51 protein-coding genes are annotated in these 57671 nt (G+C 70.5%); 31 read left to right on the plus strand and 20 right to left on the minus strand.

The genetic code is table 11. The features are described 5' to 3' along the window. The 10 genes from BN1197_RS17420 to BN1197_RS13005 all read left to right on the plus strand — a co-directional run. Positions 1 to 854: hypothetical protein (locus BN1197_RS17420; RefSeq protein WP_176489762.1), on the plus strand; the 854-nt coding region annotated here is incomplete at its 5' end. Next, positions 842 to 1738, plus strand: a complete 897-nt coding sequence (locus BN1197_RS12965) for a tetratricopeptide repeat protein (protein WP_141397292.1) — start codon at positions 842 to 844, stop codon at positions 1736 to 1738. The genes BN1197_RS17420 and BN1197_RS12965, both read left to right, overlap by 13 nt. Further along, complete coding sequence (locus tag BN1197_RS12970) at positions 1735 to 2781, plus strand: HAD-IIA family hydrolase (protein WP_040160419.1); 1047 nt, start codon at positions 1735 to 1737, stop codon at positions 2779 to 2781. The genes BN1197_RS12965 and BN1197_RS12970 overlap by 4 nt, the downstream gene beginning before the upstream one ends. Beyond that, positions 2778 to 3026 (plus strand): hypothetical protein, encoded by a 249-nt coding sequence (locus BN1197_RS12975; RefSeq protein WP_040160422.1) that lies wholly within the window; start codon positions 2778 to 2780, stop codon positions 3024 to 3026. The genes BN1197_RS12970 and BN1197_RS12975 overlap by 4 nt, the downstream gene beginning before the upstream one ends. After that, positions 3023 to 3826, plus strand: coding sequence for a TlyA family RNA methyltransferase (locus tag BN1197_RS12980; protein WP_040160423.1), 804 nt, complete (start codon positions 3023 to 3025; stop codon positions 3824 to 3826). Before BN1197_RS12975 ends, BN1197_RS12980 begins: the two co-directional genes overlap by 4 nt. Beyond that, on the plus strand, positions 3823 to 4719 hold the full coding sequence (locus BN1197_RS12985) for an NAD kinase (RefSeq protein ID WP_040160425.1): 897 nt from the start codon (positions 3823 to 3825) through the stop codon (positions 4717 to 4719). Before BN1197_RS12980 ends, BN1197_RS12985 begins: the two co-directional genes overlap by 4 nt. A gap of 67 nt (positions 4720 to 4786) precedes the next feature. Continuing rightward, positions 4787 to 5353: a pyridoxine/pyridoxamine 5'-phosphate oxidase gene (locus tag BN1197_RS12990; protein ID WP_040160428.1), complete on the plus strand. Its 567-nt coding sequence runs from the start codon at positions 4787 to 4789 to the stop codon at positions 5351 to 5353. Between the two features lie 105 nt (positions 5354 to 5458). Continuing rightward, complete coding sequence (recN, locus tag BN1197_RS12995; protein WP_040160431.1) at positions 5459 to 7198, plus strand: DNA repair protein RecN; 1740 nt, start codon at positions 5459 to 5461, stop codon at positions 7196 to 7198. 70 nt (positions 7199 to 7268) lie between these two features. Then, the gene (locus BN1197_RS13000) at positions 7269 to 7934 is read left to right on the plus strand and encodes an NUDIX domain-containing protein (protein ID WP_040160433.1); all 666 of its coding nucleotides are present in this window, start codon (positions 7269 to 7271) and stop codon (positions 7932 to 7934) included. Positions 7935 to 8080: 146 nt separating this feature from the next. After that, the gene (locus tag BN1197_RS13005; RefSeq protein ID WP_052466719.1) at positions 8081 to 8647 is read left to right on the plus strand and encodes a Uma2 family endonuclease; all 567 of its coding nucleotides are present in this window, start codon (positions 8081 to 8083) and stop codon (positions 8645 to 8647) included. A 16-nt stretch (positions 8648 to 8663) separates the two neighbouring features. On the opposite strand, the gene BN1197_RS13010 is transcribed toward BN1197_RS13005, so the two are convergent. Further along, positions 8664 to 10820, minus strand: coding sequence for an aminotransferase class I/II-fold pyridoxal phosphate-dependent enzyme (locus tag BN1197_RS13010; protein WP_082043883.1), 2157 nt, complete (start codon positions 10818 to 10820; stop codon positions 8664 to 8666). Positions 10821 to 10953: 133 nt separating this feature from the next. Between BN1197_RS13010 and BN1197_RS13015 the strand changes: the two genes are divergently transcribed. The 5 genes from BN1197_RS13015 (at position 10954) to BN1197_RS13035 (ending at position 17522) form a co-directional block, all read left to right on the plus strand. Continuing rightward, positions 10954 to 12618 (plus strand): SLC13 family permease, encoded by a 1665-nt coding sequence (locus BN1197_RS13015; protein ID WP_040160435.1) that lies wholly within the window; start codon positions 10954 to 10956, stop codon positions 12616 to 12618. Positions 12619 to 12661: 43 nt separating this feature from the next. Next, positions 12662 to 13384 carry a VOC family protein gene (locus tag BN1197_RS13020; RefSeq protein WP_040160437.1) on the plus strand — a complete coding sequence of 241 codons (723 nt, stop codon included), beginning with the start codon at positions 12662 to 12664 and terminating at the stop codon, positions 13382 to 13384. Positions 13385 to 13475: 91 nt separating this feature from the next. Beyond that, entirely contained in the window at positions 13476 to 14744 is a 1269-nt protein-coding gene (locus BN1197_RS13025; RefSeq protein WP_245851936.1) for a DUF418 domain-containing protein, read from the plus strand. Between the two features lie 134 nt (positions 14745 to 14878). Continuing rightward, the gene (aspS, locus tag BN1197_RS13030; protein WP_040160440.1) at positions 14879 to 16723 is read left to right on the plus strand and encodes an aspartate--tRNA ligase; all 1845 of its coding nucleotides are present in this window, start codon (positions 14879 to 14881) and stop codon (positions 16721 to 16723) included. A gap of 127 nt (positions 16724 to 16850) precedes the next feature. Further along, positions 16851 to 17522: an HAD family hydrolase gene (locus BN1197_RS13035; protein WP_052466723.1), complete on the plus strand. Its 672-nt coding sequence runs from the start codon at positions 16851 to 16853 to the stop codon at positions 17520 to 17522. Positions 17523 to 17539: 17 nt separating this feature from the next. Here the strand turns inward: BN1197_RS13035 and BN1197_RS17865 are convergent, their stop codons facing one another. The 5 genes from BN1197_RS17865 to BN1197_RS13060 all read right to left on the minus strand — a co-directional run bounded on the left by BN1197_RS17865 (position 17540) and on the right by BN1197_RS13060 (position 22100). Further along, positions 17540 to 18178 (minus strand): YdhK family protein, encoded by a 639-nt coding sequence (locus tag BN1197_RS17865; protein ID WP_040160443.1) that lies wholly within the window; start codon positions 18176 to 18178, stop codon positions 17540 to 17542. 85 nt (positions 18179 to 18263) lie between these two features. Beyond that, the gene (lepB, locus tag BN1197_RS13045) at positions 18264 to 19040 is read right to left on the minus strand and encodes a signal peptidase I (RefSeq protein WP_040160445.1); all 777 of its coding nucleotides are present in this window, start codon (positions 19038 to 19040) and stop codon (positions 18264 to 18266) included. Between the two features lie 69 nt (positions 19041 to 19109). Beyond that, positions 19110 to 19877, minus strand: coding sequence for a B3/B4 domain-containing protein (locus tag BN1197_RS13050; RefSeq protein WP_040160446.1), 768 nt, complete (start codon positions 19875 to 19877; stop codon positions 19110 to 19112). Between the two features lie 94 nt (positions 19878 to 19971). Next, positions 19972 to 20715 (minus strand): GNAT family N-acetyltransferase, encoded by a 744-nt coding sequence (locus BN1197_RS13055; RefSeq protein ID WP_052466725.1) that lies wholly within the window; start codon positions 20713 to 20715, stop codon positions 19972 to 19974. Positions 20716 to 20759: 44 nt separating this feature from the next. Next, the gene (locus BN1197_RS13060; RefSeq protein ID WP_040160450.1) at positions 20760 to 22100 is read right to left on the minus strand and encodes an O-antigen ligase family protein; all 1341 of its coding nucleotides are present in this window, start codon (positions 22098 to 22100) and stop codon (positions 20760 to 20762) included. A gap of 173 nt (positions 22101 to 22273) precedes the next feature. On the opposite strand from BN1197_RS13060, the gene BN1197_RS13065 reads away from it, so the two are divergent. Next, positions 22274 to 23713, plus strand: a complete 1440-nt coding sequence (locus tag BN1197_RS13065) for a replication-associated recombination protein A (RefSeq protein ID WP_040160453.1) — start codon at positions 22274 to 22276, stop codon at positions 23711 to 23713. A 50-nt stretch (positions 23714 to 23763) separates the two neighbouring features. Beyond that, the gene (locus BN1197_RS17120; protein WP_141397293.1) at positions 23764 to 24966 is read left to right on the plus strand and encodes a hypothetical protein; all 1203 of its coding nucleotides are present in this window, start codon (positions 23764 to 23766) and stop codon (positions 24964 to 24966) included. Between the two features lie 44 nt (positions 24967 to 25010). Here BN1197_RS17120 and BN1197_RS13070 read toward each other — a convergent pair whose 3' ends face one another. The 6 genes from BN1197_RS13070 to BN1197_RS13095 all read right to left on the minus strand — a co-directional run bounded on the left by BN1197_RS13070 (position 25011) and on the right by BN1197_RS13095 (position 34499). Then, positions 25011 to 28283, minus strand: a complete 3273-nt coding sequence (locus tag BN1197_RS13070) for a S41 family peptidase (RefSeq protein WP_040160456.1) — start codon at positions 28281 to 28283, stop codon at positions 25011 to 25013. A 146-nt stretch (positions 28284 to 28429) separates the two neighbouring features. Next, entirely contained in the window at positions 28430 to 29707 is a 1278-nt protein-coding gene (locus BN1197_RS13075; RefSeq protein ID WP_082043885.1) for an ABC transporter ATP-binding protein, read from the minus strand. Continuing rightward, complete coding sequence (locus BN1197_RS13080) at positions 29700 to 30779, minus strand: ABC transporter ATP-binding protein (RefSeq protein WP_082043886.1); 1080 nt, start codon at positions 30777 to 30779, stop codon at positions 29700 to 29702. Before BN1197_RS13080 ends, BN1197_RS13075 begins: the two co-directional genes overlap by 8 nt. A 16-nt stretch (positions 30780 to 30795) precedes the next feature. After that, complete coding sequence (locus tag BN1197_RS13085) at positions 30796 to 31746, minus strand: ABC transporter permease (protein WP_040160458.1); 951 nt, start codon at positions 31744 to 31746, stop codon at positions 30796 to 30798. Then, positions 31739 to 32668 (minus strand): ABC transporter permease, encoded by a 930-nt coding sequence (locus BN1197_RS13090; RefSeq protein ID WP_040161188.1) that lies wholly within the window; start codon positions 32666 to 32668, stop codon positions 31739 to 31741. The genes BN1197_RS13085 and BN1197_RS13090 overlap by 8 nt, the downstream gene beginning before the upstream one ends. A gap of 163 nt (positions 32669 to 32831) precedes the next feature. Then, positions 32832 to 34499 carry a peptide ABC transporter substrate-binding protein gene (locus BN1197_RS13095; RefSeq protein ID WP_040160461.1) on the minus strand — a complete coding sequence of 556 codons (1668 nt, stop codon included), beginning with the start codon at positions 34497 to 34499 and terminating at the stop codon, positions 32832 to 32834. Positions 34500 to 34845: 346 nt separating this feature from the next. Here BN1197_RS13095 and alaS point away from each other — a divergent pair, with 346 nt between their 5' ends. The 7 genes from alaS to aroB all read left to right on the plus strand — a co-directional run bounded on the left by alaS (position 34846) and on the right by aroB (position 43524). Continuing rightward, positions 34846 to 37548: an alanine--tRNA ligase gene (gene alaS / locus BN1197_RS13100; protein WP_040160465.1), complete on the plus strand. Its 2703-nt coding sequence runs from the start codon at positions 34846 to 34848 to the stop codon at positions 37546 to 37548. 25 nt (positions 37549 to 37573) lie between these two features. Beyond that, positions 37574 to 38056, plus strand: a complete 483-nt coding sequence (gene ruvX, locus BN1197_RS13105; RefSeq protein WP_052466728.1) for a Holliday junction resolvase RuvX — start codon at positions 37574 to 37576, stop codon at positions 38054 to 38056. Continuing rightward, positions 38053 to 39552 carry an endolytic transglycosylase MltG gene (gene mltG, locus BN1197_RS13110; RefSeq protein ID WP_082043887.1) on the plus strand — a complete coding sequence of 500 codons (1500 nt, stop codon included), beginning with the start codon at positions 38053 to 38055 and terminating at the stop codon, positions 39550 to 39552. The genes ruvX and mltG overlap by 4 nt, the downstream gene beginning before the upstream one ends. After that, a complete protein-coding gene (locus tag BN1197_RS13115; protein WP_040160469.1) occupies positions 39546 to 40406 on the plus strand; it encodes a shikimate dehydrogenase in 861 nt (286 codons plus the stop codon). Before mltG ends, BN1197_RS13115 begins: the two co-directional genes overlap by 7 nt. A 198-nt stretch (positions 40407 to 40604) precedes the next feature. Then, positions 40605 to 41825, plus strand: a complete 1221-nt coding sequence (gene aroC, locus BN1197_RS13120; RefSeq protein WP_040160471.1) for a chorismate synthase — start codon at positions 40605 to 40607, stop codon at positions 41823 to 41825. Continuing rightward, a complete protein-coding gene (locus BN1197_RS13125; RefSeq protein ID WP_082043967.1) occupies positions 41822 to 42430 on the plus strand; it encodes a shikimate kinase in 609 nt (202 codons plus the stop codon). Before aroC ends, BN1197_RS13125 begins: the two co-directional genes overlap by 4 nt. Beyond that, positions 42427 to 43524, plus strand: a complete 1098-nt coding sequence (gene aroB, locus BN1197_RS13130) for a 3-dehydroquinate synthase (protein WP_040160473.1) — start codon at positions 42427 to 42429, stop codon at positions 43522 to 43524. The genes BN1197_RS13125 and aroB overlap by 4 nt, the downstream gene beginning before the upstream one ends. Before the next feature lie 136 nt (positions 43525 to 43660). Here aroB and BN1197_RS13135 read toward each other — a convergent pair whose 3' ends face one another. Together BN1197_RS13135 and BN1197_RS13140 are read right to left on the minus strand one after the other, a co-directional pair. Further along, positions 43661 to 44359 carry a response regulator gene (locus BN1197_RS13135; protein ID WP_052466730.1) on the minus strand — a complete coding sequence of 233 codons (699 nt, stop codon included), beginning with the start codon at positions 44357 to 44359 and terminating at the stop codon, positions 43661 to 43663. After that, complete coding sequence (locus tag BN1197_RS13140; protein ID WP_040160476.1) at positions 44356 to 45651, minus strand: sensor histidine kinase; 1296 nt, start codon at positions 45649 to 45651, stop codon at positions 44356 to 44358. Before BN1197_RS13140 ends, BN1197_RS13135 begins: the two co-directional genes overlap by 4 nt. A gap of 387 nt (positions 45652 to 46038) precedes the next feature. On the opposite strand from BN1197_RS13140, the gene BN1197_RS13145 reads away from it, so the two are divergent. Then, positions 46039 to 49587, plus strand: a complete 3549-nt coding sequence (locus BN1197_RS13145; protein WP_040161198.1) for an ATP-binding cassette domain-containing protein — start codon at positions 46039 to 46041, stop codon at positions 49585 to 49587. A gap of 23 nt (positions 49588 to 49610) precedes the next feature. On the opposite strand, the gene BN1197_RS13150 is transcribed toward BN1197_RS13145, so the two are convergent. Further along, a complete protein-coding gene (locus tag BN1197_RS13150) occupies positions 49611 to 51314 on the minus strand; it encodes a peptide ABC transporter substrate-binding protein (RefSeq protein WP_040160478.1) in 1704 nt (567 codons plus the stop codon). A 224-nt stretch (positions 51315 to 51538) separates the two neighbouring features. Here BN1197_RS13150 and efp point away from each other — a divergent pair, with 224 nt between their 5' ends. From efp to BN1197_RS17870, 3 genes are all read left to right on the plus strand, one after another. Then, positions 51539 to 52099, plus strand: coding sequence for an elongation factor P (gene efp, locus BN1197_RS13155; RefSeq protein ID WP_040160481.1), 561 nt, complete (start codon positions 51539 to 51541; stop codon positions 52097 to 52099). Then, positions 52099 to 52674: a transcription antitermination factor NusB gene (gene nusB, locus BN1197_RS13160; protein WP_082043888.1), complete on the plus strand. Its 576-nt coding sequence runs from the start codon at positions 52099 to 52101 to the stop codon at positions 52672 to 52674. Before efp ends, nusB begins: the two co-directional genes overlap by 1 nt. Before the next feature lie 249 nt (positions 52675 to 52923). Then, positions 52924 to 53130 carry a DUF3072 domain-containing protein gene (locus BN1197_RS17870; protein WP_052466824.1) on the plus strand — a complete coding sequence of 69 codons (207 nt, stop codon included), beginning with the start codon at positions 52924 to 52926 and terminating at the stop codon, positions 53128 to 53130. A gap of 168 nt (positions 53131 to 53298) precedes the next feature. On the opposite strand, the gene BN1197_RS13170 is transcribed toward BN1197_RS17870, so the two are convergent. Next, entirely contained in the window at positions 53299 to 53733 is a 435-nt protein-coding gene (locus BN1197_RS13170; RefSeq protein ID WP_040160483.1) for an OsmC family protein, read from the minus strand. Between the two features lie 121 nt (positions 53734 to 53854). Continuing rightward, positions 53855 to 54049 (minus strand): hypothetical protein, encoded by a 195-nt coding sequence (locus BN1197_RS17125; RefSeq protein ID WP_141397294.1) that lies wholly within the window; start codon positions 54047 to 54049, stop codon positions 53855 to 53857. Between BN1197_RS17125 and BN1197_RS13175 the strand changes: the two genes are divergently transcribed. Further along, positions 54005 to 54637 (plus strand): endonuclease, encoded by a 633-nt coding sequence (locus BN1197_RS13175; RefSeq protein ID WP_040160485.1) that lies wholly within the window; start codon positions 54005 to 54007, stop codon positions 54635 to 54637. The genes BN1197_RS17125 and BN1197_RS13175 overlap by 45 nt on opposite strands. A gap of 155 nt (positions 54638 to 54792) precedes the next feature. Here BN1197_RS13175 and BN1197_RS13180 read toward each other — a convergent pair whose 3' ends face one another. Further along, the gene (locus BN1197_RS13180; RefSeq protein ID WP_040160488.1) at positions 54793 to 55020 is read right to left on the minus strand and encodes a sulfurtransferase TusA family protein; all 228 of its coding nucleotides are present in this window, start codon (positions 55018 to 55020) and stop codon (positions 54793 to 54795) included. Positions 55021 to 55066: 46 nt separating this feature from the next. After that, entirely contained in the window at positions 55067 to 55240 is a 174-nt protein-coding gene (locus BN1197_RS17130; protein WP_176489763.1) for a hypothetical protein, read from the minus strand. Positions 55241 to 55335: 95 nt separating this feature from the next. Here BN1197_RS17130 and BN1197_RS13185 point away from each other — a divergent pair, with 95 nt between their 5' ends. Both BN1197_RS13185 and BN1197_RS13190 read left to right on the plus strand, forming a co-directional pair. Beyond that, positions 55336 to 55686 carry a hypothetical protein gene (locus tag BN1197_RS13185; protein ID WP_141397295.1) on the plus strand — a complete coding sequence of 117 codons (351 nt, stop codon included), beginning with the start codon at positions 55336 to 55338 and terminating at the stop codon, positions 55684 to 55686. Between the two features lie 76 nt (positions 55687 to 55762). After that, positions 55763 to 57253, plus strand: coding sequence for a recombinase family protein (locus tag BN1197_RS13190; RefSeq protein ID WP_082043890.1), 1491 nt, complete (start codon positions 55763 to 55765; stop codon positions 57251 to 57253). Between the two features lie 149 nt (positions 57254 to 57402). On the opposite strand, the gene BN1197_RS13195 is transcribed toward BN1197_RS13190, so the two are convergent. Beyond that, complete coding sequence (locus BN1197_RS13195; protein ID WP_040160495.1) at positions 57403 to 57588, minus strand: hypothetical protein; 186 nt, start codon at positions 57586 to 57588, stop codon at positions 57403 to 57405. Between the last annotated feature and the right edge of the window lie 83 nt (positions 57589 to 57671).

The following is a 57671-nucleotide window of genomic DNA, read 5'->3' on the forward strand; positions in this document are numbered from 1 at the left end:
GGGCGGCTACGGCGCCCGAGGAACGGACCGTCCTCGCTACCGGCGCGACGACGACCGCGGCGGGTACTCGCGCCAGGAGGACCGCGGCCCGCGTCCGGACCGTCGCGGCGACGAGCGCCGGGGCGACCGTCGCGACGAGCGTGGGGGGTACGGTCGCGGGGGATACGACCGCAGCGACGGTCGCGGGGGATACGACCGCAGCGACGGTCGCGGAGGATACGACCGCAGCGACGGTCGCGGAGGATACGACCGCAGCGACGATCGCAGGGGATACGACCGCAGGGACGACCGTCGTTCCTCTGGCAGGCGCCATGACCGAGACGGCGGCCAGGGACGGCGTGAAGGCGGAGCCGGGTACGGTCGCCGGGACGAGCGTGGCTCGTTCGAACGCCGCGAGGACCGTGGTGGGTACCGGGAGCGCGGCCCGCGGCGCGAGAGCGAACGCCGGGACGGCGGCCGGGAATTCGGACGACGTGAAGACCGCGGAGGGTTCGGCCGCGAGCGACGTATCGAGCAGGCAGGCCCGGGTCGCCCTGAACGTGGCGGGTACCGCGGCGATCGCCGTGATGAGCGTGGAGGAGCCGGCCGTCGTGAGGAGCGACCGTCCTACGACCGCCGAGGCGGCGGTCGCGATGGCGGGCGTCCTCGCTTCGACCGCGAGCGCGGAGACCGGCACGAACACCCCGGCCGCCCTGGGCGGGAGGATCGCTACGAGGACCAGCGAGAGGCGAGGGGGCCCGGTCCCCGGCGCATCGACCGGCGCGATGAGGCACCCCGTATCGAGCTCGAGATTCCCGAGGACGTCACCGGTCTCGAGATCGACCGCGCCGTCAAGACCGAGTTGCGCACCCTGAGCAAGGACAACGCCAAGGGCGTCGGCGCGCACCTGATCATGGTGGCTCGTCTCATCGACGAGGACATCGATCTCGCGCGCGCCCACGCCGACGCCGCCGTACGACGCGCCGGCAGGGTCCCGTCGGTGCGTGAGGCCCGCGGGATGGTCGCCTACCAGGAGGGCGACTGGAGTGTCGCCCTCGCCGAGTTCCGCACCGCGCGGCGCCTCTCGGGCTCCCACCACCTGCTGCCCTACCTCATCGACTGCGAGCGGGCGCTCGGACGCCCGGAGAAGGCGCTCGAGCTGGCGCGGTCGGCGGAGGTCGACACACTGGGACCGGCGGAGCGGATCGAGGTGGCGATCGTGACCTCGGGAATCCGTCGTGATCTCGGTCAGCCGGAGGCCGCACTCACCGAGCTCGAAGGACGCCACCTCGTGCCCGGGCGTACCGAATCGTGGGCTCCGCGTCTCTACTACGCGTACGCCGACGCCCTTCTCGACCTCGGTCGTACCGACGAGGCCCGACGATGGTTCCAGGCCGCTGCCGACGTGGACACCGAGCTGCAGACCGACGCCTGGGAGCGGCTCGACGAGCTCGACGGCACGGTCGTCGTCGACCTCATGGACGACGCCGACGAGGACGACGATCCGGTGAACGACGTCGACGGCCCCGCCGGAGCCACCGGACGCTCCGCCGAGTTCGGCGGCGTGGACGGCGGTACCGACGTGGATGACGGTGTCGTCTCCCCGGATGTCCCGGTCGTCGATCGCCGCGCGGTGGGAGCGGGGGAGAGCGAGGACCTCGCCGCTGACGACTCGCAGGACCGGCCGAGCGGTGAGCCCGACGTCGCTGCCCGTGACGACGACGGATCCGCGACGGCCGACGGAGACGACGACCGATGAGCTCCGCGCTCGTCTCGAGCTACGAAGCACTCGTGTGCGATCTCGATGGGGTCGTCTACCGGGGGAGCGAGGCGGTGCCGCACGCCGTGGACTCCCTGAACGCAGCGAGACACGAGGGCACGGGCATCGCCTACGCGACGAACAACGCCTCGCGCCCGCCGGGGGTCGTCTACGAGCACCTCGCCGAGCTCGGCATCGACCTCGCAGTCGAGGACGTGATGACGAGCGCCGTGGCCGGCGCCGAACGGCTCGCCGACCTGCTGCCACAGGGCAGCACGGTGCTCGCGGTCGGCGGCGAAGGGGTCGCCCACGCGCTGGAGTCCGTGGGCCTGAGGGCGGTTCGCACCGCCGATCTCACGGCCGAGCCCGCATCCGACGGGATGCCCGTCGCGGTTCTCCAGGGCTTCGGGCGCGACGTGGCGTGGACCGACCTCGAGGAGGCGGGCTACCGCATCCGCGGCGGTGCTCGCTGGGTCGCGACGAACACCGACCTCACCGTGCCGGTGGGTGACCGTGGCAACGGTCCGGGCAACGGCACGCTCGTCGCGGCCGTCCGCCAGGCCGTGGACGTCGATCCCGAGGTCGTCGGCAAGCCCTTTCCGGCGCTCTACCTGCGCTGCGCCGAACGTCTCGGGGTCGGGCCGGAGCAGACCCTCGCCATCGGGGATCGTCTCGACACCGACATCGCCGGAGCCGCGCGAGCGGGGATGGACAGCCTCTTCGTGCTCACCGGTGTCACCGGGGCCCGCGGGCTCGTCGAGGCGCAGGGTGAGCAGAGGCCGACCTTTCTCGGACGCGACCTGCGAGCGTTGCACGAACCGTACCTTCGCGCGGTGGTCGAGACCGACGACCTCGGCGCCGAGGCCACGTGCGGCCCGGCCCGGGTGCGCATCACCGACCAGGCGATCGAACTCGGCGACGGCGGCTCGGCCTCCGAACGACTGCGGGCGTTCGTGGCCGCGGCCACTCACCGTGTCGACGAGGGACACACGCTGCCGGCGTGGCCCGACGTCGACACCTGGATCCTCGAGGGGGACTCGTGACCACACCCGACGGGGGCTCGACCCGGCCCGTGACACCGCACTCGGCACCACAACCGACACCACACCCAGCGCCACAACCGACGCCACGGCCCGCTCCCCCCGGCGCCGCCGAGGGCCGAGAGCTCGCCGAGGCGCTGCGCCACCTCGAGGAGGTCGACCCGCAGGATCTCGACGAGGTCATCTCGGCCGCTGAGCAAGCGCACCAGCAACTGCGCAACCGGCTCGGCCACGCGGGCGGCGCATGAGCACCCGGCTCGACGTCCACCTCGTCGAGACCGGCTCGGCCCGGTCGCGCGGGCAGGCCCGCGACCTCGTGGCGAGCGGGCTCGTGTCGATCGACGGGCGGGTCGCGACGCGCCCGTCGGCGCCGGTGACCGAAGGTGCTCGGGTCGTCGTCGGTCACGACGATGCGCGCCGTTGGGTCGGTCGGGCAGCGCTCAAGCTCGTCGCGGCCCTCGATCACTTTCCGGAGTTCGCCGACACGATCGACGGCGCTCGGTGCCTCGACGTCGGCGCGTCGACCGGCGGGTTCACCCAGGTTCTGCTCGAACGGGGCGCCGCGCACGTGATCGCGCTCGACGTCGGGCACGACCAACTCGCACCGGTCGTCCGAGACGATCCACGGGTCGAGGAACGCTCCGGGGTCAACGTGCGCGACGTGACCACGGCCGACCTCGACCCGGTGGACGTCCTCGTCGGCGACCTCAGCTTCATCTCGCTCGCACTCGTCGCGCCCACCCTGCGGCCCTTGCTGCGCGCCGAGGGTCAGGCCGTCCTGCTCATCAAGCCGCAGTTCGAGGTCGGGCGCAGCCGGCTCGGCAAATCCGGGGTCGTGCGTTCGGCCGCGGAACGACGTTCCGCCGTGGTGAGGACGACCGAGGCGCTGCGGGAGGCAGGGTTCACGCCCTCCGGACTCGCCCCCAGCCCCACACCGGGCACGACCGGCAACCGCGAGTATCTTCTCTGGGTGGGCGGCCCCACGGTTCTCGACGCCCACGACATCGCCCGGATCGCCGACGAGATCATCGACCAGGAGGCATCGTGACCCGCCGGATCCTGCTGTACGCCCGGCCCGGCCGCGCCGACCTGCAGCAGATCGTCGGTGTGGTCGCCGGACGACTCCTCGAGGTCGGGATCCAGCCGGTGCTCATGCCGCCCGGCCCGGTCTCGGGGCCCATGCTCGACGACCAGGTCGAGATCGCCGATCCCGCGGCCCCGGCCCGCGGGTGCGAACTCGTGTGCGTCCTCGGCGGCGACGGCACGATCCTGCGCGGCGCCGAGGCCGCCCGTGCCACCGACACCCCCCTGCTCGGGGTGAACTTCGGACACGTCGGGTTTCTCGCCGAGGCCGAGCAGAAGGACCTCTCGGCGACCGTCGAACGCATCGCCGCGGGCGACTACCACGTCGAGGAGCGGATGACCCTCGACGTCGCCGTCTACTCGGGCAAGAGGCAGATCGCGTCGAGCTGGGCGCTCAACGAGGTGACCGTCGAAAAGGCCGAACGTGAGCGCATGCTCGAACTCACGCTCGAGGTCGACGGCCGCCCCATCTCCACGTGGGGATGCGACGGGATCATCGTCTCGACGCCGAGCGGCTCGACCGCGTACGCGTTCTCGGCGGGCGGGCCCATCGTGTGGCCGGGGGTGGAGGCCATGCTCATCGTGCCGATCTCGGCCCACGCGCTGTTCGCGCGTCCGCTCGTCGTCGGGCCGGGATCGAAGGTCGCCGTCGAGCTCGTCCCCGCCAACATGGGTCGTGGAGTCATGTGGTGCGACGGCGCCCGCCCCCTCGACCTGCCCGACGGGGCACGCATCGAGGTCTCCCACGGGTCGCGCCCGGTGCGGCTCGCGCGGCTCAGTTCCTCCCCGTTCGCCGATCGGCTCGTCGAGAAGTTCCACCTCCCCGTCGCCGGCTGGCGCGGGGAGAAGCGCGGCTGACCGTCTGCGCGCACCCCTGGCGAGCGCCGAGGGGTGGGACAAGCGTCCGCGTGACAGCCTGGAGCGCATGAGTGACACATCGCGTGAGTTCCGGGTCATCCCGACACTGACCGGCACACCGCCCTCCGAGCTCGATGTCGACGACCTCCCGGCCACGCCAAAAGAACTCTGGAGCACCTGGCTCGAGGAGGCGCTCGACGCGCAGGTGCCCGAGCCGATTGCCGCGACCCTCGCGACGGTCGACGCCGACGGGACGCCCGACGCACGCACGCTCGTCCTCAAGGGGGTCGACGAGCGGGGCTGGGCGTTCGCGAGCACCGCGTCCTCCCGCAAGGGGGTCCAACTCGCCGATCGGCCGGCGGCCGCGCTCGAGTTGTACTGGCAGCCCATCGCCCGGGCCGTGCGCGCGCGGGGGCCGGTGGAGCTCGCGTCGCCGGAGGAGTGGGAGGCCGACCTCGCGGCCCGCAGCCCCGAGGCTCGCGCGACCGTGCCGCCCGGCCAGTGGCGTCTGTGGCGGCTGCGCCCCGAGCGGGTGGAGTTCTGGCAGGGCTCGACCGACCGCCGACACCTGCGCATCGTCTACACCCGGGATGCAGAGGGTTGGCACGTCGAGGCCTCACGCGCGGCGGGCTGAGGCCGGGGGTGCGCGCACGCGGCCGGTGAACCGCGGGTGGAGCCGGGCGGCGTGGCGCACCCTTGCCCTCGACCGGCTGTCGGTGGTGATCCGTAGGCTGCGGTCATGCTCACTCGACTGCGTCTTCGGCGGCTCGGGGTCATCGACGACGCCGTGCTCGACCTCGCGCCCGGCCTCAACGTGCTCACGGGTGAGACCGGCGCGGGCAAGACGATGGTGGTCTCGGGGCTGGGGTTGTTGCTCGGCACGCGCGCCGACCCCGCGCTCGTGCGATCGGGGGCCAAGGACGCCGTCGTCGAGGGGGTCGTCGACTTGTCGGCGGGGCACCCCGCGCTCGTGCGGGCCGCCGACGCCGGGGCCGAGGACGACGACGGCGAACTCGTCCTCGTGCGCACCGTCGCGGCGGCGGGTCGCTCGCGGGCGCACGTGGGCGGGCGCACCGCCCCCGTCGGGGTCCTCGGCGAGCTCGGCGAGATGCTCGTGGTCGTCCACGGCCAGGCCGACCAGTGGCGGCTGCGCAGCCCCGAGGAGCACCGGGTCATGCTCGACGACTCCGACCCGGCCATCGCGCCGCTGAAGCGGGCGTATCGCGAGGCCTACGAGGCGTACACCAGCGCGAGGGACGAGCTGGCGCGGCTCCGCGAGCTCGACGAACGCCGCACGAGCGAGGCCGACGCGTTGCGTGCCGGGCTCGCCGACCTCGAACGTCTCGACCCGCAGCCGGGGGAGGACGTGGCGCTCGCGGCGGAGTCGGAGCGGTTGTCCCACGTCGACGGGCTGCGCACGGCGGCCGGCACCGCTCAGGGGGCCCTGGTCGGTGACGACGCCTCCGGAGAGATGACGGTCTCGGTGAGCGATCTCCTCGCTCAGGCGCGCTCGGCGCTGTCGGGGGCCGGGGCGCACGACGACGAACTGGCCGGATACGACGGTCGCCTCGCCGAGGTCGCGACGCTGGTCTCCGAATGCGCGAGCGATCTGAGCGCCTACCTCGCCGGCCTCGACGCCGACCCCGCGCGTCTCGAACAGGTCGAGGATCGCCGCGCCGAACTCACGCGCCTCACGAGGGCGTACGGAGACACGGTCGACGCGGCCCTCGCCTGGGGGCAGCGAGCGGCGGCGCGCCTGGACGAACTCGAGAGTGCGCACGAACGCGCCGCCGGGCTCGTGGAGGAGGTGGAGCGGCTGCTCACGGCGTTGCGAAGCGCGGCCGCCCGGCTCACCGAGGCACGCACGGCTGCCGCCGGTCGACTCGCCACGGCCGTCACCGCCGAACTCGCGCACCTCGCCATGGGCAAGGCGATCATCGAGGTCGTGGTCGAGCCCCGGGCCTCCGGTCCGATTCCCGGCGACGACGGGCACCCGCCACTCGGCACGACAGGCGCCGACGACGTCGACATCCGCATGGCCTCCGGGCCCGGCCTACCCCTGCGCACCGTGGCCAAGGCCGCCTCCGGGGGTGAACTCTCGCGGGTCATGCTCGCCCTCGAGGTCGTCATCGCGGGGGCCGGTGGATCCGCGGTGCCGACGTTCGTGTTCGACGAGGTCGACGCGGGGATCGGCGGGCGCGCCGCCATCGCCGTCGGCGCGCGGCTCGCGGCGCTGGCCCGGCACGCGCAGGTCGTCGTCGTCACTCACCTCGCCCAGGTCGCCGCGCACGCCGACAACCACCTCGTCGTCCGCAAGACCGACGACGGCCACGTGACCGAGAGCGACGTGGTCGCGGTCACCGGCGACGAGCGAGAACGCGAGATCGCCCGCATGATGGCGGGAGTCGACGACACCGAGGCCGCCCTCGATCACGCGCGCGAGCTGCTGCGCACCGCGGCCCGCAGCGAGGCCACATGACGGTGGCGGTGCCCTCTTCCCGAGCACGCCTACGCCACCATGGACGCACATTCGACGCGAAGGAGACTGCATGAGCACGGACGCGCCCCTCATCCGCGGGGTCGACCTCACCGACGACCACGAGCCTCGCCCGGTGACCGACAGCCGCATCGTCTACGAGGGCATGATCTGGGACGTGCGCCGCGACACCGTCGACCTCGGGGGCCGCACGGTCGACCGGGACTACATCGAGCACCCGGGCGCGGTGGTCATCGTGGCCCTGCGCGACGATCCCGTCGGCAAGGTGGAGGTCATGCTCATCAAGCAGTACCGGCACCCGATCGGCACGACGGAATGGGAGCTGCCTGCCGGGTTGCTCGACAAGGAGGGCGAGTCGCCGCTCGAGGCCGCGCAGCGCGAACTCGCCGAGGAGGTCGACCTACGAGCCGAGCAGTGGCACGCGCTTGTCGACTTCCGCCCCTCACCCGGAGCGACGAGCGAGGCGATCCGCGTCTTCGTCGCCCAGGACCTCTCCGACGTGCCGGAGGCCGACCTGCATCACCGCGAGGACGAGGAGGCCGACATGACTCGCGCCTGGGTCGACCTCGACGAGGCGTTCGCGGCCGTGCTCGCCGGGCGCATCGCCAACGCGGGCGCCGTGGTCGGCATCATGGCCGCTCACGGCGCGAAACAGGCCGACTGGGTGACACTGCGCGACGCCGACGCTCCGTGGCCGGGGCACCCGAGGTTTCGATGATCCCCGAGGTTTCGATGATCCCCGTGTCGTGGCCTGTGGACGGCGCGCGGTGTGTGGGAACGATCCGGTCTTAGCCTGTCTCGGGGCTGTCCCTTCGCCCCGTGTCCTTGCGACACTGGCGACAAGCCGTGGGAGGAGGCAGCCCGATGACCGTGCAACACACCGACCTCGACGACGACCTCGGTGACGGCGTCGATCCCGAACACATGACGCTGGCGCAGTGGGAGATGTTCGACTCCGAGCTCAAGCATGAGCTGGTCGAGGGCGTGCTGATCGTGAGTCCGCCGGAGACCTATCTCAACCGCAGAGCAGCCATGCGCCTCGCCCTCCGGCTCGAGGGGATCGACGGGGTCGAATGCACGACCGACACGGGCGTGACGCTCGATGCCCACGCCCCGACTGTGCGCTGTCCAGATCTCGTGGTTGCGCGCGCTGGGGTCGGAGATGTGACGGCCCTGTCTGCGATCGACATCCTTCTCGTCGCCGAGGTCGTGGCCCCCTCCTCACGGGAGACCGACTGGGTCACCAAGCGTGGTGCGTACGCGCGGGCGGGGATCGGCAACTACCTCGTCGTCGACCGGCGACGTCGACGCCTCGTCCTGTTCTCCGAACCGGTCGACGGGCGTTACACGCAGCAGTCGATCGGGGAGCCGGTGGCCCTCGTCTTCGGTGAGCACACCGTGGAGCTCACCCTCGCCGACCTCACGGACTGACGGCGCCGCTCGCTGCTCACTCGCGCACGAGGGCGCCGATGCGTTCGACGACGTCGCGCAGGATGGGCAGCGGGGTCGCGAAGTTGAGCCGCACGTAGCCTTCCCCACCGTCTCCGAGAGCAGTGCCGGGCGTGAGATGGATGCCGGTCTTCTCGCGGATGACCGATCCCGGGTCCTCGCCGAGTTCGGGCAGGTGGAGCAGGGTGAGGAAGGTGCCCTCGGGCTCGACGTAACCGGCCCGCGGCAGGTGCTCGGCGGTGAGCTCGGTGAGCGCCCTACGGTTGCGGTCGAGGTAGGCGAGCACCTCGTCGAGCCACGGTTCACCGTGGTCGTACGCGGCGATACCGGCGGCGTAGCCGGGGCGCGAGGCCCCCTCCTCCACGGGCCAGCAGCGCGCCGACCAACGCTCGAGATGCTCGGGATTGGTGAGGATCGCCTGGGCGCACTTCAGCCCCGGGAGGTTGAATCCCTTCGACGCCGAGGTCGCGGTGATCGAGTGCGCGGCGGTGCGGGCATCGAGGGTCGCGTAGGGGGTGTGGCGGAACTCCCGGTACACGATCGGCGCGTGGATCTCGTCGGAGAACACGAGTCCGCGCTTGGCCTCGACGACGTCGGCGACGGCCAGCATCTCCTCGGCCGTGAGCACCTGGCCGAGCGGGTTGATCGGGTTGCAGAGGACGAGGAGCTCCCCGCCGGCGTCGAACGCGGCCTCGAGCGCGTCGAGGTCGAAGCGCCAGCGGTCGTTGCCGGTGCCCGCGCCGCTCTCGCGGATCATCGGGACCTGGATCACCTCGCGGTCGTGGATGCCCGGCAGGGTGAGGAACGGCATGTAGGCCGGGGTCGGCAGCACGACCTTGCCGCCGGGGGAGACGAAGTGGTCGAGCATCGCGCCCAGCACCGAGAGCACGTCGGGAGCGGGGCGCACCCAGGCGGGGTCGACGTCCCACCCGTACCGACGTCGCGCGAACTGCGCGTAGGCGCGGGCGAGTTCGCTCTTGTCCTCGAACGTCGTGTAACCGAACTGCCCGGCGTCGACGAAGCGCCGGAGGGCCTGCGTGACGGGCTCGGCGATGCCGAAGTCCATCTCGGCGATCCAGGCTCCGATCGTCTCGGGGTAGCGGCTCCACTTCGAGCCGCCGCCCGCGCGCAACTGTTCGACGGTGATGGCGTCCCAGCGGTCGGTGAAGGAGGTGGCGTCCATGCGCTCATCCTCGCGCACCGAGCTCGTCAGTCGGCGGCCGGTCTCGACTCCGTGGGGCCGGATGCGGGCACCGGGGGCCGTTGCACCGCGGCGGCGTCGCCCGGCCAGCACGAGACCGGCGGCGATGATCGCGCCGCCCACGAGGTGGTAGGGCTGTAGTGCCTCGCCGAGGACGAGGAACGCGAGAACCGCCCCGAAGATCGGCATGAGGTGCATGAACTGCCCCGCGCGGGCCGAGCCGAGAAGCGCGACGCCCCGGTTCCAGCAGAAGTACGACACGATCGACGGCACGAGACCGACGTAGAGCATGGCACCGACGGCACCCGGGGTGACCGGCATCCGGCGACCGGTGGCGAACTCCCAGGCGGCGAACGGCGCGAGCAGCGTGACGCCGATGCCGAAGGTCACGAGGAGCATCGTCAGGGGGTGGACGCCGGGCACGAGCCGCAGCAAGGCGGTGTAGAGCGCGTAACAGACGACCGCGGCGAGAATCCACCAGGCGCCGGCGCCCACGCTGATCCGTGCAGAGGTCACGTGACCCGCCGAGACGATGACCCAGACGCCGAGCAGCGAGACGGCCAGGCCGAGAAGCTGCGCGCGGGTCGGATGCTCGCGGAACAGCACGGCGACGAAGCCGAGGACCAGCAGTGGCCCGACCGACTGCAGGAGCAGCCCGGTCACGGCCGGGACCGTGCCCAGACCGATGTAGACGAAGGTGTTGAAGATCGTGATGCCGGTGATCGCGAGCGCGGTGAAGAGCCACAGACGGCGTCGGACGACGGGCAGGTCACGGCGCAGGTGACGCCATCCGAACGGCAACAGGACGGCGACCGCGATGAGCCAGCGGGCGAAGCCGAGGGCGACCGGCGGGACGCTCTGACCGACGAGGCGACCGACGACGAAGTTGCCCGACCAGCCGAGGACGGCGACGCACAGCAGCAGTTGCGGCGTGTGCCACCAGCGTGCCAGCACGATCTACTCCCTTCACCGGCCCGGACCGGGTGAGGATATCGGTCGCGTCCGACTCGCCCGGGCCGCAGGACCGGGGCTGTCGGCGCCCTCGGTTACGGTGCCAGCAGGCGAACGACGAGGCGAGGAGACACCGATGTCCCACCAGCACATGCCCGGCGACCACCTGCACGGCCTCGAGGCCGACCCGCGCCGGGGTGAGGAGATCGAATTCCGTTCGCCCGGCGAGCGGGCCGAGCCCGAGCCGGCAGGCACCCAGCGATTGCGCATCGCCGGCCTCGTCGGCGGCCTGGCGGCGGCTCTGCTCGTCTACTTCGTCATGCCGGGCGACGTGCCCGCCCACGCGCGCCTCACCGCCGCGACCGCCGTGCTCATGGGCATCTGGTGGATGACCGAGGCCATCCCCATCCCCGGTACGGCGCTGATCCCGCTCATCGTCTTCCCGATCTTCGCCAAGCAGGCCGCACCCATCGACAAGGTGGGCGCCTCCTACGGCAACAACATCATCTTCCTGTTCATGGGCGGGTTCCTCCTCGCGCTCGCGATGCAACGGTGGAACCTGCATCGCCGCATCGCGCTCGTCACGGTGCGCCTCATGGGCACCTCGTCCGCGATGATCGTCGCCGGCTTCATGGTCGCGACGGGCTTCATCTCGATGTGGGTGTCCAACACGGCGACCGCGGTGATGATGCTGCCGATCGGCGTCTCGGTGCTCGTGCTCGTCGCGAAGATGGGCAAGGGGGGTGAGGATGCCGAGGCCCTGGACGAGGACGCCTCGGCCGCCCTGGCCACGACCGGCGCCGCGGACGCCCCCTCCGCCGACGTCGCCGAGGAGGTCGTACGCACGAACTTCGGCACCGCACTCATGCTCGGCATCGCCTACTCCGCGTCCCTCGGCTCGCTCGGCACTCTCATCGGCACCCCGCCCAACACCCTGCTCGCGGGGTTCATGAGCCAGACCTACGGCGTGCGCATCGACTTCTTCCGGTGGATGCTCGTCGGCGTTCCCATCGCCGTCGTCTTCCTCGTCGTGTGCTGGGTGCTGCTCACCAAGGTCCTCTTCCGGCCCGAGGTGAAGCAGATCCCCGGTGGCCGCGAGCTGTTCGACGACGAACTCGCCAAGCTCGGCCCGATGTCGCACGGTGAGCGCCGGGTTCTCGTGATGTTCGCGCTCGCGGCGCTGTCATGGATCGCGATCCCTTTGGTCTCGGAGTTCGTCCTCGGTCTGAAGAAGCCGTTCGTCTCCGACGCGGGCATCGCGATGATCGTCGGGGTCCTGCTGTTCCTGCTCCCCGCCGGTCACGCGCGCGGGGTGCGCCTGCTCGACTGGGACAGCGCCGTCAAGCTGCCCTGGGGTGTGCTGCTGCTCTTCGGTGGCGGCCTCGCTCTGTCCGAACAGTTCTCCGCCTCCGGGCTGACCACGTGGATCGGCGGCCAGGTGGGTGCTCTCGGCGCTCTGCCGGTCGTCGCTCTCATCGCCATCGTCGCCACCGGCGTGCTGTTCCTCACCGAGCTCACGAGCAACACGGCCACGGCCGCGACGTTCCTGCCCGTCGCGGGCGGTGTCGCGACCGGTCTGGGCATCGACCCGATGCTCCTCGCCGTTCCCGTCGCGCTCAGCGCCACCTGCGCCTTCATGCTGCCGGTCGCCACGCCGCCGAACGCCATCGCCTACGGCTCGGGGTACGTCACCATCGGCCAGATGGTCAAGGGTGGGCTGTGGCTCAACCTCATCGGCATCGTGCTCGTCACCCTGACCACCACCACGCTGCTCGTCTGGGCGTTCGGGCTCACGCTGTAGGGGCCCCTGAACCGTCTGCACACACGAGCGGGATGATGGATGCATGCAGTTGGAGAACATCGTCATCGACGCCGTCGAGCCCAAGGCCCTCGGGGCCTTCTGGCGGGATGCGCTCGGCGCCGAGACGCTGAGCTGGGAGGACGAGCTCGTGGAGGTGCGCCTCTCGATCCCGAGCGGTCCCGTCCTCGACATCTGTCTGCCACGCATCCCCGAGATCGACAACTCCTCGCCGCGTGCCCACCTCGACCTCGCGGGGGGCGCGGAGCGTGACGCGGTGGTCGAGCGTCTGCTGGCTCTCGGCGCGACCCGCCTCGACATCGGGCAAGGCACGGTGCCGTGGGTCGTGCTCGCCGACCCGGAGTCCAACCCGTTCTGCGTCATGGAGTTTCGCCCCGAGTACGCCGACTCCGGGCCGATCGCCGGAGTGCCGATCGACTCCGCCGATCCCGAGCGCGACGCACAGTTCTGGTCGGCGCTCGTGGGGTGGGAGCCGTGCGCCGGGATCGTGCCCTCCCTGCGGCACCCGAGCGGTCGCGGGCCCCTCCTCGAGTTCTGCCCCGAGCTCGGCCCCAAGACGGGCAAGAACCACCTCCATCTCGACGTGCGCACGCCTGCCGAGATGACGATGGGAGACGCCGTCGCCCGCGCCCTCGCTCTCGGCGCGTGGGAGGTCGATCACGAGTGGGATGTGCCGTGGACGATCCTCGCCGACCCCTCGGGCAACGAGTTCTGCATCCTGCCGCCGGAGGCGTCCGAGGGGGCCTGAGCAGCCGTTTTCGGAGGACCTGTCTCGAGGACGGCCACGCCCGGATACCGTGGGAGGCTCAGCACGACGCCGTCTTCGGGGGAAAGTCCGCGTGTCCACGACATCCACTCAGGTCGCCAGGACGATGCCCGCCAGGTCGCTCGCCCCGGATATCGCCCGAGGGATGATGCTCCTGCTCATCGCCCTCGCCAACGTCTCCTGGTACTTGTGGGGCCGCCCCGGCGACGGCGCGCTGGCCCACCCCCCGGCGACGAGCCCCCTCGATGCCGTCTTGCAGTTCGTGATGATGGTCGTCGTGGACGCCAGGGCGCTTCCCATGTTCGCGTTCCTGTTCGGCTACGGCATGGTGCAGTTCGCCCGGTCCCGCCTCGCCCGGGGGATCGACGAGAAGATGGTGCGGCGGTTCCTGATGCGACGCCACCTGGCCATGATCCTCATCGGAGCGCTCCACGCGGCACTGCTGTTCATGGGTGACATCGTCGGCGCCTACGGCCTGGCTGGGCTCGTGCTGGTCTGGGTGTTCTTCGAACGCAAAGACGTGACGCTCGCCGTGTGGATCGGTGTCTTCCTCGTGCTGATCGGCGCGTTGGCGGCGCTGTCGATCTTCGGTGGGCTCGTCACCAACATGTCCTCGCCCGAGGTTCTGGAGGAGATGGCCAGGGCGAACCAGGGGGCCGACGTGTCGTCGATGCGCGACGCCGCGGCCGGAGACGTCGCCTATCCGGCATCCATCACGGCGCGGCTGGGCACCTGGGTGTTCATCGGCCTGCAGGGGTTGCTGCTCGTCGTGCCCGTCTGCGTCCTCAGTGGATGGCTGGCGGCGCGACACCGGTTGCTCGACGAGCCGTGGAACCACATCCCCCGGCTGCGTCTTCTGGCCATCGGTGGGCTCGCGATCGGGTGGCTCGGTGGTCTGCCCGGCGCGATGCATCACGCCGGCCTCCTGCCCCTGCATCCGGCGCTGTTCTGGACCTTCCTCATGTTCACCTTCTTCACGGGCCTGGCCGCCGGAGTCGGGTACGCGTCACTGTTCGGTCTGCTCGCGGTGCGACTGGAGAGGGGCCCCGGGGCGGCGGCTGTCGAGGGAGGGGAACGCTCCCTGCCCACGTTCTGGAGACTGACGGCGAGCGTCGGTCGGCGATCGCTGACCTTCTACCTGTGGCAGTCCGTGATCCTGGCCCCGTTGTTGTCGGGGTGGGGGCTGGGGCTCGGCGCCCACCTGGGCACCGCCGGCGCGTTGGCGATCGCGGCTCTGGTGTGGGTCTCGTCGTTGCCGATCGCGCACTGGCTGGACTCGCGTGGGTCGCGCGGGCCCGCCGAAGTGGTCCTGCGCCGCCTGTCCTACGGATCGGCAGGCTGACGAGTCACCGTCCTGTCCGAAAGCCGTTGGAGGCCACCGAGGGGTGTCCGTACCATGGGCTGCGGGCCCGCGACCTGCGGCTCACACCCGTCGGCCTCCCGCACCGTCTATGCGGGGGCGAGAAAGGAATACTTGTGCTCCGCACCCACACCGCCGGCACCCTGCGTGCCGAGGACACCGGCACGACCGTCACGCTCACCGGATGGGTGGGGCGCAGGCGTGATCACGGCGGAGTGGCGTTCATCGATCTGCGCGACGCCTCGGGCACCGTCCAGGTGGTCGCCCGCGACGAGGTCCTCACCGGAGCTGCGCACGACCTGCGCAACGAGTACTGCGTCAAGGTCGCCGGCGAGGTCGCCCCGCGCGACCCCAAGGACGTCAACCCGAACATCCCCACCGGCGAGATCGACGTCGTCGCCGCCGAGATCGAGGTCCTGTCCGAGGCCGCGCCGCTGCCGTTCCAGATCGACGAGCGGACGACCGTGGGCGAGGAGGCGCGTCTCAAGCACCGCTACCTCGACCTGCGGCGTCCCGGCGACCGCAACGCCGGACACGCGATCCGCCTGCGGTCGAAGGTCAGTTCGGCCGCCCGCCGCGTGCTCGAGGAGCGCGACTTCGTCGAGATCGAGACCCCGACCCTCACGCGATCCACGCCCGAGGGCGCCCGTGACTTCCTCGTGCCGGCGCGCCTCTCACCCGGGTCGTGGTACGCACTCCCGCAGAGCCCGCAGCTGTTCAAGCAGCTCCTCATGGTCGCGGGCATGGAGCGCTACTACCAGATCGCACGCTGCTACCGCGACGAGGACTTTCGCGCCGACCGTCAGCCCGAGTTCACCCAGCTCGACATCGAGATGAGCTTCGTCGACCAGGACGACGTCATCGAGCTCGGCGAGGCGATCGTCCGCGAGATCTGGCAGCTCATCGGCGTCGACCTGACCACCCCGTTCCCTCGGATGACGTACGCCGAGGCGATGCGCCGGTTCGGCACCGACAAGCCCGACATGCGGTTCGGCAACGAGCTCGTCGAGTGCACCGACCTGTTCGCCGACACGCAGTTCCGCGTGTTCCAGGCGCCCTACGTCGGCGCGGTCGTCATGCCCGGCGGCGGCAGCCAGCCTCGACGCCAGTTCGACGCGTGGCAGGAGTGGGCCAAGCAGCGGGGGGCCAAGGGACTCGCCTACATCACCGTGGGTGAGGACGGCACGCTCGGTGGCCCGGTGGCCAAGAACCTCTCGGAATCCGAACTCGCCGCGCTGCCCGAGCGCACGGGCGCGAAGCCGGGGGACTGCATCTTCTTCGCGGCCGGCGCGGCCAAGCCCTCCCGTGCGCTGCTCGGCGCGGCCCGGCTCGAGATCGGCCGACGCTGCGAGCTCATCGACGAGAACGCGTGGAGCTTCCTCTGGGTCGTCGACGCTCCGCTGTTCGAGCCGACCGGTGACGCGACGGCCGCGGGTGACGTGGCGGTCGGGTCCGGCGCCTGGACGGCGGTGCACCACGCGTTCACCTCACCCAAGCCGGAGTTCCTCGACACGTTCGACACCGACCCCGGTGAGGCGCTCGCCTACGCCTACGACATGGTGTGCAACGGCAACGAGATCGGCGGCGGATCGATCCGTATCCACCGCCGCGACGTGCAGGAACGCGTGTTCGCCGTCATGGGGCTGAGCGAGGAGGAGGCGCAGGAGAAGTTCGGGTTCCTCCTCGACGCCTTCAAGTTCGGAGCCCCGCCGCACGGTGGCATCGCGTTCGGGTGGGACCGCATCGTCATGCTGCTCGGCGGCTACGACTCGATCCGCGACGTCATCGCCTTCCCCAAGTCCGGCGGCGGGTACGACCCGCTCACCGACGCTCCCGCGCCGATCACGATCCAGCAGCGCCGGGAGGCCGGGGTCGACGCCAAGCCGAAGAAGAAGGACGACGAGGCCAAGGCCGGCGCCGGCACCCAGGACACCTCCGCCGTCGCTCCCAAGGAGAGCTGATCCCCCCGGCCCGCTCGGACAGGCGTCTTCACGCATGCGCGCATGGTCGACGTGAACGAAAGCGCCTGTCTGAGCGGTGCGCGGGGCGTACCGCCCAGTTGCCAGCGCGAGCACACCGAGGAGCCCGATGACCAGCAACGATCTGACCGCCTCCCGGGCTGCCGGGGCCGTCCACACCGTGCTCCTCGACGCGGATGGGGTGCTGCAGTGGCCGGCCGACGGCTGGCTGGAGAAGTGGCGGCCCTACGCCGGTGACGACCTCGAGGGGTTTGTCCGGCAGATGTTCCTCGCCGAGCAACCGGCCCTCACCGGCGCCGTGACGATCCAGGACTGCGTCGAACGCGTTCTGCGCGACCGCGGCCATTCCGGTGAGGAACTGTCGCGCGCGGTCGAAGAGGTGCTCTCGGCGTGGGCCATGATCGAGATCTTCGAAGACGCGTTCGCACTCGTCGATCGCGTGCGCGCGGCCGGGACCCGCTGTTGCCTCGCCTCCAACCAGCAGCGGTTCCGGCGCGACATCATGGTTGATCTCGGCTACGCGCAGCGCTTCGACCGCACGTTCTTCTCGTGCGATCTCGGAATCGCCAAGCCCGATCCGGGGTACTTCGAGGCCGTCCTCGCAGACCTCGGGTGCGGTCCCGACGGGGTGATCTTCGTCGACGACCGCGAGGACAACGTCGAGGCGGCCCGATCGGTTGGGCTGACCGCCTTCGTCCACGACACCCACGCCTCGGCGGACGATCGTGGTCTCGACGATCTGGCGCGGATCCTGCGTGAGGCGGGAGTGCCCGGCGTCTGAGATCAGACGGCGGACACTCAGGACGCCGGTGACATCTCGTCCTCGACGACCCACTTGTGGTTCTTCATCATCATGCCGTCGGCGTCGACGTCGACCATGTACACGGGCTGGGTCGTGACCTCGACGATGGTCGCCTCCGCACCCTTCATGCCCGGCATGTGCTCGGCCGACATCGTCGCCCGATCGCCCTTCTTCAGCGGGGTGTCGCCGACACCGACGAGCTCCTCGTGGACGACCCACTTGTGGTCCTCGACCGGCGCGCCGCCGTTCGTCGGGGTGTAGTCCACGGCATAGGTCGTCGTGTCGAACGCACCGACGACGGTCGCCTCGGCACCCTTCATGCCGGGCATGTGGTCGGCGCTGAGGACGACCTTGCTGCCCACGGGGAACTTCGGCGATGCCGCGGGCTTGATCCCGGCCGGCGCGGGGCCGCCGTCCTGCTCGTGCCCCTCGTGCCCGCCTCCGGCCGATGCCGAGCTGGTGGGCGCGGAACTCGTCGGCGAGGCCGCCGGAGAGGAGGCTGCGGACGACGAGGCAGACGCCGAGCTCGTCGGGCTCTGCGCCGAGTCGTCGGTCGGGGGAGAGGAGCACCCGGCCACCGCGAGGACGCCGGCGGCGGCGAGAATCGTCGAACGGACGAGAGTGCGGCTGAACATGATTCGCTCCTTACGCGCTGAGGTCGTCATGTCCCGAACATACCCCCAGGGGGTAAGCGTGTCGCGTTGAGGGAAGCAGTAGCGGTCAGCCCGCCGCCGGCGGCGGCACGGACTCGAACGTCTCGGGCACACCCAGCCAGTCCAGGTGCGAGACCGGCCACATGACGGCGACGGCCCGGCCCACGACGTCGTCGATCGGCACCGACCCCGCGGATCCGTTCTCGCCCGGGTGGTCGTGCTCGCGGGAGTCGGCCGAGTCGTTGCGGTGGTCGCCCATGACCCAGACGTGACCCTCGGGAACGCGGATGTCGAACGCCGTATCGCTCGGCGCCGCGCCGGGGTAGAGGTAGGGCTCGGTGAGAGGAACGCCGTTCACCGTGACCGGCGACCCGTCCCCCTGGCAGGCCACCCGGTCGCCGGGGAGTCCGATGACGCGCTTGATGAGGTGATTACCGGCATCCTCGGGCAGGATGCCGACCCACGACAGACCCTGCTCGACGGCCGCCGGCAGCCCGGTGGCGGGTGCCTCGGCGGGCGGCTGGGCACCGAGCCAGCCGCCGGGATCGGTGAAGACGACGATCTCGCCGCGCTCGAGATCGGCGAACCGCGGAGTGAACAGGCTGACGACGACGCGGTCGTGGATGCGCAGGGTGTTCTCCATCGACCCCGAGGGAATCCAGAAGCTCTGCACCACCCAGGTCTTGAGGACCAGCGAGAGCACGAGCGCCAACGCGACGACGATGACGACCTCGCGGAGAAACACCCACAGTCCGTGCAGCGCGCCGGTTCGCTGCGGCGGAGTCGCCGAGGCACCCGTGGAATCCGACTCGTCGGTCTCGGGGTGCTCCACGCTGGATCCCATCGACGTCCTTGCTCTTCGTCCGCGGCTCGTCGCGATGCGAACCCCTGCCCTCGCAGTATGCGCCCTCGGTCACCGTGGACCGTCATCGTCCTCGGCAGGTGTCGCCGCGACGATGCGCGATTCGATCGAGGCGTTCGGCCCCACACGGCGCAGGGCGTCGACGAGCGCGTCGCGCACCTGCTCGGCGCGGGCCGGCGCGTCGCCCGGTTCGACGTCGAGGACGTCGCAGATGAAGATCGCGTCGGCGGTGTCGTCGGTGAGCCGGGTGCGGTGGCCCTGCCGCCAGTTCCAGCGACGACACGTCACGCCCGCGTCGTCCCGCCAGACGACCTCGCCGGCGTCGGGGTGCTCGACGGCCTGTTCTCCGGAGGCGAGCGTGCCGAACTCCTCCTCGCCTGTGGCCCTCACGAGACGTAGGGGGCCGTCGTAGGCGCGCAGGTTCTCCCCGCCCAACGGGACCTGGCATCGCACGGAGACCGCGTTGTAGGCGTCGGCGAGGCGGTTGGTGCGCGGAAGGCCGTCCGCCACCCGGCGCAGCAGCGCTTCTGCGCTGTTGCGCGTGCGTTGTGGCTTGGCGCCGAACGCGCGGAAGGCCTCCCTCCACGCCGCGACATGACCGAGTTCCTCGACCCGGCCGTCCCCGATCTCCGCCCGTGCCGACTGCTCGGCTTCGGACAGCAGCGCGTCGCTGACCTCGTCCGACGGGCCCGGTTCCAGACCGATAGCCGTGACGAGCACGCAGCGGTAGTCCGGCCGCAGCTCGGCGACCTCGGGGGAGATGGACGCGGCGGCGAGCCAGGCGGCCGGGTCGACGAGGGCATCGGGGGTGGAGGTCATGGCGTCAGCGTACGGAGGCGAGGTGGGCGGCGGACCGGACAGGCCGGTCGGATCCGCGGCCCGCTCGCGGTGGGAGACCGGGGTGAGGTCACGGTCACGCGAGCCTCCTGCTGGCCCAGCTCTTGTCGGTCGTGTAGCCCAGGCGTGTGTACAGGGCACGGGCGGCGTCGTTGTCGGAGTACATGCCCAGGGTGCACACGCCCTCGGCTCGCACGATGTCGTCGGTGAGGGCGGCGCTGATGGCGGTTCCCAGCCCGCGGCGGCGGTGATCGGAGGCCACGAGGATTCCGCCGAGATGGGCGGTGCCGGCAGGAAGCCGTTGGACCGCTCCACAGGCCACGAGCGTTCCGTCGGCGTCGCGTACCCCGAGCCAACGATCGTTGTAGCCCTGGCCGGGCACGCCCTCGAACCGGGGATTCTCGGCGCCGAGGGCGGCGATCTCGGCGGCGTCGCGGGTGTCGTCGAGTGCGACGAGCGGGACGTGCGAACCCGGCGCGCGCGGGGTCGGACGGTCGGTCCACATCCAGTCCCAGTCTCCGCCGCCGGCGACCGCGAAACGGGCGGTGACCTCGTCGCGGGCCGGATACGGGACGGAGACCCCGGCCAGTTCGAACCGGCCCACCACGTCCTCGTCGATCAGCGCGTCGAGGAGCCCGGCGACGTCGGGTCCCCACACGAACAGGCTCGGCGGGCGAAAGCTCGACGCCCGGATCACCGCGACCGTCCCGTCCGCCTGCCCCCAGCCGCGCAACTCCTCGCTCGGGTCCAGGCGGGCGAAGGCGTCGCCGGGGCCGGTGAGCGCCCGGAGTTCGGCGCGAGAGCGCAGGTCGATGAGCATGGACTCAGCATGCCGACCGCCGCAGCGGGGCGCGGCGCCGCCTGTCAGGTCGTCGCCGTCGTCGCACCGGGGCGAGTGCCTCGCCGCGCGGCTCCCGGCAGCTCGAGCGGTGCCGGACGCGCGCTCAACCACCACGTGGACGCCACGGCCTGGCCGAGCATGAGCCACCAGATCGGGGTCGTCACGGCCGAGGCCGCCGCGCACCCGAGGGCGACGTACGCGACGAGAGCCCCGGCGCCCTCGACGCGGGCCGTCGAGGAGGACGCCCACCGCGGACGCGGGAACAGCGCGGCGATGACCGCGATCATCACGAGTCCGAGCGCTGCGGCCACCACGACCCCGTACTGCAGGACGATCTCGACGAAGGAGTTGTGCAGCCACGTGCGCATCGCCACCCCGGGAGCCGGGTCGTTCATGAGGAGCACCTCGAACGAGGCGGCTCCGGTGCCGAGCCCGTCGGAGTCTCGCAGATACCGCAGGGCGGCGCGGATGAGGTCGAGACGCAGCTCGTCGGAGCGTGCGGTGCCCGGCTGCGTCGTCGCGACGAGCGCCCGTAGGACGGGGTTGCGCGCCGCCAACGCGGGAACGAGGAACGAGGCGGCGAGCAGAGCACCGACGCCGGTGGCGAGCACGACGGCGGTGCGTCGCGGGATCGTCGTCCCGCGCCGGCGCAGTGCCGACCACGCGTGCGCGGCGAGCACGACGAGGAGGGTGAGCATCCCCGAGCGGCTCTCGGTGAGCGCCACCCCGATCGCGCCCAGCACGACGAGCGCGAACAACGCACCACGCCACGGTGATCGGCGGCTCGCGGCGTCGGCCAGCGTGCCCGAGATCATCGCGGTCAGGGCGATGGCGAAGTCGTTGGGGTTGCGGAACGCGCCGGCGAGGATCGTGCGCTCCGCCTCGGCCCAGGCCAGGCCCTCACCGACCCAGAGGTGGCGATGCGTGACGAGCTCGATCGTGCCGACGACGACCGAGAGCAGGAGCGCGAGTGACCAGCCACGACGCACCGCCGACAGTCCCCACGCGCTGCCCCGGGTGAGCGCGACGACCCCCACCGCGACGGCCACTCCGGCCACGAGACCCTGCGCCTCGGCACGTCCTGCCACCGGGTCCGGTGCCCGGAGCAGCGCGGTCGGCACCCAGATCGCGACGACGGCCGCGAGCAGCAGCAACGAGGCAGGCGGCGACCGACGCCACGACGCGTGGCGCGCCACCCACAGAGCCACGACGGCGACGGCCACCGGAACGAGGGTCGCCGCACGAAGGTGGATCAACGGGTACAGCGTGAGGTCGCCGGCCGCGACGGCCACGACGAATGCGGTTGCCACGATCTCGGCCGTCGTGAGATCACGAGGCGAGCGCTCCCCCCAGAGTCCGAGCACGCGCGCAGTCTAGGGGCGGTACGGCGCCGATGGGGACGTCTGCCAGCACATCAGCGCAGGTCGGATCGGGTGCGCCTGGGCTGCAGCAGGGTTCGGCGGAAACCTCGTGTCGAGGAGTGGACACTCGCAGCCGGCGCGGCGTGAGGGAACGACTGTCGGTGGCGCCGACTAGCGTGGCGGGCGTGAGTGACGATCTGTTCGCAGCCGGCCGCGAGCTCGCCGACGAGACGGGTGACGATGCGATTCGCTCGGGCCGCGAAGGCGACGTGCGCCCGCCGCTGGCGGTGCGCATGCGGCCTCGCTCCCTCGAGGAGGTGCGTGGCCAGGCCGGCGTCCTGCGCCCCGGCAGCCCCCTGCGGCGTCTGGTCGAAGGCGGCCAGGGCGGGGGGCGCGTGGGGCCGATGTCGGCGATCCTCTGGGGGCCGCCGGGTACCGGCAAGACGACACTCGCCCACCTCGTGGCCAACGCCGAGGGACGCCGCTTCGTCGAGTTGTCGGCCGTGACGGCCGGGGTCAAGGACGTCCGCGCGGTCATGGAGGCCGCGGCCCGCGACCGCGACATGTACGGCCGGGCCACGGTGCTCTTCCTCGACGAGATCCACCGGTTCAGCAAGGCGCAGCAGGACGCGTTGCTGCCCGGGGTCGAGAACCGCCAGGTCATCCTCGTCGCGGCCACCACCGAGAACCCGTCGTTCTCGATCATCGCTCCGCTGTTGTCGCGATCGGTGCTCGTCTCGCTCGAGTCGCTCTCCGACGACGAGATCGGTGAGGTGCTCGACGCTGCGGTCTCCGACGAGCGCGGACTGGCGGGGGCCTTCGTCCTGGCACCGGACGCGCGGGAGCATCTCGTGCGCATGTCGGGGGGAGACGCGCGTCGGGCGCTCACCGAACTCGAGGCCGCTGCCGGGGTGGCCCTGAACGACCTGCCGGGAGGACGTGGATACCCCGACGAGGCGGAGCCGGCACCGATCACCCTCGCTCACGTCGAGCAGGCGGTGGCGCAGGCCGCGGTGCGCTACGACCGGGCGGGCGACGAGCACTACGACGTGGCCAGCGCGTTCATCAAGTCGATGCGCGGCTCCGACGTCGACGCGGCGCTGCACTACCTCGCTCGCATGCTCGAGGCCGGCGAAGATCCGCGGTTCATCGCTCGGCGCATCGTCATCTCGGCGAGTGAGGAGATCGCGATGGCCGACCCGACCGCGCTCCAGACGGCCGTCGCGGCCATGCACGCCGTCGCCCAGATCGGCATGCCCGAGGCACGCATCGTCCTCGCTCAGGCCGTGGTGCACAACTGCCTCGCGCCCAAGTCCAACGCGAGCTACCGAGCGATCGACGCCGCCGTCGCCGACGTGCGAGCCGGCAAGAGCGGACCGGTGCCCACGCACCTGCGCGGATCGGGACACACGCGCTCGGCGCGCAAGGCCGGCGACGCGCACGGCGGGTACGTGTACGCCCACGACGAGCCCGACTCGGTGGCCGCGCAGCAGTACCTGCCCGACTCGTTGCAGAACGCCGACTACTACCACCCCAAGGAACGGGGTTTCGAGGCCCGCATGGTCGAACGCTGGCGGTGGCTGCGCGAGAGGCTGCGCGGTGGGGGTCTGAAGTGAACGGGGTCAATCAGCCAGGGGTTAGCGGTGCTGATGCCGAGTATCGACGAATGCGGGATTCGATACTGGTGATGATGATCGGCATGGCCCCTCTGCCAATTGCAGCACACCTCGCCGTCTTCATCCTCGGCAACGGCGCTGACGGGTTCTCGGCGCAGGGGGCTCATCAGTATCGCGACGCGGTAACAGGGATCTCGCGAAGTCTTCCTTCTGGAAGCGAATCCGTGGCCTTGAGTATCGCGGTGGCGGCCATTATGGTCGCACTGTTTGTCGCCACGTCCTTCAACAGGTACGGCGTGGTGGAGGGGTCATCGGAGGCGGCCAGAAGGCGCATGCTCGACCTTATCGTTGACAAAGGCTCAAGGTTGCTCGCGATTGCCTATGTGGTGTGGGCGTCCTTCATGCTCCCTGGCGACGCCGGGAGGCAAGTCGCGGCAGTTGTACTGATCCTGATGGGCGGATTGCTCTTGTGCTTGAGTGGCATGTCGCAAGTGCCGCCCGAATATTGGCTCGAGGCGCAAACAAAGGAAGCAGAAAAGCTGAAACGACTGGAGGCGAAGTTCACGCAGCTAAGGCTATTGTGTGATGAACGCAGGTCGCCGCTTGATGATCACCGACGCGCTCGCTGGGGTTGGCTGACCGGGATCTACGCACTCTCATGCGCAGTCGCTGCCTGCCTGCTCCTTGTGTCGCTACCTGAAATGGACGCGGTAGAAGTGGCTTCTAGGGAACCCTTACGTTTTGGAGCTGCCCTCGTCGTGGTCTGGATTGTCCTGCTGCTTCTATGTGCTCTTTCGATGCCCACCCTTTGGATCGTCGCGGAACTCCCTTCCTCTTGGGTCAGAAGCAGGTCTGATGTCGTCGTGAAATTGATACTCTTCTCTCTGGGTAACGTTGTTTGGATAGCGATGGCGTTCTTGGCTGCGTTGCAGAACGGGTGGGGCGCGGGGCTTATTGCCCTCCCGGCGGTTTTGCCGTGGATCATTCCACTCGCATTTCGGCGCTCTTCTTGGTGGGCTGCTTGGCGCTTGGATCGTTGCGTCGCCAATTTAGCCGCGGCGCGAGCTAGCGTGAGCCGCTTCAGGCTGTACTCGACCATTCTGGACGGGAGTGCTTCACTGCCGGTTGGGACCACGTGGGAGAGGTCTCCGCAGGAGACCTCAAGAGGTCGTAGGAGTATGTCGTGGCGTATTGCGGCCGCTGTTCTGCTCCTTGGAGCACGCGCGTGGCTCGTGAAGATGAGACAAGAATAGTCGCTGTCTAGCCGTTGAATCCCGGTTGTCGCGATGCCGCAATATCACCGGCGGCGGGGAGGCGGCATCGGGGGTGGCGTGGCAGCGGGCTTCTCATCGAGGCGGCGGAGCAACTCCTCGATCGCGCGGTCGAGTTGTGGATCGACCGTGAGCTCGCGTTCGGCGTCGGCGGGGGAGAAGATCACCTCGATGTCGGGATCGACGCCGTGGTTCTCCACGCCCCAGCCGAACTGCTCGAAGTGGTTGGCGTACCGCGGCTGGGTGACGCCGGTACCGTCGACGAGGTCGAAGCGGCCGTCGATGCCGATGACCCCACCCCACGTGCGCTCGCCGATGACCGGACCGATGCCGTGGATGCGGGCGGCGGCGTTGACGATGTCACCGTCGGAACCCGACCAGCGGTTGGCGAGAAAGACCACCGGCCCTCGCGGGGCCTGCGCCGGATACGTCACCGGCGTGCCGTGCCGGACGAGATCCCACCCGATGACTCTGCGCATGAGGCGTTCGACGACGAGCTGAGAGGTGTGCCCGCCCCGGTTGTACCGCATGTCGGCGACGAGCCCCTCCCTGGCCGTGGCCTCGTCGAGCCCACGATGGAACTGCGCCCATCCCTTCGACACCATGTCGGGCACGTGAAGGTAGCCGAGGCGACCACCGGACTTCTCATCGACGTACGCTCGACGGCTCGCCACCCACTCCTGATAGCGCAGGACCTCCTCGTCGAGGATCGGCACCACCGCGACGCGCCGTCTCGTGCCGTTGCGCTCGAGAGTGAGCTCGACGGCCTTCTTGGCCCGGCCCGCGAGCAGCCGTCCCAGGGGCACACCGTCGACCGAGCGCCCGTCGACCGCGACGATGCGGTCGCCATCGCGGGCGTCGACGCCGGCCCCACGCAACGGGGAGCGGGCGTCGGGGTCGGAGGACTCACCGGGCAGGATGCGCAGGACCACGGCACCACCCGCGTCGTGGGTGTGGTCGATGCCGAGGTGCGCCACCGCGTCGTCGCGCCCACCCGGGCGGGGCTGGACGTAGGCGTGCGAGGTGTCGAGCTCGCCCACGGTCTCCCACAGCACGTCGACGAGATCGTCGTGCGTGGCGATGCGGTCGAGAACCGGACGATAACGATCGAGGACGGCGTCCCAGTCGACGCCGTTCATGTCGTCGCGCCAGAAGTGGTCGCGCATGATGCGGCCGTTGTCGTCGAACATCGCCCGCCACGAGGTGCGCAGATCGACCTCGCGCCGCAGACGCGAGGTGTCGACGGTGACGAGCTTCTCGCTGTCGGAGTCCACCTTCTCGGTGGCCGGGCCGACGCGGACGGCGTCGCGGTCGCGAACGACGATGCGCGTGCCGTCGCCGCTCACCTCGTAGGAGTCGACGTCGCCGAGCGTCTCGGCGGTCCGCGTGGCCAGGTCGAAACGTTCGAGCTGGTCGCGGAGCTCGTCGTCGAGACCGGCCCGAACGGTGCCGAGTTCGCCGCCCGCGGCGTGCCGGATCCACAGCACCCCGTCCTTGGCGCTGCGAAGCGACGACATGTCTCCCGAGGCCACCGGCAGTGGGACGAGGCGATCCTCGAACCCGCCGGCGTCGAGGTCGGGACACGTGACGGCGCCGTTCTTGGCGGTCGTGCCTGCTGTGCCCGCCGAGGCGCGATCGGCGGCGTCGGCGTCGTTCTTGGTCACCTCCTCCAACGGCCACCCGTCGGCGGCCGGACCCAGGGGAGCCGGGGTGTCGGCAGCGAGCGGGGCCAGCCAGGGGCGGGTGGCATCGGTGAAGGCGAGATCGAACCCGAACGCCGAGTAATGCGGGTCGAGAGTGCGTGCCGAGAGGAAGACGAGGTGCCTGCCGTCACGGGTGAACGCCGGTGAGAAGTCGTGGAAACGCCCCGAGGTCAACGCCCGCACCGCAGTCGCGTCGTCGCCGAGCGCCTGCCGGTCGGCGACCATGAGCCGGTGGGTGCCCTCGGTGGCCAGCGGCTCGGACCACACGAGGTAGCGACCGTCGGGAGAGAACGTGAGGTCGACCGGCTCGCCGTGCTCACAGCGTGAGAGCTCGCGCACCGGCTCGTCGTCGGCACTCTCACCGAGGTCGACCAGGCTCACGCGCCCGTCGTGCGAGACGACGCCCGCGACGTCGGCAGCCGGCGGGAGGGCAACGTGCAACACGCGACCGAGGCGACCAGCGGCCACGCGGCGAGCGGAGGAGCCGCCGCCGTGGGCATCGACACCGCCGTCGATCGGCGTGACGACGAGCGCGTCCTCCCCGCCCTCGTCGGTGACCGCGACGACCGTGTCACCGGCGACCCGAGCCTCACGGATGCGCGTCGAGTCGTCACCGAGGAGGTGCCGGGCGGGACCCCCGCGGTGGGTGAGCCACCACGCCTGCCCATACCACTCGGCCACGGATCCGTTCGCCTTGTCGTCGGGTCGCAGCGCGAGCAGGCGGTCCTCGGCCGTGACGACCCGGCGCGGACGCGGCAAGGGGCCGAGGTCGGCCTCCACGAGGCGCGGCTCGGCATCGAGGGAGTCCATGACGTAGATGCGTCCACGGGCGTGGTAGACGACCCGCCGGCCGTCGGTCGTCGTGTCTCGCACGTAGCCGAGGTCGGAGGTGTGCGACGTGTGCTGACGCAGGTCGCCGCCCTGGGCGTCGACCGACCACACCTGGGCCTGTTCGTCGCCCCGGTCGGGAAAGCCGGCTCCGAGGTCGCTCGTGAACACCAGCCGGTCGCCCACCCACGCCGGTGACCAGAGCCCGGCCTCCTCATCTGGCAGGACCCGGCGCCATTCGGCCGCCGCGTCCGGCCGGAGCCACATCATCGGCGCCGTGCCGCCGCGATACCTCTTCCACATCGCCGCGTCGCGGTGGTTCGGCGACGTGACGGCCTCGGCACCCGAAGATGACACCGCGAGGGAGATCGAATGCCCGTAGGGCAGACGTTCGATGCTGCCGTCGAGGCCGACGGAGAAGAGTCGCCGCCGCTGCGAGAACGGCTCACCCGCGTCGGAGGCGACGAGCACGTGCTCGTCGTCGAGCCACCCCCGCACCCGCGTCGTCGGGCGCCCCCACCACGTGAGCCGTTCGGCCGTGCCCGCCGAGCGGTCGAGCACGAACACCTCCCAGTCACCGTCGCGCACGCTCGAGTAGGCGATGCGTGAGCCGTCGGGGGAGAAGAACGGGAACGTGCACGGCTCGTGATCGGCCGTGAGGCGCGAGGCCCGGCCGCCCTCGGTCGGGACGAGCCAGAGGTCGTCGTCGGCCACGGCGACGATGGTGTCGCCGTGCAGGTGCGGGTAACGCAGGTAGCCCTCGGTCATGGAGCCTGTCTACCGCAGCCCACCGACACACGCCGGTGAACGCCGAGAACCCGGATCGTTCGGGCACCGCGCTCGTGACGCTGCCCCACGCACGGCTCTGCCCGGCCCCGCGGTGCGGAGCCGGGCAGAGGACGTCGAGGAGGACCTCAGCGCGTGTGGGGATCCCCGGGTACGTCCGGGCCGGTCGCGTCCCCGTCACCGTGCGATCGTCCGGCGCCAGGAGCCTGCGGGCTGCCGTACGCCTGCTGCGCCTGCGGCGCACGCGGGTCGAGGCCGTCGTCGTTCTGACCGGTCACCTTGTCCTTGAGGTCGGAGACGGCCTCCTTGGCCTTGTCGAGCACCGTCGCGGTGGCGCCCACCGCGCCGCCGCGGGCCGACATCGTCGCCGCCTCCTCGGGAGACTGCCCGGAGACGTCGACGGTCTCGATGACCTGGCGCACCTCGGCGAAGTGACATGCGCTGCGGTGGCCCCCCGCGCCGTCGGGGCGGTCGACGAGCAGCGGCTCCTCGACCTTGCACTTCTCCTGCGCCTTCCAGCACCGAGTGTGGAACCGGCACCCCGTCGGCGGGTTGGCGGGGGAGGGCACGTCACCGGTGAGGACGATCTGGTTGCGCTGCCCGCGCAGCGTCGGGTCGGGCACCGGCACCGCCGAGAGCAGCGCCTGCGTGTACGGGTTGGTCGTGCGCTCGTAGATCTCGTCCTCGGTACCGAGCTCGACCATCTTGCCGAGGTACATCACACCGACGCGGTCGGAGATGTGCCGGACCACCGACAGATCGTGCGCGATGAAGATGTAGCTGAGACCGAGCTCGTTCTGCAGCTTCTCCATGAGGTTGACGACCTGGGCCTGCACCGACACGTCGAGCGCCGAGACGGGCTCGTCGCACACGAGCACCTTGGGCTTGAGCGCGATGCCGCGCGCGATGCCGATGCGCTGCCGCTGACCACCGGAGAACTGGTGGGGGTAGCGGTTGATGTGCTCGGGGTTGAGGCCGACCATGTCGAGCAGGTCCTGTACCGCCTTGCGCCGGCCCTTGCGGGGCACGACGTCAGGGTGGATGTCGAAGGGCTCGCCGATGATGTCGCCGACCGTCTTGCGCGGGTTGAGCGAGGTGTACGGGTCCTGGAACACGATCTGGATGTCGCGACGCAGCTTGCGCATCTCGGCACCCTTGTGGGAGTACATGTCGGCGCCGTCGAAGACCACCGAGCCAGAGGTGGGCTCCTCCAGACGCATGAGCAAGCGGCCGAGCGTCGACTTGCCGCAGCCCGACTCACCGACGATGCCGAGGGTCTCACCCCGGCCGAGCTCGAAGCTCACTCCGTCGACGGCCTTCACGTGGCCCACGGTCGTGCGCAGCACGCCACCCTTGATCGGGTAGTGCTTGACGAGGTCCTTCGCGACGAGGATCGGCTCAGCCACGGTGGAGCACCTCCTTGGAGAAGTGGCAGGCGGAGAGTCGACCAGGGGCGACCTCGGCCAGCTCGGGGCGATCCCGGCGGCAGATGTCCTGCGCGAACCGGCACCGCGGGTGGAACTCGCAGCCGCTGGGCAGCCGCAGCAGATTCGGTGGCAGACCGCCGATGGCGGCGAGCTCCTGGCCCTTCTGGTCGAGGCGGGGGATCGACTCGAGCAGACCGAGCGTGTACGGATGCGCCGGGTTGGAGTACACGTCGTGGACGTCGGCCCGTTCCATGATGCGCCCGGAGTACATCACCGCGATGCGGTCGGCCACGTCGGCCACGACACCGAGGTCGTGGGTGATGAGGATGAGCCCCATCTGGCGCTCCTCCTGCAACTCGGCGAGGAGGTTCATGATCTGCGCCTGAACGGTGACGTCGAGGGCCGTGGTCGGCTCGTCGGCGATGAGCACCGCCGGGTCGAGCGCGATGGACATCGCGATCATGATGCGCTGGCGCATACCGCCGGAGAACTGGTGCGGGAACGCCTTGACCCGCTGCCGGGCCGCGGGGATCTGCACGCGCTCCATGAGGCGGATGGCGTTCTCCTGCGCATCCGACTTGTTCATGCCGCGGTGCTTGCGGAACATCTCGGCGATCTGCCAGCCCACGGGGAACACAGGGTTCAGCGAACTCAAGGCATCCTGGAAGATCATCGAGATCTCCGGGCCGCGGGTGCGTCGCCGCTTGTCCTCCGGCATCGTCAGCAGGTCCTGCCCGCAGTAGCGGATCGAGCCCTGGGGGATCTTGGCCGGCGGCATGTCGAGGATGCCCATGATCGCCTGGGCCGTGACCGACTTGCCCGAGCCCGACTCGCCGAGGATGGCGAGGGTCTCCCCGGCCCGCAGGTCGAAGTTGACCCCGTTGATGGCGCGTGCGACGCCGTCGTCGGTGTGGAACTCGACGTGGAGATCCTCCACCTCGAGCAGCAGCCCGTCCGGCCCGGGCTTGTACTCCGATTCCGGATGCGTGGCGGTGCCGGGTGCGGCCCCGGGCGTCTTCCCGGAGGTCGATCCGGTGGTGGTTGTGCTCATGGGTTCGCTTCCTGCCCTATCGGGACTTGGGGTCGAACGCGTCACGTGCGGCGTCGCCCAACATGATGAAGGCGAGGACGCAGAGACTGAGGAAGAGGCTGGGGAAGAAAAGGATGTGGGGGAACGTGCGCAGGAAGAGCAGACCCTCGCTGATCGCCACACCCCAGGACACCGCCGGCGGCACGAGACCGATGCCGAGGAAGCTCAGGGTGGCCTCCGCCGTGATGTAGCCGCCGAGGTTGATCGTCGCGACGACGAGGATCGGCGCGAGTGAGTTGGGGAGGACGTGCTCGGTGACGATCCGCCACGGGCTGGCCCCGAGAGCACGGGCCGCCTGGATGTAGTCGTTCGGCAGCACCTGCAGCGCCGCACCGCGCATGAGACGCGCGAGACTCGGCCAGCCGAGGATGGTCAACGCGGCGACGACCTTGAACACGACGAGCAGGTAGGGCGTCGACTGGTCGTTGGGGAACGCGCTCATGAAGAGGATGCCGCCGAGCAGCAGCGGGATCGCGAAGAACACGTCGGTGATCCGCGAGACGAGGGCGTCGATCCAGCCGCCGCGGTACGCGGCGAGGATGCCGATGGTGCCGCCGAGAAGCGTCGTGAAGATCGTCGTGAAGACCCCGACGAGGATCGAGGCGCGGGCACCCTCGATCGTGCGCGCGTAGATGTCGTAGCCCTGGCCGTCGGTGCCGAACCAGTGCTCGGAGCTCGGGCGCATGCGCACGTCGAAGGTCTGCCGCGCGTCGATGCTCGTGAACAGGAAGGGGAATGCGGCCATGAGGACGAAGACGACGATGAGCACGCTCGCGAACCAGAAGGCCGGCTTGCGACGCAACTGCCGCCACGCGTCGGAGGTGAGGGACCTTGCCGGGCCGGTGTCGGACTGCTCCACCTCCATCGCCATCTCGGGTGCGACGCCCGAGGCCGCGGTGGGGGCCTGAGCCTGGGTGCTGTCAGTCATGGCTGATCCTCGGGTCGAGCACGCCGTACAGAAGGTCGACGATGAGGTTGACGATGAGATACACGATGACCAGGGCGGTGACCGCGCCGACGACGGCGAAGCCGTCCCGGTGGTTGATGCTCTGGAAGATGTAGCCACCGATGCCCTGGATGTTGAAGATGCGCTCGGTGACGATCGCGCCGCCGAGCAGCGCGCCGAAGTCGAAACCCATGAACGTGATGACGGGGATCATCGAGTTGCGCAGGGCGTGCAGACCGATGGCCCGCCGCTGGGTGAGGCCCTTCGCCTTGGCGGTGCGCACGTAGTCGGCCCGCAGGTTCTCGGCGAGGTTGGTGCGCGTGAGGCGGGTGACGTAGGCCATCGACAACGACGCGAGCACGAGGGCCGGCATCGCGAGTTGGTAGATCGAGGGGTTCTTGCTCGTCACCGTGACCGGGAAGAGCCCCCACTTGACGCCGAGGTAGTACTGCGCGAGCACACCGAGGACGAAGACGGGGATCGAGATGACGACGAGCGTGCTCACGAGGACCAGCGAATCGAGGAACGAGCCCTTCTTGATCGCCGCGAGCACGCCGGCGGCGATGCCGATCACCGCCTCGATGGCGATGGCCATGAGCGCGAGCTTGCCCGTGATCTGGTAGCGCTGCGCCAGATCCTTCATGACCGGCACACCGTACGTGTTCTCACCGAGATCGCCGGTGGCGAGCTTGCCGAGGTACTTGACGTAGGCGACGGGCAGGGGGTCGTCGAGGTTGTATTCCTCGCGGATCTGCTTGACGACGGCCGGGGGACATGCGCGGTCACCGCACTTGCCGGCCGAGGGATCACCCGGGAGAGCGAAGACCATCGCGTAGATGATGAACGTCGTCCCCAGGATCACCGGGATCATCTGGAGAAAGCGTCGGACGACGTACTTGCCCATGGACACCTCCATGGTCGTGGGCAGCCCTTGTGGGGCGGGGCAGGGGATGGATCGAAGGTGGTGACCCGGTCGGCGCGGGGGTCGACCGGCTCACCGAGACGACACCGCCCGGCCCGATCGTGCCGGAGCAGGGATCGAGCCGGGCCGGTGCTGACTCACATCGTCACTGGTTGACGGTGACCTGAAGCAGGTCAGGGCGCCCGGAGGCCTTGTTGATCGAGACGTTGCCGGCCTTCTCGGACCAACCGATGGTGGCGGTGTAGTACCACATCGGGATGGCCGGCATGTCGGCCGCCAGCATCTTCTCGGCCTCCTGGTAGGCCGCGAGCGAGGCGTCGCCCTGCTGCTTGCCGGCCTCGACGAGCTTCTTGTCGAACTCGGGGTTGTCGTACTTGCCGTCGTTGCTCGAGCCGCCCTTGCTGAACAGCGGCGTGAGGAAGTTCTCGATGTGCGGGTAGTCCGCGATCCAACCGGAGCGGAACATGCCCTTCATCTTGCCCGAGCCGATCTGGTCGCGGAACGTGGCGAAGTCGGTGACCGGGGTGGCGACGCAGTCGATACCGAGGTTGGTGCGGATCGAGTTGCACGTGGCCGTGACCCAGTCCTTGTGCGCCGAGTCGGCGTTGTAGGAGATCGTCAGCTTGCCGTTGAACCCGCCGGCCTCCTGCAGGAGCTGCTTGGCCTTGGCCGGATCGAACTTGCAGAACTCACCGCACGCGCCGGCCTTGTAGCCCTCGACACCGGGGGCCACCCAGCCGTCGGCGGGCTGACGCGCGCCGTCGAACTGGTCGTTGATGACCTTCTGGCGGTCGATGGCCATGGAGATCGCCTGGCGCAGCTTGGGGTTGGCGTATTCCGGCGAGACCTTCTCGGGGGCGAACGTCACGGTCTGGATGGCCGGGTAGGCCTCCTGCGCCCAGCGGTCGGGCAGGTCCTGCTGGTACTTCTTGCCCACGAGTGCGCTCGCCGGGATCTCGTCGGTGACGTCGAGGTTACCCGCCATGAGGTCGTTGTACGCGGCCTCACTGTCCTGGTAGATGCGGAAGGTGATCTTGTCGACCTTGCCGCCGAACTCGCCGTTGTACTGGGGGTTCTTCGAGAGGACGGCCTGGCGGCCCTGCTCGTAGGTGTCGACCTTGTAGGGGCCCGCGCCGATCGGGGCCTTGCCGAACGCCTCCGGGTCCTTGAAGAAGGACTCCGGCTGCGGCGCGAAGGCCGTGTAACCGAGGCGCACGGGGAGGTTGGAGATCGGCTCGGTCGTCTCGATCGTGAACGTCGTGTCGTCGACGACCTTGAGGCCGGACATCGTCTTGGCCTTGGGCTCGGGGGCCTTCTTGGGGCCGTCCTCGCCGTCGGGGTCCTCAGAACTGACGTCCTCGTAGCCCTTGATGGGGCTCATGAAGTAGGAGAGGTACTGCGCGTTCGGGCCGTAGGCCGTGTAGTTCCACGCGTCGACGAAGCTCTTGGCCGTGACGGGGGTGCCGTCGGAGAACTTGCGGTCGCCCTTGATCTTGACCGTGAAGTGCTGGTTGTCGTCGCTCTCGACCGACTGGGCGATGTCGGGGCGGGGCTCGCCCGTCTTGGGGTCGTAGCTGAACAGGGTCGAGGCGAACAGTTCGACGATGTCGTGTCCGCAGGACTCGCCGGTGTCGCCGCCGATGAGCGGGTTCTGCGGCTGGCAGCCACGGACGACGATCTCGCCACCGCCGGCACCACCGCCACCCGCGGTGCCGCCACCGCCCCCGGCGTCGCCACCGCCGCCGCCACAGGCGGCGAGGAGAGCCGTCGCGGAGAGAGAGGCCACCAGGGCCGCGCGCGTCTTGGATTGCATTGGTCGTGACCTCCTGCTCCGGCCGGGCTGGTCGGCGCGGCCGGGTGGTTCGTTGCGGGGGGTGAGGCCGCCCGAGATGTCCGGTGCGACGTCGGCGCCCTAAGGCGTTGCCCCAAGGTAGAGCCATCGGAGCGGCCCGCGCGCGCACTTCGAGACAATGTCGCCGTCGTGACCCAATCGTGATCTTGCTGTCGAGATGTTCCCGAGCGGCCGGCGGCACGGCCTCCGACCGGCGCGGACGCGCCCCCGGGCCGGGTCACGCCGAGGCGATGTCGGCGCCACGTCTTACGCTTGGCCCAGACCGCGGACGTGCAGTCCGCGGTAATCGATGCGAGAAGGACGACTCATGGAAACCGCCGAGATCAGGCGCCGCTGGCTCCGCTTCTTCGAGAGCAAGGGACACACCGTGGTCCCCAGCGCCTCCCTGCTCTACGACGATCCCAACCTGTTGTTCGTCAACGCCGGCATGGTGCCGTTCAAGCCGTACTTCCTCGGGCAGGAGACGCCGCCGTACAAGCGCGCCACCAGCGTGCAGAAGTGCGTGCGCACGGGCGACATCGACGAGGTCGGCAAGACCACGCGGCACGGCACGTTCTTCCAGATGAACGGCAACTTCTCGTTCGGCGATTACTTCAAGAAGGGCGCGATCGAGTTCGCGTGGCAGCTCGTCACCGGCAGCCAGGACGCGGGCGGCTTCGGATTCGACCCCGCCAAGGTGTGGGTCACGGTCCTCGGCCCGGGCGTGCACCCCGACTATCCCGACGGTGACGTCGAGGCCCGACAGCACTGGCTCGACGTGGGCGTGCCGGCCGAGCGCATCCAGGGCCGCGGGCTCGAGGACAACTACTGGCACATGGGCGTCGAGGGCCCGGGCGGCCCGTGCTCGGAGATCTACATCGACCGCGGGCCGGAGTACGGCGTCGACGGCGGCCCCGAGGCGGACGAGGACAGGTTCCTCGAGATCTGGAACCTCGTGTTCCAGACCGAGGAGATCACCAACGTCAACGCCAAGGACGACTTCGAGGTCGTGCGGCCGCTGCCGGCCCAGAACATCGACACCGGCATGGGTCTGGAGCGCGTGGCCTACCTGCTCCAGGGCGTCGACAACCTGTACGAGATCGACGAGGTCTACCCCGTCATCGAACGTGCCGAACAGCTCTCCGGGCGCTCCTACGGCGCGAACGACGCCGACGACGTGCGATTCCGCGTCGTGGCCGACCACGTGCGCTCCTCGCTCATGCTTATCGGCGACGGGGTGCGCCCCGGCAACGAGGGCCGCGGCTACGTGCTGCGCCGGCTCCTGCGCCGGGCGATCCGCTCGATGCGCCTCTTGGGCGTCGAGGCACCCTGCCTGCCCGAGCTGCTGCCGGTCTCGATGGAGCAGATGAGCCGTTCCTACCCCGAGCTGAAGCGGGACTGGTCGCGCATCAGCGACATCGCGTACGCCGAGGAGGAGGCATTCCGTCGCACGCTCGTCTCGGGCACGACGATCCTCGACACCGCGGTGAGCCGCACGAAGGCCGCCGGGGGCACGAAGCTGGGTGGGCACGACGCGTTCCAGCTCCACGACACCTACGGGTTCCCCATCGACCTCACCCTCGAGATGGCCGCCGAGCAGGGCCTGTCGGTCGACGAGGAGGGTTTCCGTTCGCTCATGGCCGAGCAGCGCAACCGCGCGAAGGCCGACGCCAAGGCCAAGAAGAGCGGTCACGTCGACACCCACCAGTACCGCGAGATCGCCGACGCTCTCGGCGCGCCCGTCGACTTCCTCGGCTACGAGAGCGTGGCCGGGGAGGGCAGGGTCGCCGGCCTGCTCGTCGGCGGCAACAGCGACCGCCGGGCCAAGGCGGGCGACGAGGTCGAGCTCGTGCTCGACGCCACCCCGTTCTACGCCGAGAGCGGCGGCCAGCTCGCCGACCAGGGCGTCATCGAACTCGAGGGCGCGCGCGTCCGGGTCACCGACGTGCAGAAGCCCATCACCGGGCTCATCGTCCATCGCGGCGTCGTCGAGGAGGGTGAGGTCGGCGTCGGCGACCGCGCACGCAGCAGCATCGACGTCGACCGCCGACGCTCGGTCTCGCGCGCCCACACGGCGACGCACATCCTCCACCAGTCGCTGCGCGACGCGCTGTCGAGCACCGCGACCCAGGCCGGCTCCGAGAACGCGCCCGGTCGGCTGCGGTTCGACTTCAGCTGGGGCCAGCCGGTCTCGCCGACGCTGTTCAGCGAGATCGAGGGCCGCATCAACGAGGTCGTGCTCAGCGATCAGCCGGTCAGTGCGCAGGTGATGGACAAGAAGGCGGCGCTGGAGTCGGGCGCACTCGCGATGTTCGGCGAGAAGTACGGCGACGAGGTGCGGGTCGTCTCCATCGGCGACGGCACGTGGAGCAAGGAGTTCTGCGGCGGCACGCACGCGATGAGCGTCGGCCAGCTCGGCGTCGTCAAACTGCTCGGCGAGTCCTCGATCGGGTCGGGCGTGCGCCGCGTCGAGGCACTCGTGGGTGCCGACGCGTACTCCCACCTCGCGCGCGAGAGCGCCGTGCTCTCCCAGCTCACCGACATCGTCAAGGCTCGCCCCGACGAGTTGCCCGACCGCATCTCGGCGATGCTCACCCGCCTCAAGGACGCCGAGCGCGAGATCAACGCCATGCGTCAGCAGCAGGTGCTCGCCCAGGCGGCCTCGCTCGTCGACCAGGCCAAGGACATCGCCGGCATCCGCGTGCTCACCCACGACATCGGTGCCGCGGTCACGGCCGACGACTTGCGCACGCTCGCACTCGACCTGCGCAGCCGCCTCGGTGACGCCCACCCGGCCGTCGTCGCGCTCACCGCGGTGAGCAAGGAGCGACCGGTCGTCATCGTCGCCACCAACGCCGGCGCCCGCGACAAGGGCGTCAAGGCGGGCGCTCTCGTCAAGGTCGCCGCCGGAGTTCTCGGTGGCGGCGGAGGCGGTAAGGACGACGTCGCCCAGGGCGGCGGCTCCGACGCGACGAAGGCCGGCGACGCGCTGACGGCGATCGAGACCTCCGTGGCGGGCACTGCGGGATGATGCACCTGTGAGAACGGGAGTGCGCATGGGCGTCGACGTGGGGTCGGCACGGGTCGGGCTTGCGATGTCCGATCCGGCCGGCGTGCTCGCGACCCCTGTGGCCACCCTGCCCCGCGCGGGTGCCGAGAGCCTCGACGGTGAGGACCTCACACGTATCGCCGACGCTGTCGTCGAGCAGGCCGCGATCGAGGTCGTCGTCGGACTCCCGAGGTCGCTCTCCGGCGACGAGGGCCCGGCGGCGGTGAGCGCTCGGCAGTACGCGCGCGCGCTCGCCAGGGCCGTCGCGCCCGTGCCCGTGCGTCTCGTCGACGAACGGCTCACGACCGTCGACGCCCACCGTGGCCTGCACGAGAGCGGCCGCTCGGGGCGCCGGCATCGAGAGGTGATCGACCAGGCGGCCGCCGTGCTCATCCTCCAGACCGCGCTCGACACCGAACGTGCGCGTGGCCTGCCTCCCGGTGAGGTGGTCACGACACGAAAACCCCGACACAAAGGACGCCACGCATGACCGACCGACACCGCCGTGACGACCGGTCCGGAGAGGGGCGCGCCGATGCGCGGCGCGGAGACGTCTTCGACCAGGAGGCCGTCGAGGACGACGGGGGGCTCGACGCCCCGGCCGAGAACGGTCACCGCAACGACGACGGCCGTGAGGAGTACGGCTATCTGGGGTACGACGACGAGTACGGCGGTCATGCCGACGACGGCGGGCACGACCGCGGGTACGACGGCGGGTACGAGCAGGAGTACGACGGGGGGTACGACGACGCCGACGTGAACGGGGGCGGCGAGCGCGGGTATCCCGACGAGGTGCATCCGGACGACGATCACGACCGCGGTCCCGGGTACTCCGCCCTCCTCGCCGGGCACGACTCCGGGCACCACGACGAGAACGACGGGTCTCACCCCGTGTTCGAGGAGGACGAGCACGACGAGCGCCACTCCGGCGATGCGCGCCGGGATCCGGCACGACGCCGGCGCCTGGCCATCCTGGGCGGTGCGCTGGTCGTGCTCCTTCTGGGCATCGTTCTCGCGTTCCAGTTCGTGGCGCCGATCGTCGCCGACATGTTCGCGAGCAAGGACTACGACGGGCCCGGCACCGGCAAGGCCGCCGTCGTCGTGCATCAGGGGGACAGCGGCCGGGTCATCGCCCAGACCCTCGTCGACGCCGGCGTCGTCAAGACGACCGATGCGTTCGAGGACGCGTTGGAGAAGCAGCCCGGCGACGAGATCCAGCCGGGCAGCTACGTCCTCCCCACGCAGATGAAGGCGAGCGACGCCCTCAGCGCGTTGCGCAGCGGCAAGGCTCGCGACGAGGTGACGGTGACGATCCGGGAGGGGTTGCGGGCCGCGGAGATCTACGCCGAGCTGTCGAAGGCCACGGGGGCTCCGGTCGCCGATTACGTCAAGGCGGCCAAGAACACCAAGGAGATCGGCCTGCCTGCGGCGGCGCAGGGCAGCACGGAGGGCTTCCTCTTCCCGGCCACCTACACCTTCGGCCCCAAGACCGGCGCCGCCGGGCAGCTCGAGGAGCTCGTGAGCCAGGCCAAGGCCCGGTACTCGACGATGGGAGTGCCCGAGAAGGACATGCGCAAGGTCATCACGATCGCGAGCATCGTCGAGGCCGAGGGACGGCTGCCCCAGGATCGTCCGAAGGTGGCGGCCGTCATCGAGAACCGGCTGCGCACCGGCATGGCGCTGCAGATGGACTCGACGGTGGCCTACGGGGTGGGTAAGCGCACGCTCACGACGACCGACGCCGAGCGCCGGCACGACAACCCCTACAACACCTATCTGCACCCGGGGCTGCCCAAGGGGCCGATCAACAACCCGGGCGCGAACGCGGTGGAGGCGACCCTGCACCCGGCCAAGGGCGACTGGAAGTACTTCGTCACGGTGAACCCGCAGTCCGGTGAGACCCTCTTCGCCTCGAGCCTTTCCGAGCACAACGCGAACGTGCAGAAGTTCCAGGCGTGGTGCCAGGCCAACCCGGGCAAGTGCTGACCCACCGGGCCGGTGTCGTCGGCTCCCCGGTCGAGCACTCGCTCTCACCGGTGTTGCACGAGGCGGCCTACCGCGCACTCGGCCTGCACGGCTGGGGGTACGAACGCCACCGCATCGGCGGTGAGGGCGAACTCGACCTGCGCACGTTCGTCGAGGGCCTCGGGCCCGACTGGGTGGGGCTGTCGGTGACGATGCCCGACAAGGAGGCGGCGCTCGACCTCGCGGTGGCCGCGACCGAGCAGGCTCGACGCATCGGGGCGGCGAACACGCTCGTGCGTCGTGAGGACGGCTGGGTGGCCTCGAACACCGATCCCGACGGGATCGTGGCCGCGCTCGTCGAGGCAGGGGTGCGTCGCTGCTCACGCGGTGTCGTCCTCGGCTCGGGGGCCACGGCCCGCTCGGCGCTCGACGCTCTGGCCCGTCTCGGGACGCGCAACGTGACGTTCGTCGTGCGCGACCAGGTGCGTTCCCAGACCCGGGCCCTCGCCGCGCGGCTGGGGATGACGGTCGATGTGGTGCCGTTGACCCGCCCCGACGAGGTGGGGGCCGTCGCAGCGCGGGCCGACGTCGTCGTGTCGACCCTGCCGGCGGGGGCTCCACTCGGTCTCGAGGCCGGCTTTCCGGCCGACGCGGATCTGCACGGCACGGTCGTGCTCGACGCCGTCTACGCCGACTGGCCGACGCCGATGGCGCGGTGGGCGGCGGGGTGCGGGGCCACGGTCGTGCCGGGTTCGGAGATGCTGCTGCATCAGGCGGCCGCCCAGGTGGAACTCATGACGGGTCGCTCCGCGCCTTTGGCGGCGATGCGAGCGGCGCTGGCCGAGGCACTGGGGGATCGGGCCGGCTGCCCCTGACCGCACTGACGCGCTCGAACAGGCGGTTCTGGTACACGGTTCACCGGTCGTGCGGGTTCGCACCCGGTGGGTGGGCCATCGGCGCGGCAGGACCGCCGGTTCGAGTGCTGGCGCGCGACGCCTGACACGCGTGCCCGGGGTCGTCCAGCGAATGGGCCGGTCACGGGTGTTGTCGGTGGGCCGTGGAACCATACGGCCATGCGTTGGTTGACCGCCGGAGAATCACACGGGCCCGCGCTCGTCGCCGTGCTCGAGGGGCTGCCCTCGGGAGTCGAGGTGACGAGCGCCGACATCCGCGAGGCGCTCGCGCGTCGTCGCCTCGGCTACGGCCGTGGCGCCCGGCAGAAGTTCGAGCAGGACGAGCTCGAGATCATCGGCGGCCTCCGGCACGGGGTCACGCTCGGTTCGCCGTTCGCGCTGCGCATCGGCAACAGCGAGTGGCCGAAGTGGCGGACCGTGATGAGTCCCGACCCGGTCGAGGCGTCGGCGTACGCGGCGGCCGACGACGTCAACGCACCGAAGGAGATCGCCCGCAACCGGCCGCTCACCCGGCCCCGCCCCGGGCACGCCGACCTCGTCGGCATGCAGAAGTACGACTTCGACGACGCCCGGCCGGTCCTCGAACGGGCCTCCGCCCGCGAGACGGCGGCGCGGGTGGCGCTCGGTGCGGTGGCCTCGGCCTACCTCGCCCAAGTGGCGGGCATCCGGCTCGTGTCCCACACCGTCGCCATCGGGGCGGCGGGGGTGGCCGACGGCGCGCCACTCCCGGGCCCGGGCGACGTGGCCGCACTCGACGCCGACCCGGTGCGGGCGTTCGAGGCCGCGGGATCGGCCGCGATGGTGGCCGAGGTCGACGCCGCTCATTCCGACGGCGACACCCTCGGCGGGGTCGTCGAGGTGCTCGCGTACGGGTGCCCGCCGGGGCTCGGGTCGCACGTGCACTGGGACCGGCGGCTCGACGGGCGGTTGGCGGCCGCGCTCATGAGCATCCAGGCCATCAAGGGTGTCGAGGTGGGCGACGGGTTCCGCACGGCGGCGCGCCGGGGCTCGGCCGCGCACGACGAGATGGTCCGCGACGAGACCGGAGTCATCCGGCGCGCGACGGGCCGGGCCGGCGGCACCGAGGGCGGCATGTCCACCGGTGAGGTGCTGCGGGTGCGGGCCGCGATGAAACCGATCAGCACCGTGCCGCGTGCGCTGGCGACGGTCGACGTCACGTCGAGCGACGCGGCGACCGCGATCCACCAGCGTTCCGACGTCTGTGCCGTGCCCGCGGCGGGCGTGGTCGCCGAGGCCATGGTCGCGCTCGTGCTCGCCGACGCGGTCGCCGAGAAGTTCGGGGGCGACAGCGTGGCCGAGGCGCGCCGAAACGTCGAGGGTTACCTCGCCGCGATTCCCGAGGGGATGCGGTCGTGGTGACCGACGAGACGCGGGACCCGGCCGGCGAGCAGAGCGCCACGGGTGTCGAGGGTGCTTTCGACGCAGCCGCCACGCCGGGCGGCACCCGCCCGATCGTCGTCCTCACCGGCCCACCTGGCGCCGGTAAGTCGACGGTGGGTGCGGCGCTCGCTCAGCGGCTCGGCGTCGAGGTCGTCGACACCGACGAGGTCGTCGAGCAGCGAGCGGGCGTTCCCGTGCCGCTCATCTTCGTCGACCACGGCGAGCAGCACTTTCGTGAGCTCGAGAAGGCTGCCGTCGCCGACGTCGTCGCCGCCCATCGCGGTGTCGTCGCCCTCGGTGGTGGGGCGATCCTCGACCCCGACACCCAGCGGCTCCTCGACGGCCACCGGGTCGTGTTCCTCGACGTGAGTCTGCGGCACGCGGCGAGGCGTTCGGGGTTCGACCAGGGGCGTCCGCTGCTCGCGCTCAATCCACGCGGGCAGTGGCTGCAGCTCATGGCCGATCGCCGGCCGATCTACGAGCGCGTGGCCTGGCTGCGGGTCGACACCGACGACAAGCCGGTGGAGCAGATCGTCGACGAGATCGTCGCTGCGCTGGGCGACGACGAAACGGGGGAGCGATGAGCGATGTGACCACGATCCACGTCGGCGGGGAGGCAGGTACCCCCGGCGCCTACGACGTGCTCGTCGGGCGTGGCGTCGCGAGCCGGGTCACCGAACTCGTGCCGGAGTCATCGACGCGAGCGCTCGTCGTCCACGCCGAGCCCGTCGCCGGCCTCGCCCGAGACGTCGCCGCGGCGCTCGAGGCGCGCGGCGTCGAGACCCACGTCGAGATGTTGCCCGACGCCGAGGCGGCCAAGACGGTCGAGGTCGCCGCGCGCCTCTGGAGCGTGCTCGGGCAGGCGGGGTTCACGCGCACCGACGCCGTCGTCGCGGTCGGTGGGGGAGCGGTGACCGACCTCGGTGGGTTCGTCGCCGCCACCTGGCTGCGGGGGGTCGCGCTGGTCGACGTGCCCACGACGCTGCTCGGCATGGTCGACGCCGCGGTAGGGGGCAAGACGGGCATCAACACCGCCGAGGGAAAGAACCTCGTCGGGGCCTTTCACCCGCCGGTCGGTGTGCTGTGCGATCTGGACGCGCTCGACACGCTGCCGCGCGCCGATCTCGCCGCCGGCCTCGCCGAGGTCGTCAAGGGTGGCTTCATCGCCGACCCGGCCATCCTCGATCTCATCGAGAGTGACCCGGAGGCGGCACTCGACCCACGCAGCGACGTGCTGCGTGAACTCGTCGAACGCAAGATCGCCGTCAAGGCCCGGGTCGTCACCGAGGACCTCAAGGAGTCCTCACTACGCGAGATCCTCAACTACGGTCACACGTTCGGTCACGCGATCGAGCAGTCGGAGTCGTATCGCTGGCGGCACGGCGACGCGGTCTCCGTCGGCATGGTGTTCGCGGCCGAGCTCGCCCGGCTCGCAGGGCATCTCGACGAGGCGTCCGTCGCCCGGCACCGGCGGGTGCTCGAGTCGCTCGGGCTCCCGACACGCTACGAGGGCGGCAGCTTCGACGATCTCATGGTCGTCATGGGTCGGGACAAGAAGACGCGGGGCTCGACCCTGCGGTTCGTCGTCCTCGACGCCGTGGGGCGGCCCACCCGGCTCGTCGGGCCCGATCCCGAGCACCTCCGCGGTGCCTACGACGCGGTGTCGGGGGCGTCGTAGCCTCCCCGAATCCTCGTGGTCTGCGCCGCGGCGGTGGTCACCGGAGCTTGCGACATGAGCGGCGCTCACGGACGTCGGTCGGTGGGCTTGGTCAGAACTCCTCACCCGCGGCTGGGACGCCGGGCGCGGAGTGCGGTCACAACAGGCCGGCGTCGTGGACCCGGATGGCGATCTGTACGCGGTTCTCGACTTCGAGCTTCTCGAAGATCTTCGACACGTGGGCCTTGACGGTGGCGACGCTCATGAAGAGCTCGGCGGAGATCTGCGCGTTGGACCATCCTCGACCCACGGCGACCGCGACCTCGCGTTCCCGCTCGGTGAGCACGTCGAGGTCGCCGAGCGCGGCGCGACGTCGTTCACCGCCGTCGTCGCGCGTGGCGGCCGCGACGACCTGGTCGATGACGGTCGGCGAGAACGCGGCCTCACCTGCGGCGACGCCGACGATGGCCTCGACCATGCGCTCCGGCTTGGTCGCCTTGAGCAGGAACCCGCTCGCCCCGGCGCGTAGCGCGTCGAGCACGAGCTCGTCACCGTCGAACGTGGTGAGGACGAGCACCCGGGGCGGGTTCGGGTGCGCCAGCAGCGCGCGGGTGGCCGCGATGCCGTCGCGTCGGGGCATCCGGATGTCCATGAGCACGACGTCGGGGCGACACCGCGCGACGACCTCCTCGGCCTCGATCCCGTCGGCGGCCTCGCCGACGATCTCGACCGGCCCCCGTCCGCCGAGGATGAGACCGAGACCCTGCCTGACCAGTGCATCGTCGTCGACGACGACCACGCGAATGCCCCTGTCGTCCTCCGCCACCTGGTCGGCACCGGTGTCGTCGTGGGTCATGAGTCGCTCCGTTCGGGCCAGGGAACCGTGAATCGCGTGACGTAACGGCCGTTCTCGGGCCCGTGCTCGAGACGCCCGCCGGCGAGGTCGGCGCGTTCGGCGAGGCCGAGGAGGCCGACACCGCTCGACGGTACCGAAGCCTCCAGCCGGTCCCCGGGGGGCAGGGCGCTGAACAGGTCGTGACGTCGACCAGAGGCCGCGCCGCCTCCCACGCCCGCTTCTCGAGTCAACGGGTTGCTCACCTCGACGACGAGGTCGCCTCGGCCGAGCCACGGCCTGACCCGGGTGACCTGAACCTCCACCGGCGTTCCCGGGGCGTGCTTGCGGGCGTTGGTGAGGCATTCCTGCACCACCCGGTAGACGTGCCGTCCGAGGGTCGTCGGCACGGATTCGGGGGTGACGCCGAGTGCGAGGTTCACGTCCTGGCCCGCCGCGTCGGCCGCCTCGACCAGCATCGGGAGGTCGGCGATCGTCGGCTGCGGGGGTTCCTCGGCCGGAGGTCCACCCCCGGCATCGTCACGGAGGACGCCGAGGATGTCGCGCAGTTCGACGAGGGCGCCGTGGGCATTCTCCTGGATGAGCTGGGCGGTGTCGTGCACCTGCTCGGCGGTGAGGTCGTCGCGGTAGGCGAGGGCGCCGGAGTGCATCGCCACGGTCGAGATGCGGTGGCCGAGGGCGTCGTGCATCTCGCGCGCGATGCGGGCGCGCTCGGCGGACCGGGCCTGCGCGGCCCGGGATGCCTGCTCGCGTTCGGCTGTCTCAGCGCGTTCGCGCAACGACCTCAGCAGGTCACGACGCGCCCCGAGGTAGAAGCCGACGGCCATGACGAGGGTGTTGACGAGGAGCGCGAAGAGGGCGAGCGACCACCAGGACATCGGGGCGGCTGATTCGACGCGTTCGATGTACAGCGACACCGGGTTCCAGGCGTTCGACACCAGGGTGGTCACGATGGAGACGAGGCCGGCGACGGCGGCCTGCCACGCCCGGCGACGTGTTCCGAGGGAGACCGCCGCGAGGATCCAGGAGCCGAAGGCGGCCGAGGAGAGCACACCGACCACGGCGATCGTGACCGCGACCGCCAGCGGGAACCGGCGTCGTAACGGCAACAGCGCCATGACCGCGATGCCGATCCCGAGGTCGAGGATGATGAACGGGGCCACGTCGTCGGGAACGGCGTCGAGTTCCTGCGGCAACGTCACCAACCAGGCCGCGATCGTCACGACGAACACCACGCCGTACCGCCCGATACTGCCGAGTCGGCTCGGACGGTCGAACGCTGCAGTGGCGGGCATGCTGCCAGCGTACGGAGGCCGCCCGTCCTCCCGGCACCGTCGAAGGTCGACTCGCGCACCGACCAAGGTCGACGGTCGCCCTGGACCCGGTGGTCGGGCGCCGACGTGCATCGCCGCAGGTGAAAAATGAGGTTCCAGAACGCATGTGCTCGCGTATCGTCGAGCCACGTGACTCCTCCCGACACTCCGGGCGGCACGACGATCCCACCCGCGGCGACCACCTCCGCCGACGCCACGAGGACCGTCACCTGGCGCCGCCTGCGCACTCCCGCCGCGACCGCGGCGCTGCTCGCCCTCGCCGTCGGCGCCGTGGGCTCCTCGGCGGGTGCCGTCGTCGCGGGCCGCCTCGCCGAGCAGGGGACGTGGGCGCTGGTCGGGCTGCTCGCGCTGTGCGTCGTCGGTGGCGCGGCCGTCGACGCCACGAGGCCCGTCCCCTGGCGCCGCCTGCGCGCTCCCGCCGCGACCGCGGCGCTGCTCGCCCTCGCCGTCGGCGCCGTGGGCTCCTCGGCGGGTGCCGTCGTCGCGGGCCGCCTCGCCGAGCAGGTGACGTGGCCGCTGGTCGGGCTGCTCGCGCTGTGCGTCGTCGGTGGCGCGGCCGTCGACACGATCGGCCGATACCTGTGGGCCGGGGTCTCCGACCGCGCGGAGGGGCGACTGCGGAACGACCTGCTCGACGCGGCCCTCGCGCAGCCGCTGCCCGCGCTCTCGGAGCAGGCCGTCGGCGAGATCCTCGACCGCATCGACGACGACACGCGTGAGGTCGGTTCGCTCGTGCGTCTCCAGTTCTGGATGGTGCTGCGGGCGGTCGTGTCGATCCTGCCGATGCTCGTCGTCGCGACGATCACGTGGTGGCCCTCGATCGTCGTGTTCCCGCTGTTCGCCCTGGCGGCGTTCTTCTCGGTGCGCCGTCTGCTCGGGCAGATCGCCCAGCGCAAGGTCGTCGAGGAGGCCGCATGGACCGATCACGCCGCCGCTCTCGAGGAGGGGATCGCCGGGCGCGACGACCTGCGCACGAGCCTCGGGCAGGCGTTCGCGGTACGCCGGCTCGCGGCGCTCTCGGCCGAGGTGCACCGCCTCTTCCACGTCGTGCTGCGACTCGAGAGCACGGTCACCCTGCGCACCGGCACGATCCTGCACGGGCTGCTCGTCGTGGTCGCGGTGAGTGGCGTCGCGCTCGCCGCCACTCACCGCATGGCGGTCGGGGAACTCGTCACGCTGTTCATGATCACCTCGACCTTCGTGGGCTACATCGGTCGGGTCGCCGATCAGCTGCCCGATCTGCAGGCCGGGCTCGGCGCCGTCATCCGGTTGCGGCAGATGCTCGAAGTCGAGCCCGAGCCGACCGGCGGCCGCGTCCTGGGCGAGGGGTCGCTCGAACTCGAGTTCCGCAACGCCTCGTTCGCGTACGCCGAGGGCGCTTTCGCGCTGCGTGAGGTCGATCTCGTGGTGCCGGCCGGGCACACCCTCGCGCTCGTCGGCCGGACCGGATCCGGCAAGTCGACGCTCGCCTCCCTCGTCTCGCGCGCGGTCGACCCGCGGCCGGGTGAGGTGCTGCTCGGCGGGGTCGACGTGCTCGATCTCGACCTGGAGGCGCTGCGGCACGCCGTCGGCGTCGTCACCCAGCGCACCGAGATCCTCGCGGGCACGCTCGCCCAGAACATCACCCTGTTCGCCGAGGTGCCTCGCGAGCGGGTGGAGCAGGTCGTCGCCGAGTTGGGGCTCACCGACTGGGTCGCGGGGCTCGACGACGGACTCGACACCCTCCTCGGCCCCGGCGGCACCATGCTGTCGGCCGGCGAGGAGCAACTGCTCGCGTTCGCCCGGCTGCTCATGCGCGACGTGCAGGTGGTCGTGCTCGACGAGGCGACGGCCCGCATGGACCCTCTCACCGAGGCCCGAGTCGTCGCCGCCTCGGACCGGCTCCTGCGTGGACGCACCGGAATCCTCATCGCCCACCGCCTCTCGACGATCGCCCGAGCCGACCTCGTCGCCGTCCTCGGCGACGGCCGGGTCGTCCAGTTCGGTGCGCACGATCGGCTGGCCGCCGACAAGGGTCATTTCAAGCAACTCCTCGCCGCGGCCGAGATCGCGCAGCCGCCGGCTCCCGTCCGCACCGATCGCTCGACCTCCCCGAACGCCTCCGCGAGTGCCACCGGGCAGGTCGTCGCCGCGGACCGACCCCGGTCAGGAGGGGCGACCGCCCTCGGCACGGCACGCCGACGGGGCGAGCCTCCGTCGATGCGGGACACCGGTGAGGGGCCGTCCCTCGCACGCGGGATCGCCCACGCCCTGTTCGTGCGCCCGACGTGGGGCGTGGGCTCGGTGGTCCTGTTCCTCGTGTTCTCGCTGAGCGGGGCGGTCGGCAGCCTCACCGGCTACGCCTGGGGGCACACCGTCGAGTCGCTCGAGCGGGGTGACGCGCCGTGGGTCTGGGTCGCGCTCGTCGTGTTCTTCGTCCTGCTGGGCCCGGTCATGCTCTCGGCGGGGGTCATCCGCTATCCGCGCTGGTGGATCGAGGTCATGCTCCGCGTGCGGATGTCCGTCCTCGTCGGGCAGACCGCCCAGCGACGCCTGGAGCGCGTTCCGGCCGGCGAGGTCGTCGCCCGGGCGATGGACTCCGACCGGTACGCCCGCTACGCCGACCGCTGGGTCGACTTCGTCAACGGTCTGCTCGTCTCACTCGTCACCGCGGTCGCCGCGGGCACCTGGCTCGCCGGGCTGGTGCTCCTCGTCATCATGGTGGCCTCGGCCGCGGCGTCGGCGCTGGGGCGTCCCGTCGCCGGCCGCTCGGCGGCGCTCGCGTCGACGGCCCGGGCGCGGTTCGGCCGCGCGCTCGTCTCGGTGTTGGAGTCGGCGCGCACGGTCAAGCTCGCCGGACGCACGCCCGACGTGCGCCGCCACCTGCGACACGTGGACGCGGGGCGTGTCGAGGCCGCGGTCAGGGAACACCGGGTCCAGGCCTTGCTCGACGGGGTGCCCACCCTCATGATCCAGGCCGGGGCCGTCGCCGCCTGGGTCGGTGTCCTCGGCGGTCAGTGGGGACTCGCGACGGCACTGCTCGTCGTCAGCGCCGTCAACGGCTTCGAGTGGTTCGGGCGGGTCGCGGGCGCGGTCGTCACCGAGGCGCCCGGCACCCGCGCCTGGCAGGTCGCGACGAGTCGTCTCGCGGGCGGCGCCGACCTCGTCGACCTCCCACCGGGTGTCGATCTGCTCACCGGCGAGGCGCCCGAACCCCCGGCCGTCGAGCGCGTGCCGCTCGAACGGCTCTCCCTGCGCGGCATGTCGGCCGTGCACGAGGACGGCACGATCGGCATCGAGGACGTCGACCTCGACATCGACCGCGGCGAACTCGTGCTCCTCGTCGGGCAGGTCGGGGCAGGTAAGTCGAGCCTGCTGCGGGCCATGGCCGGGCTCACCGACCACCGCGGGGCTCTGCGGTGGAACGGCGTCGACGTCGACGACCCGGAGTTGTTCCTGCGCCCCGGGCAGGTGGCCTACGTGGCCCAGGTGCCGCGTGTTCTCTCGGGCACCTTCGCCGACAACGTCCAGCTCGGCTTCGACCGCGCGTTCGACCGGCCCGTCAGCGACGCCCGCCTCGATCTCGACGTCGAACAGGCCGGCGGACCGCTGTCGATCGTCGGCCACCGCGGCGTGCGCCTGTCCGGCGGTCAGGTGCAGCGGCTCGCTCTGGCACGGGCGCTCGCGGCCGACGCCGAGCTGCTGCTCGCCGACGACGTGTCCTCCGCTCTCGACGCCCGCACCGAGATCGAGCTGTGGCAGGCGCTGCGCGAGCGCTCGACGACCGTCGTCGGCGCGAGTTCGAAGCGGGCGGCGCTCGCCCAGGCCGACCGGGTCGTGGTGGTCGTCGACGGACGGGTGGCCGCGGTCGGCCCTTGGGCGGAGCTCTCCTCCCGCTGGGGACACCTCGCCGGGTGAGTCGGCCCCGTCGTGCGGTCGCGCTACTTGTCTCGCGGCCGGGTGATGTGGGTGTAGTCGGGGGAGCCGAACACGTCGTAGCGCACGTCGCGGACACCGGTCGAACAGACGGCGACGGCGTGGCCGTTCCACAGCGGCACCACCGGCAGGTCGGCGAGGATGCGCTGCTCGGCCGCCTGGAACCGGGTCGTGCGCTCGGCGGGGTCGGTGGCGGCCCGCCTCAGGGCCGCGTCGGTCACGGGATCGCCGTAGCCGGAGTCGTTCGTGAGGGCGCCGCGGGTGAACCGGGGCACGAGGAAGCTCTCGAGCAGGGGGTAGTCCATCTGTCGCGTGAGCAGGGCGGGGCCGGTGAGAGCGCCCGAGGACAACGCCTCGTGCAGTGCTCGGGTGGTCTCGTAGGCGCGCCCCGTGCACGGGATCTCGAGGTTCTTCGTGACGTCGGCGCAGATCGCGCTCGCGACCGGGCCCTGGTCGGCGTCGGCGGCGTACCCGATCTCGAGTCCGCCGCTCAGGCCGCCACCGGTCTGCAGGGCCTCGGTCGCGGTGTCGGCGTCGAGTCGGCAGACCGTGCCGCAGAGATCCTGAGAATGGCCCTCGACGAGCGGCACCGCGAGGTCGGTCGCCACGTCGCGCGTGCCTGCGAGCACGCGGGCGGCGAGCGCGTCCCGGTCGATCGCCATCGAGATCGCCTGCCGGCGGGCCTTGCCGGCGGGCCCGGTCCACGGTCCCCTCGTGATCGGGAAGACGAGCCCGCCGACCTGGCCCACGGGCTGATTGACGGCCCGCTCCCCGAACGTGCTCTTGTACGTGGGCAGGGCCTCGGTGGGCAGCGTGTCGAGCACGTCGAGACGGCCGGCCTCGACGTCGGAGAGGGCGACTGCCGGGTCGGTGTACGTGCGGAAAACGAGCCCGGAGTTCTGCGCGGGATCGCCGGCCGTGTACCCCGGCCGGGGGCGCAGCCGCACGACACCGCTCTCGTTCCACGCGCCGTCGAGCCGGTACGGCCCGTTGCCGACCGGGCGCCTGCCGAACTCCGCCGGGTCGGTGAACGCGAGATCGGGCAGCGGGGCGAACGCGACGTGGCCGAGCCGTTGCTCGAAGCCCGGGTGCGGGCGCGACAACGTGATGGTGAACGTGTGCGGATCGAGAACCGTGAGCCCGCGCAGACGGGATGAACGGCCGGTCGCCGCACCGGAAGCGGCGGTCGGCTGCGGTGACGAGGCCGCCGCGGACGCCGATGCGGGCCGAGTCGCCGCGGCGCGGTGACTCGCGTCGATCTGTGTCGACGGCACGAACCCGTCGATGGGCTCGAACAGGTCGCGGCGCAGCTTCGGGTGGGCCGGATCGGCCGCGCGACTCCACGCGTCGACGAACGAGTCGGCGGTGACCGGCTCGCCGTTCGAGAACTGCCAGCCCGGATCGAGCGTCACACGAAAGACCCGGTTGTCGGTGGTCTCGACCGAGGTCGCGACCTCGGGCACGGTCTTGCCCTTGGGGTCGTAGCGGAACAGTCCACGTTGCAGCAGCCCGGCGATGCGAGTGGCGTGGCGGTCGTCGGTGTCGGTGGGGTCATAGGTCGCCGGGAGTGCGAGCGTGCTGACGACGACCGGATCACCGGCCTGCGGCGTGTGGCTCGTCGAGGGGGCCGGTGCCGGAGTCGGGCCCGAGGTGCAGCCGGCCAGCGCGAGGGCCATCATGGCCGTGAGCCCGACGCGGTGCCGTGACACGGTTTCGCCCTCCTCGCCAGTCGCCCCGTGATTCTTCGCCTCGTGATTCTTGCAGGAGTCGCGCACCGGCGAGCGAACAACGGGGACGGCGCGACGGAGCGCCCCCGCGCGCTCGTTAGAATCAGCGAGTTCCCGCCGCGACCGACCTCGCGGCACCGGCGCGACCGCCTCGAAGGGCGAGACTCCGCCGGGCCAGATTGATCCGACGACAGAGAGATTCGCACGTGGCGACCACGAACGACCTGAAGAACGGCATGGTGCTCAAGATCGAGGGCCAGCTGTGGACCGTGCTCGAGTTCCAGCACGTCAAGCCCGGCAAGGGCCCGGCCTTCGTCCGCACCAAGATGAAGAACGTCATGTCCGGCAAGATCATCGACAAGACCTTCAACGCGGGCACGAAGGTCGAGACGAGCAACGTCGACAAGCGCACGATGCAGTACCTGTACAAGGACGGCGAGGACTTCGTCTTCATGGACGGCAAGACCTACGACCAGGTCCACGTGGGTTCCGCGATCGTCGGCGACGCCGAGAAGTTCATGCTCGAGAACCAGGAGGCGGTCGTCGCCACCCACGAGGGCACGCCGCTGTTCGTCGAGCTGCCGGCCTCGGTCGAGCTCGAGATCACCTACACCGAGCCCGGCCTGCAGGGTGACCGCTCGACCGGTGGCACCAAGCCCGCGACCCTCGAGACCGGCGCCGAGATCCAGGTGCCGCTGTTCCTCGAGCAGGGCACCAAGGTCAAGGTCGACACCCGCGACGGCAGCTACCTCGGTCGCGTCAACTGATGGTCGACCCCGCCGAACACTCGACGAGGCCCGCGGCCGGGGACGACGCCCCGGACGCGGACTTCGACGAGCCCTCGGGGTGGTCCTCCGCGCCGTTGCCGGTGCCGTCCTCGCTGCCCGAGGGCGCCGTTCTCGACGACCGTCCGCCCCGCCGCTCGGACCGCGGCCGCCTGACATCGGCGCGGAGCAAGGCCCGCAAGGCCGCGGTCGAGCTGTTGTTCGAGGCCGAACAGCGGGGGATGAACGCGGGCGACCTCCTGGCCGACCGTCTCGCCACCCCCACCACCCAGGTGCCGCTGCGCGACTACACGGTGGCGGCGGTGCGTGGCGTCGTCGAACACTGGGCCGAGATCGACGAGACCATCCAGACCTACAGCCGCGGGTGGCGGCTCGAACGCATGCCCGCGGTCGACCGCGCGATCCTGCGCGTGGGCACGTGGGAGATCCTGCACAACCCCGACGTGCCGGGCGGCGTCGCGGTCTCGGAGGGAGTCGTGCTCGCCACGGTGCTCTCGACCGACGACTCCCCGGGCTTCGTCAACGGCCTGTTGTCGCGTATCGCCGAGACGGCCTGAGCCGGTCGGCCGGCATCGCCTGCCGGCATTCGCGCAGGTCGGAGCTCTGGCGAGCGGTTGTCGGTGGTCGCCTCTAGGGTGACGCCCATGACCGAGAACACTGCTCCGCGGCCCGACCGCGACGAGACCGTTCAGACTCCCGACGACGTCATCGGCGGCGGCAACGCCGTGGCCGGTGGAAACCCTGCTGCGGGCGCCGCGCAGCCCGACCAGCGGGGCCAGGCGCCGACGACCAGCGAGGGCGAGGTCATCGGGGCCGACTCCGGCCCGGGCACGACCCAGAAGGACCCGGAGACGTGGGTCACCGGCGACGAACCCATGACCGGGGCTCAGAAGAGCTACCTCGACACGCTCGCGCGCGAGGCGGGCGAGACCCTGCCGGCCGACCTCACCAAGGCCGAGGCCTCCGAGCACATCGATCGGCTCCAGAAGGCCACGGGCCGCGGCAACGGCTGACCGGCCGAGCATCGGGCCGGGTGGGCTTCATCGCAACCGGCCGGCGTGAGGCTCGCACTCCCGCCTGCGGCGCGCCGACCGGCCGAAGTCGCCGACATGAACGCCGGCCCGGCCTCCTGATCGTCCGATCCTGAGGCCGGGCCGGGGGTCACGTCTCGGTCGCGCTCGTCAGACGATGCGGTAGATCAGCTTCGGAGTGTTCGTCAGGGTGTCGTCCACGGGGCAGTTGCCCTCGATGAACTCGACGAAGGCGGCGATCTCCTCGGGGGTGTTGTCGGCCTCGATGTGGTAGATCGTCTCGATCTCGGAGTAGCCGATCTTGGCCTCGGGGTTCCTGCCGAGGAACCCGTCGGGGTCGAGCACGCCCTCGCAGTCCACGCGAACCGAGCGGAGCGCGATGCCGTGCTTGCGGGCGAAGGCACGCGCCACGATCGACTTGCACGAGGCCAGCGCGGCGAGGAGTGCCTCCACGGGGTTCATGCCCTGGTCGGTGCCGCCCAGCGACGGTGGCTCGTCGATGGTGATGGTCATTCCGCGAGCCGTGCAGCGCGTCGTCAGTCCGTCGGCCGCCTCTGCGGTCGCGGAGAAGGTCATGGCAGGCATGGTCGTGCTCCTTCCGTGGACGGTGGATCCGTGATCACCACGCTAGGGCGCCGCCGCGACGCCCGCCCCGGAGTTCGGGAGGAGGAGGCCAGGATCACCCGTCCGGCACGATCGGGGCCGGTCAGAGGGCCTCGCGATGAGTACCGGCCATGCCGAATCTGCCGTTGCTGCGGGTAGCGATCGGGGTCAGGGCCACGTCGTCGGTCGTCGCGCAGACGTCCACGGTCTCGGTGACCGCGTGCGCCGGCGTCGAGGTGGGTATGGCGCAGCCATGACCGATCAGCACGACCTCGCCCGCCGCCTCCTCGAGCGTCACGGCACGACGTTCGCGAGCGACGCCGGGATCACGTTGCGCGACAAGCCGTCTCCGTTGTGGCAGTTGCTCGTGCTCAGTCAGCTGCTCTCGACGCGGATCAGCTCCGACATCGCCGTCGCGACGGCGCGCGAGCTGTGGCAGGCGGGCTGGCGCACCCCGGAGCATCTGCGGGAGAGCACGTGGCAGCAGCGCGTCGATGCGCTCGGCCGCGGAGGCTATCGCCGCTACGACGAGAGCACCGCGACCCGGCTCGACGAGAACGCCGGGCTCCTGCTCGATCGGTGGCACGGCGACCTGCGCGAACTCCGCGACGAGAGCGAGGGCGACGTGGGACGGATCAGCAAGGGCCTGCAGGAGTTCATCGGCATCGGCCCGACGGGAGCGAACATCTTCCTGCGGGAGGTGCAGGCCGTCTGGTCGGGGGTCCGCCCGTTCGCCGACGACCTCGTACTCGAGGGCGCTCGTCGGGCAGGTCTGCCGGACGACCCCGACAAGCTCGCCGGTCTCGTCGGCGACGACGATCTCGCGGGCCTCGCCGCCGCTCTCGTCCGGGTCGCCCGCGATCCGGACCTCCTCGAACAGGCCTGAAACCCCACCGCGCCCCGCCTCCTCCCGCTCGAACAGGCCCTTTCGTCACAAGCTCCGACTCGTCTCGCCGACGGTGATCGTCCGGATACACGCGAGTGCCCCCGCCCGAAACGGGCGAGGGCACCAGGCACGCGTGGTGGGCGGGGCGAGCGGTCTCAGGCCTTCTGCACCGTGATGGTCCAGCTCGCGTTGCCCGTGCGGTCGAAGTTGGTGACCGGGTAGCCGTTGTCGGCGGCCCAGGTGGGGATGGCCTCGGTGGCCTGGGTGCAGTCGAAGCCGATGACGAGTTCGTCACCGATCGCGAGGTCGGCCATCGCCTGCTTGGCCTCGACGAGGGGGAACGGGCAGACCTGGCCTTCGGTCTCGAGAACGTGGGTGGCCATGGCGGCCTCCTTTCGGGTGGGGGTGTCGATGACGGGGGTGCGTGGTTCAGACGCCGGCGGTCATCTGACCGGAGGCGACCTCCGCGCGAGCGGTGCCGGGGCGCACGCTCTCGGCGCGCTTGTGGCCGATGATGAAGACCTTGGCGGCGGCGCCGGTGCCGAGGAGCATGAACGCGAATGCGAGCCAGCCCTGGTAGGTGAACTGGGCGGTCTGGACCATCGCGTTCCCAAGCGTGACCAATCCACACCACAGCACGGTTCGGAGAGGCCGACGTGCAGACAGGATGGGAGAGGGTTATGCGGCAGGCATGGACGATGGACGCCACGCGACGAGCGGGTAAGAGCGCGTGGAATCCCAGGCTCACTGTTCGTGTCATCACCGATAAACACAGCCTGACCGACGAGAGGGAATGGGATGCTTTGGGCTCAGAGGGTGTCGAGATGATGCAGGCATTGGCAGACGTGGAGGGGGAGCCGGTGAGGCTCGATGCCGTCGCACCGTCGATGGGAGAGCATGTCCTGGTGAACGATGCTGTGCGGATGATGGCCAATCTAGATGTCGTGGGGGCAATCGAGCTTTGGCTAGAGTCCGACCACATCGTTGCTCATCTGTTCGCCGATGCACTCAGCGATGCAATCGAATGGGCAGCACAGCGCAACCACTGAGACAATGAGAGAGGGCCGAGAGGCGAGCCGGGAGCGATCCGGGTTCGCCTCTCGTGCGATGGAGAGGGCATGAACGATGAGGGCAGTCCTGTACCTGCGACTCAGCAAGGCCACCGAAGAGAGCACGAGCATTGAACGCCAAGAGCGAGACCTGAGAGACCTATGCGCCCGCGAAGAATGGGACGTTGCTCACGTGCTGGTCGATGAGGGGATCTCAGGTGGCAAGAGACGCGCTAATGCAGACCGGGCATTGAGGATGCTTGCCAATGATGAAGCCGACGTGCTCTGTGTGTGGAAGCTCGATCGGTGGTCACGCATGGGACTGTCCGCCATTGCCGACCTGGTGGACGTGCTCGACAAGCGAGGGCTGTTCGTCGCGCACATGGATGGGCTCAGGTCGGACCAGACAGCATGGAGGCTTATTGCTGCCGTGCTCTCCGAGGTGGCGAGAGCAGAGCGTGAGGCGATCACGGCGCGCGTCGCTTCGTCTCAGGCATTCATGGCACAACAGCTCAGATGGAAGGGTGGCAAGCTGCCCTTTGGCTACACATCGGGCCCGCACCCGTCAGGGGAGGGCAGGACGCTTGTGGTCATTCCAGATGAGGCGTCAGTGATTCGAGAGGCCACAGAGCGAGTCATCGCTGGGCAGACTCTCTACCGCATCGTGCATGACTTGAACGCACGTGAGATTCCATCGAAGAACGGCGGACGGTGGTCGATCAAGGTTCTAAGAGACGTGCTGTTGGGGCAAGCCATTATCGGCAGGATGACACACAAGGGGAACGTAGTTACCGATGCCGAGGGATATCCCGCACAAGCATGGGAGCCTATCGTCACTGTGGAGGCATGGCAGGCAATGCGAGCCATGATCGAACCGACGCCATTGACTGAGCCACGACGCAAAGCATCGGCATTGCTCAGTGGCATTGCACGATGTGCAGGGTGTGGCACAGCGTTGCACTACGAGCCAAGGTCGAATGGCAGAAGCCATGTGTACCGATGCCAAGCACGCAGCAGCGGGAGAGTCTGTCGTGCCGCCGTTTCGATTGCAGCGAGACAACTGGAACAGTACATCGAGAGTGAATTTCTCCGAGGATATGGAGACAGAGACGAGCTTAGGCTCACGGTGCTCGATGAAGGCGCAACCGAAAGAGCCGAGCTAACCAGTGCCATTGAGACGGTGCTAGCTCGCATGAAGGGCGCAACTAGCGATGAATTGCCACAGCTCATGGAACGGTTGCAGGAGATGAAACAGCGCGAAGCGAGCTTGCCAACGGGCACGAGGGAAGCATGGGTGCCGACAGGGAGGACGTACCGAGAGGCCTATGCAGACTCAGACATGGACGGTAGGAGGGCCCTTATCGCAAGTGTGCTGCCGACACTGCGAGTCAAGAAGAGCAAGCACCCCGGACGTAAGGGGCTCGATGTGTCGCGCCTGTTGGTGGTGTGGGGACTCGTGCCGGTGCGTCGTGCTGGTGGCGTGACGATGAGCGAGAGGTACGGAGAGCTGGTCGAGCACGACGAGCTGGGCCACGAGGTGCCCGGCGACGTGGAACCGATCGACTGAGCGGGCCCAGGGGATCGAGCGCGTGAGTCGCTGTGAGTCGATCTGCGGGCCGCTGAGCGGGTCGATGGGGGATTGCGCCCGAAGCACGCCAGAGGCCGCCACAGAGGCGCACAGAGGCCGTACGGGGCATGTCTGCCGTCGATGCCCTCTCACAGCTCGTGCTCGTGCTCGTGCAGGTGCTCACGGATCACACGAGCGGCGATGCCCATAGCAGCCGTCGAGACGAGGACGGCTCCGCAGACCTGGCACACGACGAGGCCGCCGAACGCCACGACGTGCCGTGAGCTGAGCAGTGCGCCGAGCGGATCGAGAGCGTCGAGCTGGGCATCGTCCATGCGGCGAGCTTGGCCGACGAGGGGCCGCGTGTGGGGCACGAGGTGCCCGCATGTCAGCACATCGCCGCTTGTTCTGACATGGC

The sequence above is a fragment of the Mobilicoccus massiliensis genome (assembly GCF_000826525.2).
Taxonomy (GTDB): Bacteria; Actinomycetota; Actinomycetes; order Actinomycetales; family Dermatophilaceae; genus Mobilicoccus; species Mobilicoccus massiliensis.

Bases quoted from the DNA above. Each gene is read 5' to 3' on its own strand.
- lepB (WP_040160445.1), bottom strand. From the start codon at position 19,040: ATGGGATCCAGCGTGGAGCACCCCGAGACCGACGAGTCGGATTCCACG.
- BN1197_RS12970 (WP_040160419.1), top strand. From the start codon at position 1,735: ATGAGCTCCGCGCTCGTCTCGAGCTACGAAGCACTCGTGTGCGATCTC.
- BN1197_RS13055 (WP_052466725.1), bottom strand. From the start codon at position 20,715: ATGCTCATCGACCTGCGCTCTCGCGCCGAACTCCGGGCGCTCACCGGC.
- BN1197_RS12990 (WP_040160428.1), top strand. From the start codon at position 4,787: ATGAGTGACACATCGCGTGAGTTCCGGGTCATCCCGACACTGACCGGC.
- BN1197_RS17130 (WP_176489763.1), bottom strand. From the start codon at position 55,240: ATGGTCCAGACCGCCCAGTTCACCTACCAGGGCTGGCTCGCATTCGCG.
- BN1197_RS17120 (WP_141397293.1), top strand. From the start codon at position 23,764: ATGCGGGATTCGATACTGGTGATGATGATCGGCATGGCCCCTCTGCCA.
- recN (WP_040160431.1), top strand. From the start codon at position 5,459: ATGCTCACTCGACTGCGTCTTCGGCGGCTCGGGGTCATCGACGACGCC.
- BN1197_RS13195 (WP_040160495.1), bottom strand. From the start codon at position 57,588: ATGGACGATGCCCAGCTCGACGCTCTCGATCCGCTCGGCGCACTGCTC.
- BN1197_RS13090 (WP_040161188.1), bottom strand. From the start codon at position 32,668: ATGGGCAAGTACGTCGTCCGACGCTTTCTCCAGATGATCCCGGTGATC.
- BN1197_RS13190 (WP_082043890.1), top strand. From the start codon at position 55,763: ATGAGGGCAGTCCTGTACCTGCGACTCAGCAAGGCCACCGAAGAGAGC.
- BN1197_RS13080 (WP_082043886.1), bottom strand. From the start codon at position 30,779: ATGAGCACAACCACCACCGGATCGACCTCCGGGAAGACGCCCGGGGCC.
- alaS (WP_040160465.1), top strand. From the start codon at position 34,846: ATGGAAACCGCCGAGATCAGGCGCCGCTGGCTCCGCTTCTTCGAGAGC.
- BN1197_RS13050 (WP_040160446.1), bottom strand. From the start codon at position 19,877: ATGACCTCCACCCCCGATGCCCTCGTCGACCCGGCCGCCTGGCTCGCC.
- ruvX (WP_052466728.1), top strand. From the start codon at position 37,574: ATGGGCGTCGACGTGGGGTCGGCACGGGTCGGGCTTGCGATGTCCGAT.
- aroC (WP_040160471.1), top strand. From the start codon at position 40,605: ATGCGTTGGTTGACCGCCGGAGAATCACACGGGCCCGCGCTCGTCGCC.
- BN1197_RS13035 (WP_052466723.1), top strand. From the start codon at position 16,851: ATGACCAGCAACGATCTGACCGCCTCCCGGGCTGCCGGGGCCGTCCAC.
- nusB (WP_082043888.1), top strand. From the start codon at position 52,099: ATGGTCGACCCCGCCGAACACTCGACGAGGCCCGCGGCCGGGGACGAC.
- BN1197_RS13135 (WP_052466730.1), bottom strand. From the start codon at position 44,359: ATGACCCACGACGACACCGGTGCCGACCAGGTGGCGGAGGACGACAGG.
- BN1197_RS17865 (WP_040160443.1), bottom strand. From the start codon at position 18,178: ATGTTCAGCCGCACTCTCGTCCGTTCGACGATTCTCGCCGCCGCCGGC.
- BN1197_RS13070 (WP_040160456.1), bottom strand. From the start codon at position 28,283: ATGACCGAGGGCTACCTGCGTTACCCGCACCTGCACGGCGACACCATC.
- BN1197_RS13000 (WP_040160433.1), top strand. From the start codon at position 7,269: ATGAGCACGGACGCGCCCCTCATCCGCGGGGTCGACCTCACCGACGAC.
- BN1197_RS13170 (WP_040160483.1), bottom strand. From the start codon at position 53,733: ATGCCTGCCATGACCTTCTCCGCGACCGCAGAGGCGGCCGACGGACTG.
- BN1197_RS13005 (WP_052466719.1), top strand. From the start codon at position 8,081: ATGACCGTGCAACACACCGACCTCGACGACGACCTCGGTGACGGCGTC.
- BN1197_RS13095 (WP_040160461.1), bottom strand. From the start codon at position 34,499: ATGCAATCCAAGACGCGCGCGGCCCTGGTGGCCTCTCTCTCCGCGACG.
- BN1197_RS13175 (WP_040160485.1), top strand. From the start codon at position 54,005: ATGACCGATCAGCACGACCTCGCCCGCCGCCTCCTCGAGCGTCACGGC.
- BN1197_RS13180 (WP_040160488.1), bottom strand. From the start codon at position 55,020: ATGGCCACCCACGTTCTCGAGACCGAAGGCCAGGTCTGCCCGTTCCCC.
- BN1197_RS13185 (WP_141397295.1), top strand. From the start codon at position 55,336: ATGGACGCCACGCGACGAGCGGGTAAGAGCGCGTGGAATCCCAGGCTC.
- BN1197_RS13140 (WP_040160476.1), bottom strand. From the start codon at position 45,651: ATGCCCGCCACTGCAGCGTTCGACCGTCCGAGCCGACTCGGCAGTATC.
- BN1197_RS12980 (WP_040160423.1), top strand. From the start codon at position 3,023: ATGAGCACCCGGCTCGACGTCCACCTCGTCGAGACCGGCTCGGCCCGG.
- BN1197_RS13020 (WP_040160437.1), top strand. From the start codon at position 12,662: ATGCAGTTGGAGAACATCGTCATCGACGCCGTCGAGCCCAAGGCCCTC.
- BN1197_RS13085 (WP_040160458.1), bottom strand. From the start codon at position 31,746: ATGACTGACAGCACCCAGGCTCAGGCCCCCACCGCGGCCTCGGGCGTC.
- mltG (WP_082043887.1), top strand. From the start codon at position 38,053: ATGACCGACCGACACCGCCGTGACGACCGGTCCGGAGAGGGGCGCGCC.
- BN1197_RS13015 (WP_040160435.1), top strand. From the start codon at position 10,954: ATGTCCCACCAGCACATGCCCGGCGACCACCTGCACGGCCTCGAGGCC.
- aroB (WP_040160473.1), top strand. From the start codon at position 42,427: ATGAGCGATGTGACCACGATCCACGTCGGCGGGGAGGCAGGTACCCCC.